Consider the following 57,671-nt stretch of genomic DNA (forward strand, 5'->3'; position numbering starts at 1 on the left):
ATGTAATTATCTTTCACTGACAACTATCCTAACACACAGGGGGAGGAAGAAGAGCGGGTTTCAAAAGAGAGACCCGCTCGGCGTGTTTTATGGCATACGATCAGAAAGGAAAAAAGTTGCCCAAAGGCATAGTTCAAAGAAAAGACGGATTGTATATGGGAAGGTTCCAGTATGAAGGGGAGACATATCCTGCAATCTATGATCCGAATTTAAAGGTCGTAGAGAAAAAACTGGAAGATCTACGTTATGAAGTAACACATGGAATGTATAGAACGCCAAGCAAAATCACAGTGCAGGGATGGTTTGATGAATGGATTGAAAAGTACAAAAAACCCAGAGTAAAGGCAGGAACGATAGAAAATTATACGAATAATTATAATGGTCAGATCAAACCGATAATAGGAAAAAAACGGTTGACCAGTGTTCGTATAGAGCATATAGAAAAAATTTACAACGTGATGTCGAACAAAGGTCTTGCTAAGGGGACTATTAAAATTGTAGCTGCGATTTTATCCGGGATGTTTAAGCAAGCCGTAAAATTGGGAATGTTAAAAGAGAATGTAGTGGCATTATCTACGCTGTCTAATGGAAAGGAGAGAAAAGAAAAAGTGGTATTAAGTATGGAACAGCAGAAGGCATTTTTAGAATATGCGAAAGAGCATAGTCCCTTCTATGAATTATATCAGTTGGCCTTGTGTACTGGAATGAGGAACGGAGAAGTCAGAGGCCTGACATGGGCAGACATAGACTTTGAAAAGAGGGAAGTTCATGTAACAGGAACCATCAAATACATAAAAAGTCATGGTCATTACAGGGATACACCTAAGACAAAGACATCGAGAAGAACAATTCCGATGCTGGGAGTATGTTGTGATATGCTAATACGCCAAAGAGAAAAACAGGAAGAGACAAAAAAGTTAGCTGGAGCGTTGTGGAAACCATTGGAAGGGCTAGAAGATCTCGTATTTACGACGAATGAAGGAAGACCAGTAACTCGTGATAGAGTAACTGCTGATTTAAAACGATGCATGAAAAATATGCAGGAAGAGGGAATTGATATTCCAGTATTTACATTTCACACATTACGGCATACGTTTGCTACACGCGGCTTAGAGTGTGGAATTGAACTTAAGAGCATGCAGTGTATTTTGGGACACGCAACATTTTCAATGACTGCTGATTTATATTCGCATGTGTTACCAGATACGAAAGTAAAGGAGATGGAGAAAATGGAACAGATTTTTGAAAAGGAAGCATAAGTTGCTAAAAGTATTGCGATTGCTGTTGAAAGATGGTATAATCTATGGGCTTAAAGGGAATCTTGGTTGCATGGTCAAATGTGTGCTGACTCAGAAAGTTCACGGAAAATGAGGCAATAAAAACAGAAACTGTGTAAAAATTGTGTAACAGGCATTTTACTTTAGCAAACAGTGAATCCCCAAGGTCGCAAAAAGCCTTTATTTATAAGGAAATTTGTAGCAATGACCGGTGTGTTCGAGACCTTCCACACCTAAAACAAAACTAAAGGAGAAACTGAATATGAAAAACAACGCAACAAACAGCCCGGTACTAACACTTGTATACGGGGCGGCTATCGCGGCGATCTATGTGGTGCTGACGATGGTGTTCCTGCCGATCAGCTTTGGACCGATCCAGTTTCGGATCTCTGAGCTTCTCTGCGTACTTCCGTACTTTACCCCGGCGGCAATTCCGGGACTCTTTATCGGATGCCTGCTTGCCAACTTTCTTGGCGGCGCGGCGGCTCTCGATGTGATCTTTGGAAGTATTGCGACCCTGATCGGTGCGGTAGGTTCTTACCTGCTCCGGAAAAACCGCTATCTGGTATCTGTTCCGCCAATCCTCGCGAACATGATCATTGTTCCGTGGGTGCTCCGCTTCGCATACGGTTCTGAGGACATGATCTGGTTTTCCACGATCACAGTCGGAATCGGAGAGATCCTGGCTATCGGTATTCTTGGTCAGATCCTGTTATCCGTTCTGATCCGGTATCAGCATGTAATTTTTGGAAAAGCTGCAGCGTAAAATTAGTGATCCCGTATCTGTTGGATGAAAAATCCAGTAGATGCGGGATTTTTTATGGAACAGGAAATTTCGAGAAATTCCCTGTTCCATAAAAAGGCACTAACGTGCCAAAGATGAGCACTCGCGCGAAGATGTAGATTGTCGCAAGTGACCGCGCGAGGGGCTGTGAAAAAACATAGCCTATAAAAAAGAAGGATCAAATGATTTCTCGTTTTTTCACACGCCCTTTTTATATAGAAAGTACTGCACAGAAAAGAAAAGATCTGCGTGAATTTCGCCGCATGTTAATTTTCCCTCGAGGATGGATTTTCTTTAATTTTTGTGATATCATGTGTAAAAGACTGTGTATATTTAAACACATATTTTATACGTGCTTAAATGTATACAGTGTAAAACATTTAAAATAGAGATCAAACATCCGAAAGGAGACAACGATGTATCATATCGATTTTAATAAACCAGAACACATTCACTTTATCGGAATCGGCGGAATCAGCATGAGCGGACTGGCTGAGATCCTGCTGGAGAGAGGATTCACAGTAAGCGGCTCCGATGCCCATGAATCCGAGCTCACCGATAAGCTCACCGCCCACGGCGCAAAGGTCGTCTACGGGCAGCGGGCGGAGAACATTACTGACGATATCGACGCTGTTGTATATACAGCGGCAGTCCACCCGGATAACCCGGAGTACGCGGCGGCAGCGGCGAAGAATCTGCCGATCCTTTCCAGAGCAGAGCTTCTCGGACAGCTCATGAAAAACTATGAGAAATCCATCGCCGTATCCGGTACCCACGGAAAGACAACGACGACCTCCATGCTGACGGAGATCCTTATGGACGAGAAGAAGAACCCGACGATCTCTGTCGGAGGAATGCTGGACTCTATCGGCGGCAACATCCGTGTCGGCGGTCCGGAGCTCTTCGTGACAGAGGCCTGTGAGTATACAAACAGCTTCCTGTCCTTCTTCCCGAACATGGAGATCATATTAAATATAGAAGCAGATCATCTCGATTTCTTCAAAGACATCGAAGATATCCGCCATTCCTTCCGGAAATTTGCGGAGCTTCTCCCGGCAAACGGTGTCCTGATCATCAACAGCGATATCCGCGACTATAAGGAGATCTGCGACGGACTTCCGATCAAGGTGATCACCGTCGGAAGTGACCCGGCAAAGAGCCATTACAGCGCCGCGGACGTGACATTCAACGAGAACGCCTGCGCGACATACACACTTTTAGAAGACGGAAAAGCAATTGATACAATTACACTGGGCGTTCCGGGAATCCACAATGTATATAATTCCCTGGCGGCCATCGCGGCGGCTCATGAGCTGGGAATCCGCGGCGAGGGGGTCAGGAACGGACTCTTAAAATTTACGGGCACACACCGCAGATTCGAGAAAAAAGGCATGATCGGCGGCGTGACCGTCATTGATGACTACGCGCATCATCCGCAGGAGATCGCGGCAACTCTGGCAGCGGCGAAAAATTACCCACACCGTGAGATCTGGTGCGTCTTCCAGCCGCATACATATACGAGAACCAAGGCGCTGATGGAGGACTTTGCGAAGGCGTTATCCACAGCGGACCATGTTGTTCTCGCGGACATCTATGCAGCCCGGGAGACGGACAATCTGGGAATCAGCTCTGAGACATTGGCGGAAAAGATCGCTGCGCTGGGGACGGATACCCACTATTTCCCGAGTTTCGATGCGATCGAGACATTTCTTCTTGAAAATTGTGTCAACGGCGACCTGTTGATAACTATGGGGGCCGGAGATATTGTAAAAGTGGGCGAAAAGCTCCTTGGACAGTAAGTTATCCACATTATCCACAGAGTTTTCAACAGAATCCTGTTGAATACCCTGTGGATTTTTTGATTTACATAACTGTAAATTTGAAAATGCCGGAAAGTAGGGGAAAATAAGGAAAAACGGGAATTTTTCGAGTTTCATTGATAATTATGTAACGCATTTATCCACGTTATCCACATTATCCACAATCAGCGCAGTGGATAATTCCGGCTATTTCATTTTTTGTGGGGGTATGTTATGATATTTCAAGATGAGAAGAGATAACGAGTGTGCCGGAAAGTGCGGTGCTGCCCGGAAAACTGAAAATGTGAGACGTAAGTGGCCGATGGAGAGAACGACCGATAGGGCAGAAGGCGGATATATCAGGCAGATTTGAAATGGAACGTGAACATAAAGGGTGAAAAAAGAATGGGTTTAGGCTACAAAAATAACATAAATGCGGCAGTGACCGCCGTTTCCAATACATTTATTGACGAATACATGGGGACAGCCAGCGGAGAATATGTAAAGGTGTACTTATATCTTCTGCGCCACGCCGGGGAAAGCGTGGAGATCCCGGATATCGCGGACGCTTTGAACCACACAGAGGCCGATGTCCGCCGTGCCCTGGCATACTGGGAGCGCGCCGGTGTGCTTGCACCGGAGAAAGAGGAAACGGTGGTGAGTGAATCTGCGGTTACGAGAGAAAACATGACAGACACCGGATACATGGCACCGGAATCACGGAGAAATTACGGGGATACTGATGTGGAGGGAAGAATGCCGGAAGAGACTATGGCGGACAACGGAAAACAGCCGCAGAGCAGCGACCGCGGCATGGCGAAGCAGCAATCCGGAACCCCGGATATCCCGGACGCCGGCAACAGCTACGACCGCATGAAGCGTCTGTCGGCAGATGAAGAATTCTCTGCTCTCCTCTACGCGGTCCAACAGTACCTCGGAAAGACGTTCAGCGCCATCGAGTGCGAGAAATTCGCCTATTTCTATGACGTTCTCCACATGTCCTGCGAGCTTCTGGAATACCTGGCGGAATACTGCGCTGAGGGCGGCCACACCAGCATCCGTTACATAGAAAAAGTGGCGCTGAACTGGTATCAGGCCGGGATCCATACCCGCGACGAGGCGAGAGAGCACTCCACGAGATACTCAAAAGACACCTCCGCTGTCATGAAAGCCTTCGGCATCATGGGCCGGAACGCCGGAACCGCGGAGCAGGAGTTTATGCGCCGCTGGTTCAAGGAGTTCGGCTTCGACGCTGCGATCGTCACGGAGGCATGCAACAGGACGCTCACAGCCACAGGAACGGCAAGCTTTCCATACGCAGACAAGATCCTCACAGGCTGGAAGGAAAACGGCGTGCGGACCTTACAGGACGTTGAGACCTTAGATAAACGCCGTCAGGAGAAACAGGCGAAGAAATCCGGCACGGCATCGAGACAGACCCGGAACACATCGACGAACCGGTTCAACAACTTTGAACAGCGGTCCTACAATTACGATGATTATGTCTGGGAAGACATAAAGAACAGAAAATAACGGCCAGCCGGTCCGCACCTTGATGCATGGACCGTAAGAGTTATTGTGTACGGGGGAATAAGTTCTCTGAATGGAACCTCGTAAAAAATGCAGGATAAAAGGAGGCAGTGCGGATGGCACTCAGTAATTCCCAGTACGACGCGATCATGCGTGTCTACAATCAGAGACAGTTTCAGGACAAGCGCGAGCAGGATAAGCGGATCGCGGAAGTGTACGAGAAAGTCCCACAGGTAGAGGCACTGTCCGATGAGATCGCGGCGACTATGGCTCAGGCGGCGAGAAAGATCCTCGCCGGTGACCGCGCGGCGGCGGATCAGTTGAAAAAAGACGCGGAATTTTTAAAAGAGCAGAAAGCGATCTACTTAAAACAGAACGGATACCCAGCAAACTACCTGGAACTCCAGTATGTCTGCCCGGACTGTAAGGATACGGGATACGCGGACGGAAAAAAATGCCACTGCTTCAAGCACATGGAGATCGAGATCCTGTATGACCAGTCGAATATCCGCGAAGTTCTGGAACGGGAGAATTTCGACACACTTTCCATGGCATACTATGACAGAGATCATGTGGACGAAAAGACAGGGATGACTGTCTACGACTATATGTCCAAGGTGATCAGGGAATGTAGGGAATATGTGGAAAAATTCAAAAATGAGAAAGGAAGCATCCTGTTTACCGGAAATACTGGCTGCGGAAAGACATTTCTGAGCAACTGCATCGCGCGGGAGCTGATCCGAAGATATTTTTCTGTGGTCTATCTCACGGCAACGGATATGTTCGACATTCTGGCAGGAAGCCGTTTCAATGGAGGCGATGACGATGAGGCGAAGGACCGGGCATCCTATATTCTGGATTGTGACCTCCTGATCATCGACGATCTCGGAACAGAATTGATCAATACATTCACGGCATCCCAGATGTTTTACTGCGTCAATGAGCGGCTAAATCGAAATAAGGGAACGATCATCTCCACAAACCTGACACTTGGCGAGCTTCAGGACACGTTCACGGAGCGCGTGACCTCAAGGATCATGAGCCGGTATAAGATCATACCACTGATCGGGGATGACATCCGTCTCGTGCGCAGAGGATTTATGCGCAGAGGATAATAAAACGTGCCGGGGTGGCCGGAGAAAAAAGGAAAATCCTGTCGGAGACGGCCGGAAATCCGGTTGACGGAGCGGGTGGATGGTGTTATAAATGAAATGTATGTACGCTGCAAAAATGGGGAACCGGGTAAATGCCGTGAAGAACAGGCTGACCGGAGAGCAGCGGATAAAAATATCAAATAATGAGTAGAAAAAACAGGGAGGAACAGGAATGCTGTACGAAGAAAAGCAGATTGAGACAATACCGGTTGGACCATTAGGTCTGATTCCGCTGAAAAGCTGTGAGGATCTGGGTAAGAAGGTAGATGCCTGGCTGGTCGAGTGGAGAAAAGAAAGAGAGAGTGAGCACAAGACCACGATCGCTTTTGCTGGATACCAGAGAGATTCCTATATTATCGGCGCAAAGACTCCGCGTTTCGGCTCTGGTGAGGCAAAGGGAGAGCTGACAGAGTCTGTCCGCGGTGATGACCTCTATATTATGGTAGATGTCTGCAATTATAATATGACATACACGATGAACGGCTTAAAGAACCACATGTCTCCGGATGACCACTATCAGGACTTAAAGCGCGTGATCGCAGCCGTAGGCGGAAAGGGCAGAAGGATCAATGTGATCATGCCGTTCCTCTATGAGAGCCGCCAGCACAAGAGAACGGGTCGTGAGTCCTTAGACTGCGCGATGGCGCTCCGCGAGCTCGTCGACATGGGCGTTGAGAACATCATTACGTTCGATGCGCATGATCCGCGCGTTCAGAATGCGATCCCATTAAAGGGCTTTGAGACGGTACAGCCGATCTACCAGTTTATCAAATACCTGTTAAAGAACGAGAAGGAACTTGAGATCGACAGTGACCACATGATGGTCATCAGCCCGGATGAAGGCGGTATGGGACGCGCAGTCTTCTTCGCAAACGTTCTCGGACTGGATCTCGGTATGTTCTACAAGAGACGTGATTACACAAAGATCATCAACGGCCGCAACCCGATCGTTGCCCATGAGTTCCTCGGCGCAAGCGTGGAGGGCAAGGACGTGATCATCGTTGACGATATGATCTCCTCCGGCGAGAGCATGCTCGACACCGCAAAAGAGTTAAAGAGAATGAAGGCAAGAAAGGTCTTCATCTGCACGACATTCGGTCTCTTTACAGGCGGATTAAAGAAATTTGATGAGTACTACGAGAATGGCATCATCGACCGCGTCCTGACGACGAATCTTGTTTACCAGACACCGGAGCTGCTCTCAAAACCGTACTATATCAATGTTGACATGAGTAAGTACATTGCTCTTATCATCGACAACTTAAACCACGACGCATCCTTGAGCGATCTCTTAAACCCGACAGGAAGGATCAACCGCCTGTTGGCGAAGTACCGCGCCGGGGAGAGATAAGAATATTGGCAGCGAACGAACCGCAGTGAATTAGAAATTATGTGACCATATAAGAATGCCTGTCCTTTAACGGAAATTTTCCGGAGAAGGACAGGCACTTCTTTATTTCTGGAACTCTTGTGAAAGATTCAGCTTTCATCATAGTGACATTGCGATGAGATAGGGTACTCTTTGATCTTATATTGCAGGCAGCGCCTTGAGATGCCAGGATATTCGGCTGTTTTGGCCCGATAACCGGAATAGTATTGGAAATAGGAGATGCTGAAAATCCCTTGGAAAATGAAGTGGGAAAAACTGCCAGGGGAAAAAACATTAGACTAATTCACGAATCACCCGTGCTACGAGTGTACGGGAAAGAAGGACTGGTTTTTGGGTCAGAGCCTGGATGCGCTCCTTCATTTCGATGGTGTATCCGATGCAGTCTAAAAGGATCAGATCTGTATCGGCGGGGATCTCCTTTGCGGCTGCAAAAACAGCGAGAGGATCACCGTATGGGGATACAGAGGTCACGTGGAGAGAGTCACAGCAGTCTTTCCATTTTCCGGGCATCTGTGCCTCCTGTTCCTTTGTAGGAATGATGACAGACAGATTTTTCACGCCGATGGCCGGGATCAGTCCCTTTAAGATATGGTCAGGGAAGATCAGGGGGACATTGGAGCGAAATTCAGCCGGAAATTCTCCGGTGCAGAGGAAAAGAATCAGGGAAACACCCTGCTGTTCGAGATCGTCAATGCAAAGCTGCAGGCGGGGAAGAATGTAGGATTCTCCGAATGTCGCTGAGGTTCCGTCTGTAAGTCTCGACACAAGGACATTTTCACCGGGACGCGGAACAAACTTTGCGATCTCTTCCTTTGAAAGTCCGTCCAGTGCTCCGGCCTGAATGATCTCAACCGAGTCTCCAAGGATGGGCTGGATCTCAGGAATCAGGTCAACTCTGGGAGACTGGCCGACAGTAATCGCGCCGATTTTTTTCATAGTGATACCCCTTTCAGAATCATTGGTTTGAGGGCTGTCAGTGACAGTCCACATGTATATGCTACCTTTGTTCAGATATCATCAATATATCACATCTGTTGGCTCAAAGCCAGATAAACATTGTGCTTCCCATCTATCAATCCACATTTTTTGTATATTTCTGTCTCTTCCGAACGAACGTTGACGGTGTCATTCCGAGGCTCTCTGCGGCCTCACGGACGTTTCCGTACTTTTCGTAGGCATGGTTGATATATTCCAGTTCCAGCTCTTCCATAGCGGTTTTTAAGTCCTTTACAGGGTCGAGGACTCTGGACTTTGTCTCCGGGCGATCTTCTACTGTGAATAAGTGGAGAGCATCGGGACCGATCTCATCCTCGTTGCTGATGATGACAGCCCGCTCAATAATGTTTCTGAGCTCACGGATATTTCCGGGCCAGCTGTAGTCCTGCATCATCTTGGCGGAAAGAGGGGAGAGGTATTTTTTAAAATCATATTTTCGGTTTAAAGTCTGTAAAAAGAGCTGCGCCAATGGAAGAATGTCATCCGGACGTTCCCTGAGCGGCGGGATATGGACCGGGAAGATCATCAGACGGTAATAGAGATCCTGGCGGAACGTCTTCTGCTTTACCATCTCCTCGAGATCACGGTTTGTAGCGGCAAGGACCCGGACATCCACTTTTACCGGCTTTCTTCCGCCGATCCGCTCAAATTCCTGCTCCTGTAAGACGCGCAGAAGTTTTACCTGCATATCGAGGGGCAGTTCTCCTACCTCGTCGAGGAAGATCGTTCCGGTGTTCGCCAGCTCGAACAGACCCATTTTTCCATTTTTGTCAGCTCCCGTGAATGCACCTTTTTCATATCCAAATAACTCACTTTCTACCAGATTGGCAGGGATCGCGCCACAGTTTACTTTGATAAACGGTTTATTTTTTCTGGCGCTGTGCTGATAAATATATTTCGCAAAGACTTCTTTTCCGACTCCGGTTTCGCCGAACAGGATCACGGTTGTATCAAGGGGCGCTACCCGGTCGATCATGGATAGGACCTTTTCGGTTCTGGAGTCCTCCACCACCATACTGCATTGATTCCGGTGGCTCGTTCGGATTCTTAAAAGCTCTTCCCTCAGAAGATTTCCCTCGGTTTTCAGATGTGTGGCCTCTTCCTTCAGGTGGTAGAGCTCAGTGATGTCGCGCACGTTCGTGATCACCAGAACGATCTCATTCTTATTGTTAAAGATTGGACTGCTTGTGATAAGCGCCCGTTTTCCGGTCTTAAATTCCTGCTGGATCGTGATCGGCCGCTTCTGCTCCATCGCCATCAGCGTTCCGGAAGCGGAGATCGTTCCATTTTTTACAAGCTCCCTCATGTTGACGCCTAATACCTCGGACACCTTCAGTCCGGAGATCGTAAGATAGGAGCGGTTTACTTTCAGGGTAGTTGCCTGACCGTCCGTGATGTAGATCCCGTCAAAGGAATGCTCAATTACCGTGTCCAGCAATTCATTGCTGAACACTGCTTCATTTGTTTTTGTGTATCCCATATGTAATTCCCCTACCTAATTTGATCAGTATCGATTGGAAAATTCCAACCTTCATTGTACCATATTGTTAAATAAATATCTATACAGAAACTCATGGCAGTTCTTAAAAAAGTAACTGAGCATGTTCTTAGCATGGTCTTTACACTCCGAAAACCAGGTGTTGACTGATGCGTGTTTGAGGGTATGACAACACAAAACCGGCAGACCTGTGGGTGGTCTGCCGGGGAAAAGGGGGTATTGGAGGTTATTTCAATATTTCAACTATAAAAGGAGATTTTATTCTGTCTGTGTGTTTAATGCTTTTTCCGGAACCTCAACGCTCTTGAAATGTCCGTAGATCAGAACGTAGAGGATAACGCCGACTGCGAGTCCCCAGCTTGCGCCTTTGATCGCGAGAACAGCTGCCATAACACCGGCGAGTCCGCGCTCGGAATCTGTGTGGATCATGCTGAGTCCGATCTGGCAGCAGACAAAGCCCTGCACGATAAGAGTCAGAGACAAAGCTGCCGGAAGGATCGGCTGTACAAAAGACGCAACCGGAACAAGGGCAACACAGATGAAGGTGGACCAACGGAAGGTACCGACTCCGCTGAAAATGGAATCCATTGCTTTTCTGCCGTCTTTGTAACGTTCGGAAACAGCGGCTGTAACGGCTGCCCAGAGCGGACCGCAAAGGCTCGGATACGGGCAGATAAACGCCTGAATGATGTTTCTGATCGCGCTGATGATGTTGGAACGGTTCGCGTTGAAGTCGATGTGCTCATCGGTACGGACTTCCTCAGCGCTGCGGATCAGCTGCTCACTGGAAACGAAATCGCCGAATGCGATGATATAAACAGCGATGGCTGTCGGAATCGTGGAAATGATCTTTCCGATGCTCGGGAAACCGATCGCGAACGGGCTTAAGGTATTCCAGATGATTGCGAAATCCGGAATCTTGATAATTGAACCAAGAACCAGATTCGGTGCCGGAAGCTCACCGGAGAGAGGTCCTACGATCACGGCTACGATGACCGCCGGCAGCATGCCGAAGTTGCCGACCATGTACCAGAGTTTATTTTTTGCCTTCATCTTCTTAAATAAAAGAGAGAAGAGAAGGAAGTATGCAAAGATGGAACCGACGAGAACGGTTACAGGATAAAGACCGGCACGTCCGCCTGCTTTGAATTCACCCATGATCGCAGAGAAGCCTGCGCCGAGGAGAATTCCGGATTTGATTGCATTCGGGATCGCACCGATGATCTTACTTGCAAGACCGGTGATTCCCATGAAGAGGAAGATCAGTCCGACAACGAGCTGTAAGGCGATCATAGTCTGGACACGCTCAGGTCCCTGCTCTGTGAGCGTTAAAAAAGCGGTGACAAGCGGGATCGCCGGGGTGATCCATCCGGGAACGACCGGGTCACCTAACAGGGAGTGGAGATTGTAGAAGAAACCGTTGATAATGACCATGCTCCATGCGACTTCGTAAGGAACACCTAAGAGCTCCTGAAGAACCGGAATCGCACCGAGACAGGTCGCACACATTAAGATCGCCTGGAGACATTCGGAAATTTCCCAGCGATAATGGATAAACGGGATCCGGATCTTAAATGGACCGGCCGGAATAAAGGGCTGTTCTTTGCCATTTTCACGATGTAAGGCCATATGTGTAACTCCTATCATACATTATGGAAGTGCAGTCCCGTACCGGAAGACGATCAGAAACTGAAAGACCGGTACAGGACTGATGGTTCATCCTGCCGTATCCCGAGGGCACCGGACTAACGGCAGGGAGTTCGCCGTTTACTCATAGGAACAGTGGAACCGCTCCTCGTAAACTTTCTTTAATTCGTCGCGGAAATTCGGGTGGGCGATCTCGATCAGAGCATGCGCACGCTGTTTTAAGGTCTTTCCGGACAATTTTGCTATACCATATTCCGTGATGACGTAATCCACGTCATTTCTGGAGGTTGTAACGGCTGCGCCTTCGTCAAGCAGCGGAACAATCTTGGAAACGGTTCCCTTCGCGGCTGTGGACGGGAAGGCGAGAATGGAACGGCCATTCTTTGCCATGGCAGCACCGCGGACGAAATCTACCTGACCTCCGACACCGGAGATCTGGGTATATCCGATAGTCTCGGAAGCGGCCTGTCCCATCAGGTCGATCTGGACGCAGGAGTTGATGGAGACAATGTTGTCTTCCTTCATGACAACGACCGGATTGTTTACATAATCAACCGGATACATCTCAACATCCGGATTGTTGTTGACGAAATCGTAAAGTCTCTTTGTACCCATTAAGAAGTTTGCGACAAACTTGCCGACATGGGTCTTTTTCTTTGCGTTCGTGATAACACCTTTTTCAACCAGTTCCACAACGCCGTCGGAGAACATCTCAGAGTGGATGCCGAGGTCTTTCTTTTCTGTTAAGAAGAGAAGAACAGCGTCCGGAATTGCGCCGATCCCAAGCTGAAGGGTATCACCGTCATGGATCAGGGATGCGCAGTTTGCGCCGATGGCGCGCTCCACATCGCCGATCTTCGGCGGAGCGAGTTCAATGATCGGGGCATCATGCTCCACGATCGCAGCGATATTCGTATCTGATACATTGATGCAGCTGTCACCGCCGGTTCTCGGGAGCTCATGGTTTACCTGAACGATTACGCTTTTTGCGGCTCTTGCTGCAGGAAGTGTGTAGTCGATGGAAATTCCGAGACTCATGTTTCCGTTTTCATCCGGCGGAGTAGCCTGAACGAGCGCTACATCGACCGGGAGACTTCCGTTTGTAAATAATGATGGAATGCGGTAGAAGAAGCACGGAGTATAGTCACCGCGGCCCTCTGCGACTGCCTTTCTTGTAGTGCCGCCAACGAAAAGAGCGTTGTGGCGGAAATGGGATTCCATTCCCGGCTGTGCATAACCGGCTTTTCCCATAGCGACCATGTGGACGATCTCTACATCGTGGTAGCTTTCAGCATTTGCAACCATTGCGTCTACCAGATAGGACGGCTCTGCGCAGGCATGACCGATCACAACGCGGTTGCCGGATTTAATAAGCTCCACTGCCTTTTCGGCAGTGGTGAGCTTAGATTTATATTCGTTTTCCCAACTCATGGAAGATACCTCCCGTTATTATTCTGTGATTTTTGCGATATCTTTCGCAAGTTTCTTCTTCATTGCGAGGTTGCCCTGACGGGAGATCATGATTCTCTGTGCCTGCGGGGAACCTGCGCCGTGCATGGATTCTGTGCGGTATCCGACAGCGGCTGCGCCAAGAGTCAGGTTCTCGATGAGTCTCATGATGCGGAGACGGTTTTCTGTGGAAACAGCGTTTACACCGCGGAAATATTTGTCAACATACTTGCCCAGGAATGGATCCTTTAAGTCTTTCTCGGACGGTGCGGTAACCATAAGACCACCGGCGATATCCTCTGCAAGACGAGCGATCTCGTACGGGAATCTTGTAACATTCTGTTTGCAGACGTTTGCGAGAAGAAGGTCGATCAGGTAGTTGCCGGATTTTGTCGGACGGCCCTCTGCGGAGCATGCGATACCACAGCAGTAAAGGGTCTCATTTAAGTGAGTCATCTCAATGAGCTTGTCCTTGATATGGGATGCCTTCTGAGCACCGTTGAAGTCTGCGGCAACAGCTGCAGCACCGATCAGGACATCACCGACACCAACCTTACATCCGCCGTAGGATTGTCTGTGGTAGCCTGCGAAACGCTCAACCAGAACACCTGCGAACTCATTCTCGCCGTTTAAGAAGATACGGTCATTCGGTACGAATACATCATCGAAGATTACGAGAGCCTCTGTTCCGCCGAACTGGGAGTTTCCTACATCGATCTCGCTGCCTTCAAGCTTTCTTGTATCACAGGACTGACGGCCGACGATCATGAAGATGCCCTTTGCGTCTGTCGGAACTGCGAATGCAACTGCGTAGTCCTTGTCGTCCTCGCCCATCGCCTGTGTCGGCATTACGATAACCTCGTGAGAGTTTACGAAACCTGTCTGGTGAGCTTTCGCGCCGCGGACAACGATTCCGTCCGGTCTTCTCTCAACGACTCTTAAGTAAAGATCCGGATCTGCCTGTAAGTGCGGCGGAAGGGAACGGTCACCCTTCGGGTCTGTCATAGCGCCGTCAACGGTGTAGTCATGCTCCTGAACGTACTGGAGGAATTTCTTGAAGTTCTCATGGTAATGTGTTCCGTACTTTTCATCTGTCTCATAGGTTGTGCTGTAAACGGCGTTGAACGCGTCCATGCCGACACAGCGCTGGAAACAGGCTGCGGTCTTCTGTCCACAGAGTCTCTGCATTTTAACCTTCTTGATCAGGTCATCGGTGCTCTGATGGATATGTGTGAAACGGTTGATGGTCTCACCTGTAAGAATGGATTTTGCAGCCATTAAGTCTGCGTACTCCGGATCCTGAGCCAGATCGTAGGTTGCTTTTACAGAGTTTAAGGACGGACGGAGGATCGGATCGTCAACTGGATTTTCGATCTTCTTACCAAACATATAAACCTGAAGATTCAATTTTCTCATGCTCTCTACATACTGTTCGCCTGTCATTAATGCCATAACACATGTTCCCTTCGCAGTCATTTTCGTTGCGGCTGCATCCTTTCCTGATAAGTTTTTGTGAGTAGCTGCTATACATCCGAAGGACTTCTGGTTTGCAGGTCCTTTTTGGAATTCATAAGCTCTTGTGTTCCGTTTTCGGAACTGACCTACTATAAAGCAATCCATGTGCCAAAGTTACAAAAACGGGAGGGAGATTTTTGGGAAATTTATTTTTTCGGGAGATAGCCAGAAAGAATATATTAAGGAAGAAAAGAATGACAGGAAATAAAAATAAAAAAGGAAATGAAATATGATCGAACAGAATCCTGACGGAAGTAACCGGAGATCCGGGACCAGAACAGGGATTTTCTCCCCGATTTCCGGAAAAATCTGTTGCATAAATGAAATAAATTGTCATTTGTTGCAAAAACGCAACAGAAAGGCACCGGGATATGGAATGAGAATCACTGAGATAAAGAAAAATGGAATATGGCACGCGGATGAAAGGCCTGAAAACCGGGCAGTTCGTGGACGGACGATCCGGTTCCCTGAAAACCGAGGTGATTGGCATAAAAATTGCTCATAACTAAGGACAAAGAATTCGGAGCGCTGTGTGTGTTCCGGATTCGGAACAACGAAAAAGACCCCGGTCTTTCGAGGGCAGATCAGGAGGTATCACAATGATAGAAAGAATCGATGAAGTATTGGAAAAGAAGGTCCGTCCGGCGCTGTTATCCCATGAGGGCGACGTGCAGATCGTAGAGTACGCAGATGGAGTTTTAAAGATCCGCCTGACCGGACACTGTTCCGGATGTCCGTCAGCGAGACTGACAACGGAGGAACTGATTGCGGCAGAGGTCCAGAAAGAGATCCCGGAGGTGAAGGAGGTTGTTCTCGTCAATGAGATCAGCCCGGAGCTTCTGGATTTCGCGAGAAAGCTTCTGAACCATAACCATGAAGCGCAGGAACGCATATGAGGATCGGCATCAAATACTGTGGCGGCTGCAATCCTGTATACAACAGGGGACGGCAGGTAAAACGCCTGCAGGAACAATATCTGGAACATGAGTTTGACTTTGCAGCCGGGGACATGAAAGAATGCGAGATCGGACTTGTTGTCTGCGGCTGCGTCCGGGCCTGTGCGTCAGTGGATGGGCTTGCACCAAAGAAAAAGCTGTTTCTTCTCCCGACGGAGCGGAGCTTTTCTGAGGTAAAGATGTATCTGGAGCAGGACAGGGAAGCGAAAAAGAACGCGGAAGTTTGCGGCAGAAAAGACGCGGTGCCGGAAGAAGAGACAGACAGTAGAATCCATGTTCGCATCGGTGACACGGCAGAGGTTACAAAGACTTTCTTTAAGGATGACGTGGACAGGTTTGCAGCGCTCACCGGAGATTACAGCAGACTTCACACGGATGCGGAATTCGCGAAAAAAACGCCTTACGGAAAGCCGGTGGTTCACGGTGTTCTGGCGGCAAGCCTGATCTCAACGGTGATGGGCACGAAGCTTCCGGGTGAGGGGACTGTCTTTATCGAAGAGCAGGTGCGGTTTTTGAAGCCTGTTTTTTACGGGGATATGATCACCGCAAGGGTGACATTTACAGCCTGTAAGGAACGGGAGGACGGTTACATCGGGACGTTTTCCGGAGTGTGTGAAAACCAGGATCATGAGACGGTGGTATGGGCAGAATGCAGACAGTTCATGTCGAAGGAGCTGTTTTTATGTAATTAGGAAATTCCGAGGAATTCCCTGTTACACAAAAGGCACAATCTTTTTGATGCAATGAGACAAGAGATATTTCATGGCAGAGATCAAAAATATAAAGAATCAAGCGAGGGCAAATACAATGACAAATCTTGAAAAATACAACAAAATTTTTATCGGAATGTTTCACAAGACAGAGGAGGAGCTTCCGGGCTTAAAGTACCGCGGAATTCCGCTCTGGGATTCGATCGGACATATGGATCTCGTAGGGGAGCTGGAAGAGGCGTTTGATATTCATATGGATACACCGGATGTTCTGGACTTCACGTCCTATGAAAAGGGAAAAGAAGTTCTTGGGCGCTACGGGGTAACGATTGAATAATCCATATCCGGACCGGATCTTCCGGATCGTGGAACCGGTGACGGAGAGCAACTGCTATGTGATCCGGGAAGAGGACAAATGTATGATCATCGATCCGAACGATTTTACAGCGATCCGGGAACTGCTGCAGAAATTGGGCCTGATGCCAGGGCTGGTCCTTCTGACCCATGAACATTGTGACCACATCGGCGGATTAAATGAACTCCGGAGGACATATCCGGTGACAGTGGCGGCAACGGAAGCCTGCAGCGCGGGAATCGGGAACCAGACGAGAAATATGTCCCGCATGATGGAGACATTTTTGTACTTTAAAAGCGGGGAAAAGAAATTTGTACATTATCCGCCGTTTCAGTGCCGGAAGGCGGATCTGACATTTACGGACCAGATCTGTTGCAAATTTGCAACAAGGCAGCTGGAGCTGATCCCGCTTCCGGGGCATACCCCCGGGAGTATGGTGATCCGATATGACGGATATATCTTTTGCGGGGACTATCTTCTTCCTGGGGACAGGGTCGTTACGAGGCTGCCGGGAGGAGATGGGGACGCATATGAAAAATATGCGAAACCCTGGCTGAAAACGATTCCGGATGGGACATGGATCTTTCCGGGACACGGAGAGCCGTTCCGGATGAACAGGGAGGTGAGGGAATTTCATGAATTATGAAGAGCTTTTAAAACGCGGCCCCTATGAGCTGGGAGCGGAGGAGAAGAAAAAAATCTACGCGGATATGCTCAGTGAGCTGACAGACAGCCACAGAAACCGGTGCCTGATCTATGACCGGTGCTGCAGTGCGCTGGGGGATGTGTCGGGAAGCCAACGGAGAGAAGAAGAAATTCCCATGGTTCCGGTATCCATGTTTAAGGAGATGGAGCTTCGAAGCGTTCCCACAGGAGCTGTGTTTAAGACGGTGACCTCTTCTGGGACTACGGGACAGAAGACCTCAAAGATCGTTCTGGATGAGCGGACCGCAGCCTGGCAGCAGCAGACACTGCAGCGGATCATGGCCGATTTTATCGGGGAAAAGCGGATTCCGATGCTGATCATCGACGCGCCGAATGTCCTGCGGGACCGGGCGCTGTTTTCAGCGAGGGGAGCCGGGATTCTGGGATTTTCGATCTTCGGGTCAAAACGCTGTTACGCGCTGAAGGAAGATATGTCTCTGGATCTTGAGACTGTGGAGGCATTTCTTGAGAAGGCCGGTGACGGACCGGTCCTTGTGTTTGGGTTTACCTATATGGTCTGGAAATATTTTTATGAGCCGTTGAAAAGATCGGGTCACAGGCTTCATCTGGAACATGGTTTCCTGATCCATGGCGGCGGCTGGAAGAAGCTGACGAAGGAGGCGGTGTCCGCAGAGAAATTCCGGGACGGACTCCGGGAAGTCTGCGGGATCCTCGATGTACGGAATTACTACGGAATGGCGGAGCAGACCGGCTGCATCTACATGGAATGCGAGTGCGGTCATCTGCATGTGAGTAGCTATTCGGATGTTCTGATCCGAAATATGGAAGACTTTTCCTGTTGCAAAAATGGAACAGAAGGCGTGATCCAGGTCCTGACACCGATGGCCTGGTCCTATCCGGGCCATTCGGTGCTGACGGAAGATAAGGGCATGATCGTTGGAGAGGATGACTGCCCATGCGGAAGAAAAGGAAAATATATTAAGATCACGGGCAGGATCCCAAAGGCGGAAATCCGGGGCTGCAGCGATACGTTTGAGACAGGAAAAGAGCTTCGTGGGGAGAATGAGGCGGTCACTCTTTTAGCAGGTGAGATGGAGATCACATCAGTACCGGAAATTCCGTTTGAGGAGACCACCATGGAGTTTCTATCGGCACTCTCAGAGCGGATCCGGGAACTTCCGAGAATGTTGTCCGGAGAGGAAATGCGTTCTCTCGGATTCTGGCTCAGGCGTTCCAACCTCGAAAGCTATAAAAAGCGGTATGAAAACAGTGGTTTCCGGCTTGGGCTGGGACAAACATTTCATATTGCACCATCGAATGTTCCGCTTCTGTTTGTATACACGATGGCGATTGGATTGCTGGCAGGAAATTCCTGCCGGGTGCGGGTGTCGGCGCGAAGAAACACGGAAAGCGAAAAGGTCTGTGAGCTGATCGATGAGCTTTTGGGACTGCCGGAATTTCAAGTTCTGAAACGACGGATCTCCATCGTCACATACGGGAGGGAAAACCGGGAGACAACGGAGAAATTCAGCAGAGAGTGTGACGGCCGGGTGATCTGGGGCGGTGATATGACTGTGGAAGAGATCCGGAAGATTCCGATCGGCCCGTCAGCGTCGGAGGTCGTTTTTCCGGACCGCGCGTCCATAGCTGTGTTTGACGCGGATGCCGTTCTTGCCCTGTCGGAAGAGGGGCTGGCAGAGACGGCAATGCATTTTTACAACGATACCTTCAGCATGGATCAGAACGCCTGCGCGTGTCCTCGGGCAGTATTCTGGAGGGAGAGCTGTCCAAAGACGGGAGAAGCGGCGGCCGGGCGCTTCTGGCAGGCGCTTGCCCAGACTGCGAAGCGGTATGGGCTCACAGAGCACAAGGTCAGCGTGAAATATGGTGATCTGTGGGAGCTGGCAGCAGGCGGGGCGCGGATCGTGAAGGTCAGAAAATTCGAGAACAGACTTTATGTCACGGAAATGAAGGATATCCCCGGAACAGCCTCGGAACAAAGGATGCGGTTTGGAAGCTTTCTGGAATATCATATGAAAAACGGAGAAGAATGGATCTCTGCCGTGTCCGAAAAAACACAGGCCCTGGTGTATTTCGGCGTGGAGAAGCAGGAACTCCGTGAATGTGTTCTGCATCACAGGCTTCGCGGTACCCATCAGATCGTCCCTGTGGGGCAGACACTATGGATGGATCTGGTTTGGGACGGAAAGGACATGATCCAACTTCTGTCCCGGACGATCCGGTAGGGCAGAAAGGAGGGCCGGATGAATTTTATTGAAAGAAATGATCAATTTTCAGAGAATCTGATGCTTGCGGATGATCAGGGAAACCGGATCACCTACGGAGAATTTGAGAAGATATATGAGGAACGATCGAAATTTCTGGAGGAGGGAAGGCTTGCGTTCCTGTATTGCAGGAATACCGTCGGAGCAGTTCTTTATTACAGGAGCTGTCTTAGGAATCATGTGGTTCCTCTGCTTTTAGAGCATCGAATGGACCGAGAGCTTTTAAGGACACTGATCGGGACCTATGAGCCGGATTATCTGATTGGAATGCCGGAGGACCTTACAGGAACGGATGGAACGGTACTGGAGGGCTCGGAGTGCTTTGGTTATCAGCTTGCAAAGCGGGATGCCAAACGGAAAACGGGGCTGAATCCGGAGCTTGCGCTTCTCCTTACGACCTCCGGCAGTACGGGAAGCCCGAAGCTTGTAAGACAGAGCCGGAAAAATGTTACGTCAAATGCGGAGTCGATCGCGGAATATCTGGAACTTGATCCGACAGAACGTCCGATCACAACGCTGCCGATGAACTACACGTATGGGCTTTCGATCATGAACAGCCATTTTCAGGTGGGAGCAGCTGTGCTGCTGACAGAGCATACGCTGTTTGAGCGGGAGTTCTGGGATTTTTTCCGGGAGCAGGGAGCAACTTCCTTTGGCGGCGTCCCTTACACCTATCAGATCCTGAAGCGACTTGATTTCTTTAAAATGGAGCTGCCGTCCTTACGGACGATGACGCAGGCAGGAGGCAAGCTTCCGGTGAATCTGCATCGGGAATTTGCGGAATATGCGATGTCCTCAGGACGAAAATTCATTGTCATGTACGGGCAGACAGAGGCGACGGCGAGAATGAGTTATCTTCCCGCAGAGGATGCCATCAGAAAATGCGGCAGCATGGGAATCGCGATCCCGGGCGGAAAATTCCGGATCATGGAGGATGGCCCGACAGAGATCAAAGAGCCGGATACGGTGGGGGAGCTTGTGTATAGCGGTCCGAATGTCACGATGGGATATGCGGAATGTGCGGCAGATCTTGAAAAGGGAGATGAGCGCGGAGGCGTTCTGTTTACCGGAGACATGGCAAAGCGCGATGCAGAGGGATATTACTATATCACCGGACGGAAAAAACGGTTTTTGAAGATGTATGGAAAGCGCGTCAATATGGACGAGATCGAGCAGCTTCTTCGCGGCCGCTATGAGGGCGTGGAGCTCGCCTGTACCGGCGAGGATGACCGGATGCGGATCTATATGGAAGGAATGGATCCGGCATCCTGTGAGGAGGTAGCGGAGTTCCTGACAGAGAAAACAGGACTTTACCCGGGAGGTGTCCGGGTTCTTCCCATCGGCAAGGTACCGAAAAATGAGTCCGGAAAAACGATCTACAAAGAATTGGAGAAATTGCCATGGAATTCATGATTTACGAGAAAAAAGACACAACAGCACTGATCACGATCAACCGTCCGAAGGCGTTAAACGCGTTTAATTCCCAGATGTTGGACGAGCTCACAGAGGCGCTGGAGATGGCGGAGAAGGATACAGGAGTCCGCTGCGTGATTCTCACGGCAGCAGGGGAGCGGGCATTTACGGCAGGCGGAGATATCAAGGAGGAAGTTCAGCTGAATGAAACAACAGCGGCAGAATTTTCAAGACGCGGGAAAAAGATGATCCGGTCAATTTTAAATCACAGAGTTCCGGTGATCTGCGCGGTCCGCGGCTATGCTCTCGGTGGTGGAATGGAGATGATTCTGGCGGCAGATATCACTGTGGCAGCCACGGACGCGAAGATCGGAATTCCGACGATCAAGCTCGGTGGGATTCCGGGATGGGGCAGTACAGTCCTTCTTCCGAGAACGGTCGGCGCTTCCAGAGCCAAGGAGCTTTTATATACGGGGCGCAGCCTCTCTGCGGAGGAAGCGCTGAAGCTTGGTGTTGTGGAGGATGTCGTTGAGCCGGATGAACTGTTAAAGAGAGCCTTTGAATTAGCGGATACGATCGCGGATATGGCACCACTTGCAGTGGAAAATATGAAAAAGTCCATCAACACCGCTATGAGCGCCGGACTGGAGGAAAGCCTTGGAACAGAGACAGATATCTTCGCTTCCTGCTTTGGAACTCAGGATCATCTGGAAGCGACGACGGCGTTTCTCGAGAAGAGGGCACATGGGGAGTTTATGAGAAAATAGAGAAAACCCTGCCAAATAGAGAATGAAGAACCCTCCGGGAATCGCAAAATGCGGTGACCGGAGGGTTTCTTATGACTTGCCGTTTATCAGCTGGTGTATGTCAGGAGGTAAAATAAATTTAACAGAAATTTAGGATTTTCCGCTGTCCGGATGTGGTATGATATTGGCACAGAAAGGCTGATGTGCGTCAGCAGTCTGATTGATAAGATATAAGAAATATGCTATAATGAAATGCGGCTTACAGAGAGGAGACAGCTATGAGAAAGACGTATTTGTACATGACAGCAGTAGCAATGAGCGCAGCTTTGGCGGCCGGATGCCAGAAGGCAGAACCGGCGGAGACAACTGCGGCAGCAGAGACAGTGGCTGAGTCGACCGGAACAGGGATGGCGGAGAGTGAGTCTTCTGAAACCAGTGGAACAGCGGCGCAGGACGATGAGAGGCTTGCGGATTATCACCTGCTTCAGGGAATCGTGACGGGGACGAATGACGAAAAAGGAACGTTTACGCTCAAAGCAGATGATGGTGGAGAATATGTGATCACGACCGGAAATATCGGTGACGTGGAGACCGAGATCGCGGATGACAGTCTTGTTGTGATCGGATATATCGGTGTCGAGATCCATGACAATATGGATCTGGAGAAAGTCAATATGGTGATCGCGGCACCGGGAGATGATGACTGGACGATCGCATACGCAGAGGGAACGACGACGGCCAATGCGATGAGCACGTTTATGATGGTGACAGCAGATGGAACTGAGATGGGGTTCATGAAGGATGGCTGTCCGATGGATGAGGATGCTCTGGGCGGAGACAGCGGAGCGAAGATTGGCGTTGTATATATGGATTCCGAGGATGTAAGTTTTCCGCTGGAGATCAAGAAATTGCAGTAAAAAATATAAATATGGGATTTTTTCCGGAAAATAGCTGGCTATAACGGTCTTCAGTTTAGCTGTCCGGGAATAGCAAAGTTTTTGAGAATTATAATATATCAAGAAAGAAAATGGGGTTTAAAAATGGCAGATTTATTTCACCGTGTAAGTATTCGTAAATTTAAAGATGAGGCTGTATCAAATGAAGATATCGGCTATATTCTGGAGGCAGCGATGGCAGCGCCGTCCGCGAAGAATCAGCAGCCGTGGGAGTTTTATGTAGTAGAAAATCGTGAAGTCTTAAAACAGCTCGGAGAGTCCAGCCCGTTCTCCGCCCCGGCAGGAAAAGCACCGGTGGCGATCGTGACTGCATACCGTGAGGAATGCGATCTGCCGGAATTTGCACAGATCGATATGAGCATCATGATGGAAAATCTGTGGCTTGCAGCGGATGAGATCGGACTTGGCGGCGTATGGCTCGGCGTAGCTCCGAGAGAGGACCGGATGAAGGATGTAGAGAAGATCGTCGGGATTCCGGCGGGACAGCGGGTCTTCGGCATCTTTGCTCTCGGTTACCCGGATGAGGAGCGGACCCAGCAGGATCGGTTCGATCAGAGCAGGATCCATTATGTGAAATAGGACGGTCTTTTTTCTGACAGATTCCATCGACGGAGTCGGTCCGGAATGAATTTTTCGCATTACTGGGGGGAGAAAAAGCGATGAAGGATCGGACAAAGGTAGATATTTCGACGGCGTTGACGACGTTATTGGCAAAGAAGGCGATCGATGATATTACCGTGCGGGAGATCGTAGAGCTATATGATATCCGGAGACAGATCTTCTGCACAGCAATCCGGGAATCGCGAATATGTCGGTTGAGAAGCAGAACTTTATCAGCAGGGCGTATTCCAGAGTGTTTGTCGGTCTGTTTCTGGACTGGGTCAGCAATGGGATGAAGGCAAAGGATCTGGACTGCTTTTCGGATGCCTGCATTCTGGTAGAAGGCGGAATTGAGGGAGTCTTGAAAAAATTAAAAAAATGATCCTGAAACAAAACAGGATCGGACGCGAAGGGCGTGTGAAGAATAAAGCTTCATTTTTCACACGCCCTTTTTGTGTAACAGGAAGTTTCGGGGAATTCCCTGCTACACAAAAGGCATTAACGTGCCGATGATGCGCATTTGCGGGCAGACGGATGCAAATTACAGATTTTTTCTGAAAAATTCTTCTGCGTTCCGGAACATGATTCCCTCTGCCAGATCCTTTGACATTCCCTTTTCCAGGAAATATTCGTAGAGATCAGCAGCCTTTGCCGGAGTGTTCAGGTATGTAGGAAGTGTCGCACCGTCGAAGTCGGAGCCGAGGGCGATGTTTTCATAGGCACCGAGGCTGAAAAAGTGCTCGATGTGGCGGTAGAGGTCGTCGGGAGAATCGCCGATGCCTCCATCGGTAATGAAACTCTTGCAGTAGTTGAGGCCGATGAGGCAGTTCCGGCGGACCATCTCGCGGATCATATCATCCGTCAGGTTCCGCTTGTGGGAACAGATGGCGCGCGCGTTGGAGTGGGTCGCAACGAACGGGCGGCGGGCGGTCTCAAAGAGGTTGGCGTAGCCGGTGTCGTTTAAATGGGAGACATCAACGAGGATCCCGCGGTCTTCCATTTCACGGACTGCCTGCCGTCCGAAATCTGTCATTCCGTGAGTGGTGGTGTGTCCGGAACCGAGCTCATTTTCGCCGTTCCAGGTAAGTGTCATGCAGCGGACTCCGTCATCTGCCAGTTTTTTTACGCGGGTGATATCACCGGCGAGAGCCGCTCCGCCCTCGATGGTCAGAAAAGCGGCCGTCTTTCCTGCCTCCCATGCAGCATGCATATCGGAAACGGAACGGCAGGGGGAGATGCGGTCATGAAATTTTTCCATCTGGCGGTTAAAATTGTCACGGTTTGTTTCGTAGTAATCGATGGCGGCCTGTCCACGGTGCTGATCCGGGATGAAGATGGCATAAAACTGTGCCCAGTGAACGTCAGACGGGATCGCGGTCAGGGAGAGCACACGGTTCGGATCATCAAGCGTGTCCGGGGTCAGCCCCTTATGGATACAGTCTGTGAGCGTGTCACAGTGCAGATCGATCAAAGCATATGGATTCATGGGAAATTCCTCCTGAAAATATATTTTGGATTTATTGTAACGGAACCGTTCAGACGTTTCCGTCAATTCTGCCTTCGGATCTCGCCTTTTAAGATCATCGGGTAGCGGATCAGGGAATCGGAATCAAGCGCCTCTTTTTTCATATCCACCGCGGTGATCTGGTGGTTTTCGTAGGTCGTATAGTAGTAGGTTCCGGTTTCGGCGCTGCAGCAGGAGGTGTAGATCGTGATCTCATATTTTCCTTCTGCAACCTCACAGCAGCCGCGCTGCTGGTCCACAGAGCCTAAGATATGGAAGAACTGGCTGACGCTTTCTTCTTCGCTGTCACCGGAGATCGAGTTCGCGCGGGTGAATGCCACACGGGCGAAGCGGGACTGGGAAGAGAGATCCCCCGGAAGACCGAGAGCGCCCATGCCGCGGCTGTAGGTGGCAAGCGGAAGCTCCGGAGAAAAATGATTTTCCGGCTGGCGCGGGGAAAGCCCGAGATAGTTATTTAAATGGAACATCTGCAGATCGAAGGGCGGATTGTTTGTGAGAACACCGGCAGGATCATCATGGACATGGAGTCCATCAGCCATGGATTCCACGACGATCGCCTCGTTTTTATCCGCAATGATCCAGTGGAGGCTTGCGGCAGGCATCTGCGGACTAAAAGGTGTTCCGACAAGATTCATGCGGGCAAGCGCTTCGCGGACCTCCGGAATAGTTGCGCACCGGCTTAAGATCCAGGGGATAAATTCAAACTGGGCAACATTCTGCATTCCATCCGTCGGCTCTGCATAGGCAGCATTTCCGACAAAGTTGAGTCCTGCCATGCCGAGTCCCTTTTCGTTCATGGCATCATAATACAGAGGATAATTGTCTGCAACGTGCGCCATGCCGATGATGGCATAGTGGGATGCAAGCGTATCCATATGGCGGAACGGGATCGGGTAATTGCGGGGAGTGATCGTGATCTCCTCTCCGTAGGAAAATTCGTAATCCAGGGTTCTTCCAAAATAAAAGCCCTTTGTCTTGTAAGTTGCTGCTGTACACATAAGACAGGAACCTCCTTAAAAATAGTAAATTCGCAGTGCGTTTATCTCATCCGGAGACCTGACTCCCACTGAGACAAATTTGCTGTTACTCACCACCTGAAAGAGGCGGGAATCTTCTCGACTGAGATAAATACGGATATAGTTTCTTCTGCATAAAAAAGATTATACCGCATTTTTTGGAAAAATTCATTAAAAAGAGCTTTACAAAAACACTTTAGTATGGTAACATGATAACACGATAAAAACAGAGAAATGAAACCGGACAGAAAAATGCGGTCGGTTTTCGGATACGACGAAAAGCTGGTCCGGGCAGCCGGATCACGGACAGATAAGAGGAGGAAATTATGATGAAAAAGAGATTATTAAGTGCAGTTATGGCATCTGCAATGGTACTTTCCCTCGCAGCATGCGGCGGAGCAAAGACAGAGACAACAGCAGCAGAGACAACTGCCGAGAAAAAAGAGGAGACAACAACAGCAGGTACGACAGCTGCGGAGACGGCAGAAGCAGCAGGAGGCACACTGATCGTCGGCTTCGATCAGGATTTCCCGCCAATGGGATTTGTTGGTGACAACGGCGAATACACAGGTTTTGACCTTGATCTCGCGAAAGAAGTCGCAAGCCGTCTCGGTCTCGAATACAAGGCACAGCCGGTCGCCTGGGACTCCAAGGATATGGAGCTTGAATCCGGCAACATCGACTGTATCTGGAACGGATTTACGATCACAGGCCGCGAGGATGATTATACCTGGACTACACCGTATATGGCAAACAAGCAGGTATTCGTTGTAGCGAACGATTCCGATATCAAGAGTCAGGCTGACCTTGCGGGAAAAGTCGTGGAAGTACAGGCCGATTCCTCAGCGGAGGCTGCGTTGAATGAAAATCAGGATCTCGCAAATACATTCGGCCAGCTTTTAACGACACCGGATTATAATACCGCATTCATGGATCTCGAACAGGGCGCGGTTGACGCAGTCGCAATGGACGTGATTGTTGCAGGCTACCAGATCAAGCAGAGAAACGCGGACTTTAAGATCCTTGACGATTCCCTCTCCGAGGAAGAATATGGCGTTGGCTTTAAGAAGGGCAACACAGAGTTAAGAGATAAAGTACAGGGAGCGTTAGAGGAGATGGCTGCCGACGGCACATTAGCAAAGATCTCTGATGAATGGTTCGGCGAGGACGTTACGACGATCGGAAAGTAGGCGCGTGTCGGAGTTGTAGAAATCTTGCGGGATACGGAAATGCTGTTTGACAGACATTCCCATATCGGCTAAAATAGTAAAAGAATTTTGATTACGGGAACCGGAAAACAGTTCCCGTAATTTGTGTTATTTATTAAGAAGGAAAGCAGGTAAAGATCGTATGGGTAAAATGACAATCGGGCAGATGGTCGCACAGCTCGCCGGTGGTATGCTGATCAGTACGCAGATCTTCGTGATCACGCTGCTGTTTTCTCTTCCACTTGGACTTATTGTGGCGTTCGGACGCTTATCGAAAAATCGCGTGATCAGCATGATCGTAAAATTTTACATCTCTATCATGCGCGGAACTCCGTTAATGCTGCAGCTGATGGTCGTTTATTTCGGACCATACTATCTGTTTCATATTAAAGTCGGCAGCGGTTACCGCCTGACAGCGACCTTTATCGGCTTTGTGATCAACTACGCGGCATATTTTGCAGAAATCTACCGCAGCGGCATTCAGTCGATGCCGATCGGCCAGTATGAGGCGGCACAGATCCTTGGATACACGAAAGCTCAGACCTTTTTCAAGATCATTCTGCCTCAGGTTATCAAGCGCATTTTGCCGTCGATCACAAACGAGGTGATCACACTTGTAAAAGATACGTCCCTGTCATTCACCCTGAGTGTCGCTGAGATGTTCACGATCGCGAAAGCTCTGGCAGCATCCCAGACAAATATGATCCCGTTTGTCGCAGCCGGAATTTTCTACTATGTGTTCAACCTCATCGTGGCTGTCGTTATGGAGTGGATCGAGAAAAAGCTGGATTATTACCGGTAGGACTGGAGGTCTGTGGATCATGAATCTGTTAGAGTTAAATCATGTAGAAAAATCATTTGAGAACCTGTCTGTGCTGAAGGATATCTCCATCAGCATCGGCGAGGGCGAAATCGTATCCATCATCGGACCGTCCGGATCCGGGAAATCAACGCTGCTCAGGTGCGCGACAATGCTTGAGAAGATGGATGGCGGCGAGATCGTATATCTTGGGAAAAAAGCGGTATGGACGGACAAGGACGGACATGTGGTCTATGCGGATAAGAAGGACATGAAGGAGATCCGGAGCCAGTATGGTCTCGTGTTCCAGAATTTTAATCTTTTCCCGCATTATTCTGTGCTGAAGAATATCGTTGACGCGCCGATCCATGTGCAGAAGCGAGACAAGGAGACGGTATATCAGGAAGCGAGAGAGCTGTTAAAGAAGATGGGACTGGCGGACAAGGAAGACTATTATCCCTGCCAGTTATCCGGAGGACAGTGCCAGCGTGTGGCGATCGCGAGAGCTCTGGCGCTGAACCCGAAGATCCTGTTCTTCGATGAACCCACATCAGCTCTGGACCCGGAGCTGACAGCCGAGGTGTTAAAGGTGATCCGTTCTCTGGCAGATCTGAATATCGCCATGGTGATCGTTACCCATGAGATGGCGTTTGCAAGGGATATTTCCCACCGCGTGATCTTCATGGAGGGCGGCGTGATCGTCGAGGAGGGAACGCCGGAGAAGGTGTTCGCATCCGATAATGAGAGAATGAAGAGCTTTCTGGGACGATATGGGGAGATCTTGTAATTATGTTGACCTCTCTTGCGTTAATATTTTTAGTGGGACTTTCCGCCGCCGCAATCTGTGGTGGGCTGCGGCTGCCGCGTATTATTGGTATGCTGTTCACGGGAATTATTCTGGGACCGCATGTGCTGGGACTTCTGGACGATAAGATCTTATCGATCTCGTCGGAACTCCGGCAGATGGCTCTTATTATTATTTTATTGAAAGCGGGACTTTCCTTAAATCTTGCGGATCTGAAAAAAGTAGGCCGTCCGGCAGTCATGATGTCGTTTGTACCTGCAAGCTTTGAGATTTGTGGATATCTGCTCTGTGCGCCGATGATCCTGGGGATAACGAGAATTGAGGCGGCAGTCATGGGCGCGGTCCTGGCGGCAGTGTCTCCGGCGGTCGTAGTGCCGCGGATGGTGCAGCTCATGGAAAGCGGATATGGAACGGAAAAGAGTATTCCACAGATGATCTTAGCGGGAGCGTCCTGCGATGATATCTTTGTAATCGTGCTGTTTTCCACATTTTCCGGGATGGCCCAGGGCGGTACGGCGGATATGAAGCAGTTTTTAAATATCCCGGTGTCCATTGCGCTTGGAATCCTGCTGGGCGCGGTCGTTGGATATCTTTTGAGCCTCTTTTTTGAGACCGCCTATGCGAAAGCGCATTATGTGAGAAACAGTATGAAGGTCATGATCGTTCTTGGAGTTTCCTTCCTTCTGATGGCTGTGGAGACATGGGTGAAGGCTTATGTATCAGTGTCCGGTCTGCTGGCCGTAGTCAGCATGGCATGCGTTCTGAAGATCAAATGTCCGAAATCTGTCTCAGGAAGACTCTCGGAGAAATTCGGAAAGCTCTGGATCGCGGCGGAAGTTGTCTTATTTGTACTGGTCGGCGCAGCGGTTGATATCCGGTATACGGCGACGGCCGGAGCCGCGGCGATTGTCATGATCCTGCTGGCATTGGTGTTCCGTGCTGTCGGTGTTCTTGTGTGCATGACGGGAACGGCATTGGATAAGAAGGAACGGGTATTTACGGTGATCGCGTATCTGCCGAAAGCGACGGTGCAGGCGGCGATCGGTTCTGTTCCGATGGCAAGGGGACTTGCCTGCGGTCAGATCGTGTTGTCAGTAGCGGTCCTTGCAATCCTGATCACGGCACCGCTTGGGGCGATCGGGATGGATATGACGTATAAGAAGCTGTTGAAAAAACAGGAAAACATCTCATAATATAAATTTGATTTGAAAAAATACCGGATGTGGGCTATAATGAGCGCAAAATATGCGGTATCAGGCAGGCGTTTTCATCAGGGACGTTTTATTTCACTGAGCGGATATTTGAAATACCGCAAAACAGGAGGCAATTATGGATTTCGAAAAATTATGCGCAGAAAGATATTCTCTTAGAAAATATGCAGATCGCCCGGTGGAGGCAGAAAAGCTGGAAAAGGTGCTGGAGGCAGGTCACAATGCACCGACTGCCCACAATCTCCAGCCGCAGCGCATTCTTGTGATGCAGAGCAGAGAGGCATTGGAGAAAGCAGAGGAGTGCACCGCATGCAAGTTCCATGCACCGGTGATCCTTGTTGTCGCGTATGATCCGGCGAAGGCCTGGAACCGCGAGGGAGATATGAAGAACCACGGGGAGATCGATGCGACGATCGCAGCGACACAGATGATGCTTCAGGCGGCAGATCTCGGTCTCGGAACCTGCTATGTCGGCATGTTCAGCCAGGAGAAGCTTCATGAGCTGTTCCCGGAGATGAAGGGACTTGTTGCGACTGCGATGCTTCCGCTCGGATATCCGGCAGAGACGGCGCATCCGTCAAGACTTCACACCGACAGAATGCCGTTAGATGAGATGGTGATCCGTCTGTAAAAGCATATACATAGATTCAGACCTGCCAAAGTGGAAGAAAGCCACGGGCAGGTCTCTTCTTTTTTGAGAGTGTTCGCGACATAAAAACTTTTGTTCGTATAAAAAATACACAAAAAAACTTTTTTGTGGTAAAATATCGGACAGGAGGCAGCCTGAGATGACCGCTTCTGTTACTCAGTATTGAAAAACGGAGGAATGACAGATGGAATATAAGGTTTCCGAGAAGATTCAGAAGAAATTCGACACACTGACAAAGGATGCAAAGGTTCAGAAAGCCCTTCAATTTATGGAAAATGACCAGAACGAGATCATCAACAGACAGATCGAGCTTACCCTGATCCCGGCACCGACGAACCATGAGCAGAAAAAAGCAGCGAGACTTCTTGAGATGTTTAAGGAGGAAGGTCTTACAGACTGCCATATCGACGAGTACGGCAACTGCATCGGAATCCGAAAAGGTACCGGTGGCGGAAAGACGGTTCTTGTAGAGGGACATATGGACACGGTATTCCCGCTTGATACAAAGCTTGAGATCGTCCGTGAGGACGGCTTTATCAAATGCCCGGGAATCGTGGATGATACGAGAGGATGTGCGACCGTCCTGTCTACGATCCGCGCTTTAAATGCGGCAGGAATTGAGACAAAGGGCGATATTCAGTTTGTCGGAACGGTTCAGGAGGAAGGAACCGGCGCGTTAAAAGGAATGCAGTATTATGTAAACCACCATCCGGAGCTGGATGCCAGCATTTCCGTTGACGGCCCGGGATTTCAGGAGATCACCTATGAGGCGACCGGAATCCAGACATACGAGATCAACTTCCACGGCATCGGCGGACATGCCTGCGGCGCTTTCGCGAAGGTAGCAAACCCGATCCATGCGGCAGGACGTGCGATCGCGAAGATCTCCGAGATCCAGGTTCCGAAGGAGCCGATGACTACATTTGCGGTGACCACCATGCAGGCGGGAAGCTTCGAGGCTGTCCATGCGATCGTTCCGGTGGCACAGATCCGCTTCAACTTCCGTTCGAACTCTCAGGAAGAGCTTGAGAAGCTCCGCAAGAAGATCTTCGATGCCATCGATGAGGCATGCAGGGAGGAGACAGAGCGCTGGGGCATGGATACGATCACATACGATGTAAAACATATCTGTGATGTCAATGCCGGCCATCAGGATGCCCATGCGCCGATCGTAGAGGGCGCCATGGCGGCGGCAGAGTATCTTGGATGCGAGGAGCCGAAGCTTGGAAACGGTGGCTCCACAAACTGCAACCGTGCTCTCGAAGCAGGACTCCCGGCAGTGTGCCTCGGCATGGGCGCGGATTATGATATCCACGCGCATATGCTTTCCGAGCAGTTTAAGGTCGAGGGCGCATATAAGGGCTGCCAGCAGACATTGCTGCTTGCGCTGCTCTGCGCGGGCATGGATGATGTAGAGAGCATTATCAAGAAATAGCAGGACAAAATGAAAGCTTAGTATGAAAACGGCACAGACCTGTCAGGTAAATGGCGGGGGTGTGCCGTTTTTGATCGACCGATCTGCATGGTGACACTTTTTATGAAAAGCCGCACATTTGCCGCAGAAAATCAAGGAAAAAGCAAGAAATAATCACCTTGACACTATGTAGTGCGTTGGATAAAATAGAGAATGACAGTTGGATTGTGCCGATCTGCAGTCGAAAGCGTGCTGCAAGCTTGCCTGCATAAACGCTTTTGAATGAAAAGCGGTATAAGGGCAACGCCCGGAGCTTCTTGTGCGCCGGAGGCGAACAAGAAGAGAGCAATCCGGTAACTGAAAATAAAAAAGGCAGGATGGAATCATGAAAAAAATAAGAATGCTTCTTCCGACAGGCGCTGTGATCGGCATGCTGGTGGTGGGAACAGCGTTTCCTGCGATGGCAGCGGCAGATAGCGATACGGCAAAATTTGTACGCGGCACTACGATCAATGCGGTGGATGTCTCCAAGCAGACGGCACAGCAGGCGAAAGGATATCTGGAAGGTTATTTCAACGAACACTACGAGATTAAAATACAGGACGCGGACGGCAACCTGGAAGTCTTAAAGGGAACCGATGTCGGTTACCACTTAAACGTTACCGGCAGCGTCGATGATATTTTAAAGGAGCAGAATGACACAGGAAGAAAGACGGGGCCCGGCTCTGACCAGAGCTACACAGTGACCGTGGAGGCAACTCTCGATGACGGGAAGCTTGCCGCAGCGCTGGCAAACCTGCACTGTGTGACGGCGGCAACACCGACTTCCAACGCGTATATCTCTGCTTACGAGGAAGGAAAACCCTTTACGATCGTTCCAGAAGTTCAGGGAAACGAACTGGATATGGATAAAATGAAGGCTGCCGTTAAATCAGCACTTTTAAGCCAGAAAAAACAGATCCGGCTTGCAGACGAGGATTGCTATAAAAAGATCACCGTAAAATCTGATGACGCGAACCTGGTACAGCTCTGCACAACATTAAACGCATACAAGGATATCCAGATTACATATGTGTTTGGATCCAGCAGAGAGACCCTGGATGGTCTGGAACTGGCAAAATGGGTGACTGGGACGAACGGCACCGAGATCCAGGTAGACCGTGACAAGGCAGTAGCATATGTGAAGTCTTTAGCGGATAAGTATGACACTTACGGAAACCATAAGTATAAGACGACATCCGGCCGGGATGTTGTTGTATACGGAAAATATGGCTGGAAGATCAACCAGACAGCCGAGACAGACGCCCTCGTGGAGGCAGTAAAAGCGTGCCAGACAACGGAGCGCGAGCCGATCTACGAGAGCCGCGGCGCGACTCACGATGGTTATGATTTCGGACAGACTTATATTGAGGTGGATCTTGCCACACAGCATCTCTATTTCTATAAAGATGGAAAAGTGATCATCGACAGCCCGTTCGTATCCGGAAACGTGTCAAAGAACTACACGACACCTCCGGGACTCTTTGAGCTGTATTATAAACAGAAAGACCGTGTATTAAAGGGAGAAGATTATGCGGCTCCTGTAAAATACTGGATGCCGTTCAACGGTGGGATCGGACTTCATGACGCGGACTGGAGAAGCAAGTTCGGCGGAACGATCTACCAGACAAACGGTTCCCACGGATGCATCAACCTGCCGCCGAAGGTAGCAGCACAGGTGTATGAGAACGCGTATAAGGGAATTCCGATCATCTGCTGCAATTAAAGCGGGGACGGATCTCAAAAAGGATGAAAAGTAACTGTTCAGTATGGCTGCGCATTTACGAAAAATAATTATGGAAAGAATATTCATCAGAGGGAGATATGCACCGGAAAAGGTGACAAAAGCCGCAGCATGAATACCGAAAGGGAAAGAAAAAATGGATAAACAGCAGGTTTTAAATCAGTTAAGAAACGCAAAGGAGATCTATGTTATCATGTCTCTGTGCACAAAAATGCCGTATGTGGTATGCGACAAAGAGACATTCGATGACGAAGTCCTGCTCTATTTTAAGGAAGAAGATATCAGACGTGAGGGCAAGCGCCTCATCGAGGAGAAGATTCCGGTACAGATCGCGAAAGTCGACGCGAACCAGATGCTTCACTTTTATGGAAACCTTTACACGATGGGTGTAAACTGCCTGATGGTAGACCAGTATATGGAGAGCGAGTGCCGGATCCAGCTTTCGGAGCTTGTGAACCGTCCGGGCCAGAATAAGCCGGATGCACCGGAAGAAGAGAAGAAAACCTGGATCGAGAACCCGAGCCTTCATCTGACCGCCCTGTACTTTATGCAGGAGCTTCGCAGACAGAAATTCGAGAAGATGCCGGATGAGTTAAAGGAGATGCAGGAGGAGATCCTTGCGGATTTCACACGCGGAACATACATCACCGCATTTCAGGAAGGTGCGGGCGTTCCGTTATTAAAACAGAAAAACGGTGATGCGTACCAGCCGATCTTTACGGACATCATTGAGTTCGGAAAATTCAACTCGAAGAACCAGTTCAAAGCGATCGCGGTAACCGCAGATAAGATCCCGAGCATCCTCGTAAAAGAGGCAAAGGGAGTGGTTGTAAACCCATTTGGCGTTAATCTCCAGATGCCGATCACAAAGCGTACTGTTCCGAACCCGGAAGCTGCTGCACATGCGGATGCTCAGGCGGCAGTTCAGGCAACTCAGGTCGAGGTCAATGCGACTCATGAGAGAGCAGGCGCTGAGGAAGAGAGCGGAGCCGGGAATAAGGCAGAGAACTAAAGAAAAATTATGAAACTCCGGCGTGTCCGCATCACGGAAAACAGTGAGCAGGATGCGGTGGAGTTTGTAATACTTCCCGGTCTCAGGGAACAGGCCCGCAGAGGTGGGATAAGGAGGTTGACAGCTTTGGAGAGTGACAGAAGGAAGATCGAAGAAATATATTTGAAGGCAGTGGATATCGGCTACTCCTACCGCCTTGCGAAAAAGATGGAGGAATTTAAGAGCAATCCGGTTCTCGGCTACCGCACGGCGGGATCGAAGGCGGAATTTGACACCGGTGAATTCCTGAAAGAGGAGATGAAGCGGATCGGGCTCTCCGATATCCATAAGGATGAGCTCTGTCTGGATTCCTGGGAGTTTGAGAAGGCGGTCGTGCGGTTTACGGACCGAGACGGAGAAAAACATGAAATCCAGCTCGGCGCTTATCAGACGGAGTTTGTGACGGATGGATGGAAAGAGTATCCACTTGTCTACGCCGGACGCGGAAAGGAAGCGGACTATGACGGAGTGGATGTGACAGGATGCCTTGTGATGGTGGATATCAACCAGCGAGATGAGTGGTGGATCAACTATCCGGTATATCAGGCCCACTTAAAGGGCGCAGCGGCGGTGATCGCGGTTCAGGACAACGGCTATGGAGAGATCAACAGTGAGGCGTTAAATGCCCAGGATATCGCAGGACCGAAGGACGCCCCGGCGTTTTCCATGTCGAGAAAGGATGCGGAGATCCTGAAAGCGGCATTAAAGGAGACACCGCGGATCACGGTACAGTTTGACGCAAAATCCGTAGTAACGGAAAATATGCCGTCCTATAATGTCTGGGGAACCATTCCCGGAAGGTCGGAGGACATGATCCTGCTCAGCGGCCATTATGACTCTTATTTTGATGGATTTCAGGATGATAACTGCGCTATCGCGCTGATGTTTGGGATCGCCAGGACGCTTTTAGAGATTGGATATAAACCTGAGAAGACCATCGTTTTCTGCTGTATGGCGGCGGAGGAATGGGGGATCGAGAACTCCAAGTATGACTGGTCTACCGGTGCATGGCAGCAGGTATTTAAGCTTCGGCCGGAATGGCAGGGAAAGGTCATCGCGGACCTGAATTTCGAGCTCCCGGCCTACGCCCACAATCCCTGGGACGCGATCCGGTCCACCTACGAATATGAAGACTTCCTGACAGAATTTGTGAAAGAGTTTCCTGTGGACGCGAGAAAGGTCTACCCGGAAGGTCTCGGGGTCCAGTGCCCGATCGAGACGTGGTCAGATGATTTCTCCGTTGCGATCTCAGGAATTCCGTCCATGGTGAATGAATTCAGCAGCGCGGAGTTTATGGAGACCCATTATCACTCCCAGTTTGACAACGACGAGTATTACAACGCGGATGTGTTCCGGTTCCACCATGAGCTGTACGGACTTCTTGTCATGGCATTCGACCGGGTGAAAGTTGCGCCGGTGAATGTTGGAAGAACGCTCCAGGCGCTCCAGGAGAGCGTCAGACCGGTTACGGGACGGGAGGACGAGAAGAGTATCCGGGTTCTGCTGGAGCGGACGGCTGAGGCGAAGAAGATCGCGGATGAGGTGTACCGGAAGGTAAAAGAAATTAATGATGTGAAGAATGCCGATGCTGCATGCTGTATACATAAAGGTGGTCAAGAATCTCATATAGAAGAAAAATCCGAGGCTGATGGGGCGGATGCAGCGGAAAGTGCGACTGTTCAACGTGGCGAAAATGCAGTGGATATAGAAGCGAATGATAGAAACGCTGCGCTTCAGAGGCAGCTCCTGTATTTGTTCCGCAAATGCCAGGACTATTTTGTCCGTCTCAACTGGCACGATGAGGTCCTGTTCCCCCACGAGGCCGCCCAGAGCAATCTGCGCCATATCGGCGATGCAGTGCGCAGTCTGGAAAATAAGGACGTCAGAGGGGCTCTTGACGCCTTGTATCTGGTGGACAACAATCAGTATGCGTTCCAGTTTGACGATGAAGTATATCACTATTTTACGGAATATGTCTTGAACCAGGAAAAAGACCGGCTGCAGTGGGGAGCTGGACGGATCGTCCATCATGTGGATCTCTCGAAAGAGGTCAAGAGTCTCAAAAAGAAGATCGCCGAGGGCGGACATGACGTGACGGAAGAGCTTTGTGCACTGAAAAAAATGGAGGAAGAGCAGCTTGCCTGCTTTGACGATGACATAAGATATATGACCCAGGCCGTGGATACCCTGACGGATGGGTTAAAAAAAGCGAAAGAGGTGTTGGATTTTTAGTTATGGACAGCCAGATATTGTACCGGGTACAGAGAGAAGATCTGCCCCGGCTCCAGAAAATGCTGGTAGAATGTTTTGCCAGAGACCCGCTTTATGAGACTCTGATCCCGGATGCCGAGACGAGAAAGCGGCTGATGCCGGAACTTTTTGAGTGTGATCTGAACGAGTTTTATGAGACATGTGAAATTTTTGCGGATAGCCCGGAGTTAAACGGACTCCTGGTCGTCTCCGATGAGGCGGAGGAATATGATCCGGTCCGCTTTTACCTTACAGAAGCGTGGGCGTCCTTAAAGACAGATGAGTATCTGATCAAGGAGGACAAGAGCTTAAAGACGCTCTGGAATTTTATCAAGGGACGTGATTACTTAAACTCCCATTGGACGGCCCAGCTTCACCAGGAGAACCGCTTACATATCATCTACCTTGCGGTGAGTCCGAGTGTACAGCATCACGGGGTTGCGGAAAAACTGATGGATGATGCGATCCGGTATGCCGGAGAACACCGGATGATGATCTCGTTGGAGACGCACAATGAGAAGAATGTGGCGTTTTATGCGCATTTCGGATTTAAGGTGTTCGGGATCGTGGAGAAAGGCATGGGACTGAAGCAGTATTGCCTGGTGAGAGAAATTCAGTAACCTGAAGAGGACTTATCCGGCCATGGCGGCTCTGCGGTGCACCGGAAACGGTCAGGAAATTTCATAACAGATAAAAAACAAGGACCTCAGCGATTGGCAGCCGCTGAGGTCCTTATTTTTATGGTATATATTGAGGAATAAACTTGCCCTTATTGGCAAATTGGGCAACTATTTCATGATCGCATCACCCGATATACAGGTGATGCAGGATCAAAGATTTTGATTATCTCTGAACACGTCCGGATCCATCGCCGCCAGCTAATTTCTTAACTTCGTCTACGGAAACCATGTTCATGTCGCCTTCGATGGAGTGCTTTAAGCAGGAAGCTGCTACTGCGAACTCGATGATGCTCTGAGCATCCATGTCGCTTAAGCAAGCGTAGATCAGTCCGCCGCCGAAGCTGTCGCCGCCGCCTACACGGTCAACGATGTGCATTGCGTATTTCTTGCTGAAGTAGTAGTCCTTGCCATCGTATAACATAGCGGACCAGTTGTTATCGTTTGCGGAGATGGACTCGCGAAGTGTGATAGCAACCTTCTGGAAACCGAAACGGTCAGCAAGCTGTTTTGCAACGTCCTTGTAACCCTCGTGGTTTACAGCACCCTTTGTAACGTCTGTGTTGGAAGCCTTGATACCGAATACATCGGAAGCATCCTCTTCGTTTGCGATGCAGACATCAACATATTTGCAGAGCTCACCCATAACCTCGCCTGCTTTAGCCTTTGTCCAGAGCTTATTTCTGTAGTTTAAGTCGCAGGAAACTGTGATGCCGAGTTCTTTTGCTTTCTTACATGCCTCAAGGCAGATAGCAGCAACAGTGTCGTTTAATGCCGGTGTGATACCTGTGAAGTGGAACCAGTCAGCGCCCTCGAAGATCTTAGCCCAGTCGAAATCTTCCGGAGTAGCCTCGGAGATTGCGGAATGTGCACGGTCATAGATAACCTTGGACGGTCTCTGGGAAGCACCTTTTTCAAGGAAGTAGATACCTACACGGTCGCCGCCGCGTGTGATAGTGGAAGTATCAACGCCGTATCTTCTTAACTCGTTGACAGCAGCCTGGCCGATCTCGTGCTTCGGAAGCTTTGTAACGAATGCAGCGTCAAAACCGTAGTTTGCAAGGGAAACAGCTACGTTAGCCTCGCCGCCGCCGTAAGTAGCGCCGAAGTTGTTAGCCTGAACGAAACGATAGTATCCCTCCGGAGCGAGACGGAGCATGATTTCACCAAATGTAATAACTCTCTTGGACATGAGGATTCTCCTTAAATTTTAATATAATTTATGATCAAGTAATGTACGTAAACGGGAAGTGCGAACTCCGCTGCGTTTCGTTTGCACAGCGCGATGGGAACCGCGAACTCCGCTGCGCTACGTTTGCGTAGCGTGACGGGAAGTGCGAACTTCACTTCGTTTCGTTTGCACAGCGTAAAAATTTCGGTCCCGAAATTTTTACTTATTTCTGTACAAGGTGTACTGCGAAGCCGCCGATCTCGTCTGCGAGATAGATTGCTGTCATCTTGTCGCCTTTGAACTTAGCGGACTCTTCGTTGAACTTGTAGCCCATCATCTCAAGGTAGTTTTTAGCTCTTACTACAGAGTTTGTAGCAACGGCGATATGACCCTTGGAGCCAAGTCCCTTGGACTTCATAGCCTCAACAGCGGTTCCTGCGAATACGGAGCTGTTGCCGACTTTCTTTGTGAATCCGAACAGACCGTCGAATGCGTCAGCAGTTTTTTCAGCTTCTGTCTCGTTGTCGCAGTTAATTCCGATATGAGCAAGCTCAAAGCCGAGCATTGTCTGAACAGCTTCCTTTGTGAGGTCGCGGATCTTATCGAACTCACCGGCAGCTACGAGGTCTTTCTTAACCATCCAGCTTCCGCCGCAAGCAAGGATCTTGTCGAATGCAAGGTAGGAGTTGATGTTCTTGGCGTTGATTCCGCCAGTCGGCATGAACTTCATCTGTGTGTACGGAGCTGCCATAGCTTTGATCATGTTGATTCCGCCAGCCTGCTCAGCCGGGAAGAATTTAACAACATCAAGGCCAAGGGAGATCGCCATCTCAACATCGCTCGGATTGGAAGTACCCGGAGTTACCGGAATTCCCTTATCTACACAGTATTTAACAACGGTCGGGTTTAAGCCCGGGCTTACGATGAATTTTGCGCCTGCGTTTACTGCACGGTCAACCTGCTCAGTTGTAAGAACAGTACCTGCGCCAACTAACATCTCCGGGAATTCTTTTGCCATAATACGGATGGACTCTTCTGCTGCAGCTGTACGGAATGTAACCTCAGCGCACGGAAGACCGCCCTCGCAAAGTGCCTTTGCAAGCGGTGCTGCGTCTTTTGCATCGTCAAGTACAACAACCGGAACAATACCAATTTTCTGGATCTTCTCTAAAACTTCGTTCATGATTCCTGTCTCCTTTTTTGCTTTATAAATTTAGGAAATTCAGTTTTAGTCAATAATCAAGTCATATTGAGTCTTAATACCGAGTTTCATAATACGGAACTAAGTTTCGCATTGCGGTATCATCTAAATTAGATTATACTCATGAGATTCGAATTGTCAATAGCGAAAAAGCCTAATTTTACTGGATTTTCTGAGTAAAACTGCCGAAAAACAAATTGCTTCATTTTATTATGGAAGTGTGGTAAACTATAAAAAGTAAAAAACAAGGGAACCATAAGAACAGAAAAATATTTCCTGTGAAAGACCGGGAACGGCTGCCGGAGATGAGCGGCAGTTAGAAAGGGAAAAAACAATTATATGGATATACAGTTTCAGAAGCTGGGCGCCGAGAATTTTGCGGAACTCAGTAAGTATTATGGAAGGCGCCACGACAATACCTGTGACAGTGTGATGCTTGATAATTTCCTCTGGGCGGATTACTATCATGTCCACTTTTGCGAGAGAGATGACAAGGCAGTTCTCTGGATCATGAAGATTTTAGGAAAGATGTATGCCTCTCTTCCTGTGTGCGCCATCGAAGATATGCCCCACTACTTTAAAGAGATCGAACAGTATTTCAACGATAATCTTCATCTGCCGCTTGAGATCTATCTGGCGGACCAGGAGGCGGTGGACTGTTTAAATCTCCCGGCGGACCGCTACTCCGTAACGGAGCTTCCGGATGCAAAGGACTACCTTTACAGCGCGGAGGCGTTGAAGACATTGGCCGGAAAGGCGCTCCACAAGAAGAAAAACAACCTGAACGCGTTCAAAAAAGCATATGAAGGAAGATATGAGTACCGGACGCTCTGCTGTTCGGACGGCTGCGAGATCTGGAAGTTTCTGGATCAATGGAGAGAGGGAAAAGGCCAGGAGGTCGAGGGACACTTGGATTATGAAGTGGAAGGAATCCACGAGATCTTAAGGAACTGCTCGATGCTGTCAGTCCGCATGGGAGGGATCTATGTGGATGACCGGTTGGAGGCGTTCTCCATCGGAAGCTATAATAGTAAGGAAAAGATGGCGATCATCCACATCGAAAAGGCGAACCCGGAGATGCGCGGACTTTACCAGATGATCAACCAGCAGTTCCTGATCCATGAATTCCCCGAGGCGGAGATCGTAAACCGTGAGGATGATATGGGACTCCCGGGACTCCGTCAGGCGAAGATGTCCTATGCGCCGATGGATTTCGCGAGAAAGTATCGGATTAAACAGTTAGATTTTGAGGCACAGAGCGCGGAGTAAAGTATGATACGGTATTTGGAGACAGAAGAAAAGGGAAGATGCCTGGATCTCTGGAGAGAGGCGTTCCCGGAAGATTCCACGGAATTTTGTGATTATTATTTTAAGGAAAAAATGAAGGACAACAAGGTACTTGTCCGGGAGGAGAACGGTGAGATTGTATCCATGCTCCACCGGAACCCGTACAGGATCTATATGCGGGGAAGTGAGGCTGTGTGCGACTATATCGTCGGCGTTTCCACACTGGTTGCTGGGCGCCACAAGGGATACATGAGAAGTCTCATGCTGGCGATGCTGCGGGACATGCAGGAAGAACGGATGCCGTTTACGTTTCTGATGCCCGCAAGAGAGTCCCTGTACCGTCCCTACGATTTCCGGTATATTTATGATCAGCCGCGCTGGGTCCTCAAATATAATCCCCACATCCACAGAGAGCCCTGTAACCTGAAGACGCTGGGTGCAGATCTGGCGGAGTGGCAGACTGCCTGGTTAAAGAGAAAATATGAGGTCTTTGCGATCCGCGATGAGGCATATTTACAGCGGATGGAGAAGGAACTTGCCAGCGAAAATGGAACCTGCACACTGCTCTATGACGATGACTGGTTTATCGGAATGCAGAGTGAGTGGGGCTTAAAGGAACGGGAGATGCGTTATCTCTACACCGGAGAACATTACCGGAGCGAGGCGGGACGGAAGCCGGCGATCATGGCGCGTATCGTCTGCATGCCGGAGTTCGTAAAGACGATCCGGTTAGCGGAGAACTGTCCGCAGGATGAAGTGACGGTGGAGATCGGGATCAACGATCTCTTCGTACCGCAGAATCAGGGTGCATGGCTGTGGCAGCTGACAAAGGAAGGCTCGAGGATGATTCAGGAATCCCGGTTTATCGCAAAGGGGAAAATGGAGGTCCTGACGATCTCGGAGCTTACCGAGTGGCTGTTTGGATACCGGACACCGGCGCAGGTGGCGAAGATTCCGTATGGGGAGTATATTGAGCCGTTTCGCGGAGTGTTCTTAGATGAAGTTGTGTAAATGATATCAGGGTCAAACGGTGCATGATCCGCTGACAGCAAAGCAGAAAAGCGCATGATATCAGATGTGAGATGACTCCCACCTCTTTAGGTGACGAGCAGCAAGAATGCCGAGACGTTCTTGAATACAGAAAGGAGAGATCTGTCATGACAGAGCGGGAAACATTAAAAAAGTGGCTGGATGAGAGCAGCAATATCGTATTTTTTGGCGGGGCTGGCGTGTCCACGGAGAGCCATATTCCGGATTTCAGGAGTACGGACGGACTGTACAACCAGCAGTATGATTATCCGCCGGAGACGATCTTAAGCCATTCCTTCTATATGAGAAAGCCGGAGGAATTTTACCGATTCTACCGGAACAAGATGCTGTTTCCGAACGCGGAGCCGAACAGAGCTCATAAGGCACTTGCAAAGTTAGAGAAAATGGGAAAATTAAAGGCAGTCGTAACACAGAATATCGACGGACTGCATCAGGAAGCGGGCAGCAGGGAGGTTTTGGAACTCCATGGTTCCGTACTGCGGAATTACTGCACACGCTGTGGAAAGTTCTATGGACTGGATGCAATCTTAAATTCTACGGGAGTCCCGAAATGTACCTGCGGCGGAACGATCAAGCCGGATGTAGTCCTCTATGAGGAAGGTCTGGATCAGGAGACCATCGAAAAATCCGTGAAATATATCGCGAATGCGGATGTGCTGATCATCGGCGGAACGTCCCTCACGGTATATCCTGCAGCGGGGCTCATCGATTATTACCGGGGACATAAGCTGGTCCTCATCAATAAATCCGTGACACCGATGGATAACCGCGCGGATCTCGTGATCAGCGGGCCGATCGGGGAGGTTCTCGGGGACGCAGTCGGAGTATAAACAAATATTGTTTAGAATGATCGATGAATGCCGCAGTAAGTTTGAACATCATACATAGGCTGGAATGGGCGCACATATAAAGCGCGCGGCAAAAGCGCAGAAAACAGGAGGCAGAAACTATGTATCAGGCAGCAGAGAATCGTTATGAGACTATGGAGTATAAACGCTGTGGAAGAAGCGGTTTAAAGCTTCCGCGGGTCGCGCTGGGATTATGGCAGAATTTCGGACTGGAAAAGACGATTACAGATCAGGAGGAGATCCTGTGCCATGCATTCGACCGCGGGATCACACACTTTGATCTTGCGAACAACTACGGACATCCGGCAAACGGCCTTGCGGAGAAAAATTTCGGTCAGGCGCTTAAGGATTGTCTTGGTACATACCGGGATGAGCTTGTGATCTCAACAAAAGCCGGATATGATATGTGGCCGGGACCTTACGGAAACTGGGGTTCCAGAAAGTATTTGATGGCGAGCCTCGACCAGAGTTTGAAGCGCTTGGGGCTTGATTATGTCGATATTTTCTACCATCACAGACCGGACCCGGAGACACCGATCGAGGAGACGATGGGAGCACTGAGCGATATCGTCCGCAGCGGAAAAACGCTTTATGTCGGACTTTCCAATTATAAAGAGGAAGAGACGAGAAAAGCAGTAAAGATCCTAAAGGAAAACGGAACGCCGTGCCTGATCCACCAGCCGCGCTATAATATGCTGGAGCGTTGGGTGGAAGACGGACTTCTCTCCGCGCTTGATGAAAACGGAGTGGGCTGTATCTGCTTTTCCCCGCTCGCTCAGGGCGCACTGACAGATAAATACCTGAAGGGGATTCCGGCAGGTTCCCGCGCATCCCGTGAGGGAACGACGGTGGCACAGCGGTATCTTTCTGATGAACAATTAGAAAAAATCAAACAATTAAACCAACTTGCGGAAGAACGCGGACAGACGCTGGCGCAGATGGCTATCGCCTGGATCTTACGCCGCCCGGAGGTGACAACGGTCCTGGTGGGCGCCAGCAGGGTTTCGCAGCTGGATGACAGTCTTGCGGCGCTTGAGTGCACGGGATTTTCGGAGGATGAGCTGAAAAAGATCGACGAGATCCTGGCATAAAAGAGTTTAGAACAGATCAACACGCAGAAACCGTATGGATCGTGAAAATTTGTAAGAAATAAGAGATCGTTTGAGAAGACAGGTTTCAGGCAACAGGAGACATAGAGAATGGTATATGAAGTAGGCGATATCGTAAAATTAAAGAAACCGCATCCCTGCGGCAGTCAGGAATGGGAAATCCTGCGCGTGGGCGCGGACTTCCGCTTAAAATGTATGGGCTGCGGCCATATGGTCATGGTGACGAGACGGCTGGTGGAGAAGAATACCAGAGGACTCAGAAAGCCGGATGGGACGGAAGTAAAATAAAGGAAACTTGAAAAACAAAAACCAGCCACATGGGATCCATTAGAGCGGGAAGCGTAATGGAAAACATGTGGCTGGTTTTTGAGTTCGGAGGCAACTATAAAAGCGCACAGATCTTCTCAACCGCGTCCTGCGGCCCCTTGGTATTCGGGATATCGTACTTTGCATATTTCTTATATAACCCGCGTCGCGTGAGATAGGTATTCTCGATTTCCTCTTTTGTATGGTTCTTAAATAATGGTCGTTCCGGGTGTAACGCAAGGTTCCGGTAGCAGTCCTCGAACGGGCGGTCGATATAGAAGATCGTGCCGCTCTTTTCGAGGATCTCCCCATTCCGGTCAAAGGTCAGCATTCCGCCTCCGGTAGAGACCACGGACGGGCCGAGGTCGCATACCTGATGGGCGATCTCATGTTCATAGTCCCGGAACAAAGACTCCCCGCCTTTTGCGAAGATCTCCGGGATTGTCATCTTGTAATGTTCGATCAGCATCTGATCCGTATCGTAAAAGGGGAGACCGAGCTGTTCGGAGAGAAGTTTCCCGATAGTGGTCTTTCCGCTGCTTGTGAAGCCGCATAAAATAATTGGATGTTCTGGTGTCATGTCTGGTTCCTCTCGAAAGGTCTGCTGATTCTGGCGAAAGTATTCTGCGTTTTTGATAATACCGCACCGGGTATCAAATGAGCCGGCAATGTCGGTCTGTAAATGAAAAGCACATATAAAATACCATAAATATAGAAGAAAGGCAATAAGAGTGAGGACAAAGTTTCCGGGAATAGCAGAAGCGGTTTCCTAAAACGTGGGCGGGCGAGTCTGCCGACACATATTTTACTCCGACTTCAACAATGGATAATGCCCCAAAAACTGCTGCAGCGCCAGATTCCCGGAGGATCTTTTCCACGCCGCAATGATCTCAACGACCTCCGCTTCGCCGATCAGCGGGATAAACACAAGGTTTTCCGCATTTGTCAGCTTATGCGTTACATAGGAGGGAATAATGGAGATCCCTTCCTCGATGGATACCATCATGAGAATGCTCTCCACATCGTTGGAACGGAAAAAGATGTCCGGATGATATCCGGCCTGCTCATACATCTCGTAGAAGCGGAGGTCACTGACGGAATCCCCGGTGCTGGACGGGGTCATGAACAGCAGGCGTTCGCCGTGGAGCTCTGACCGCTGAAGGGATTCCCGCCTGGAAAGTGGATGATTGCTGTAAACAGCGACCATCAGAGGACTGCGTTCAATGAGCCGGTATTCAATGGACTCGTTTTTCACGAGCTCCGTGCTGTCCCAGGTAAAAATAATATCATATTCGTCCTTCAATAGCCCCGCGGCGAGAAGATCGGTGTTCCGGCGGTAACAGGAGACAAGAATATTTGGATATTTATTATGGAAGAAACGCAGGGAGTTGGAAAAATTGCTTCGCTCAAAGCCTTTTGTATATCCGATCCGCAGGGTTCCTACCATACCGGTTGAAACCTCCTGAAGCCGGTTTACCGCCTGATCAATGCGGCCGAGGATCGACCTTGCATCACTTAAAAATGCGCTTCCGGCCGGAGTCAGGGAGATCGGGCGGCTCGACCGGTCAAAGAGCGGGACGCCGAGGCTGTCTTCTAACGCGTGGATCTGCTGGGTGATGGCAGTCTGGGTAATATAAAACTGGTCCGCGGCTTTCGTGAAGCTGCGGCATTCAGCGGCGGTCACGAAGTAGCGCAGCTGGTTTGTGTTCATAAGCTCCTCCTAAAAAATAGGAATAAATCGCCCCACTCTGTGGGAAGCATCGTTACTCTTCGTAAAACATAAGTTTTTCTTATGATATCATACAAAATGCGCGGTTGCAAATCCTTTTACCGGGCGGTATCATAAGACTACTGATGCTGGACTGCGGTACAAGGGCAGATATGTTCCAAACGGAACATGCTGTACCATACCGAATACAGTGAAGGCAGCAGGATAAGAGCTGCGGATAAGACAGGCGCGGGCCGCAGCCGTAAGAGGGGAGTTATGCTTATGAAACGAGAAAATTTTGGCTCACGTTTAGGCTTTTTACTGGTAAGCGCGGGCTGTGCGATCGGAATTGGAAATGTGTGGCGGTTTCCGTATGTAGCGGGACAGAACGGCGGCGGCGTGTTCGTCCTGTTCTACCTGCTGTTCCTGTTGTGTATGGGCGTCCCGGTCCTCACGATGGAGCTTGCGGTGGGACGTGCGGGACGAAAGAGCGCAGTCGGCGCATATCGGGCGCTGGAAAAGCCGGGCAGTAAATGGCATGTACACGGCTGGTTCTGTATCCTCGGCTGTTACCTGTTAATGATGTATTACACGACTGTATCCGGCTGGATGCTCAGCTATTTCGTGAAGTTCGCGACGGGAACATTCACCGGAATGAATGCGGATCAGGCCGCGGGAGTATTTGGGGATATGCTCGGCAATCCCGGTGAGATGGGATTCTGGATGGCGGTGACCGTTATCGTCGGATTCTTTATCTGCAGCAGAGGTCTTCAGAATGGCCTTGAGAAGATCACAAAATGGATGATGGCGGCGCTGTTATTGCTGATCCTGGTGCTTGCGGGACACAGCCTGATCCTTCCGGGCGCGAAAGAGGGACTGAGCTTTTACCTTCTCCCGGATTTCAAACGCGCGTCGGAGGTCGGGCTCGGATCGGTGATCATGGCGGCCATGAACCAGTCCTTCTTTACATTAAGCCTTGGCATTGCGGCAATGGAGATCTTCGGAAGCTATATGTCCGAGGAACATACGCTTGCAGGTGAGGCGGTACGGATCTGCGGCCTTGATACGCTGGTAGCCCTTTCCGCCGGACTGATTATTTTCCCGGCATGCTTTTCCTTCGGTGTACAGCCGGATGCCGGCCCGCAGCTGATCTTTATCACACTTCCGAACGTGTTTGCCAACATGGCAGGTGGACGGATCTGGGGCATGCTGTTCTTCTTGTTTATGTCGGCGGCAAGCTTCTCAACCGTTATCGCCGTGTTTGAAAATCTGCTTTCCAGCTGCATGGATAACTTTGGATGGAGCAGAAGAAAGGCTTCCGTGATCAACTGCATTTTCGTCCTGATCGCCAGCCTGCCCTGTGTTCTGGGCTACAATGTATGGAGTAACCTCCACATTATCGGCGCGAGAGATGTTCTGGATTCTGAGGACTTCTTAGTCAGCAACCTGCTTTTACCGCTTGGATCCCTTGTTTATCTCTTATTCTGCGTGAGCAAGTGGGGATGGGGATATGATAAGTATCTCGCAGAGGCAAACAATGGAGCGGGACTTAAGATGCCGGGGGCGAACTGGGCGAAGATCTATTTCCGGTATGTTCTTCCGGTGCTGATTTTGGTGATCCTGATCCAGGGACTGATCGGATAACAGACTGACCGGTATGCACGAAATTCATAAAAAGACAGGAATTCATGAAAAACTTACCGGTTTAATGCGATATGCACATAAAAACTTTAAAGTGTAAAAGCTTTTGTATTGAATATCGAAATAACCTGTGTTATAATAAGCATCGCAAATACAAAAAAAGAGGAGAGTACCACAATGAAAAAGATGATTGCACTGGGCATGGCCGCTATGATGTGCCTGTCCATGACTGCATGCAGTGTCTCCACATCTTCCAAGACCGAGACGACCGCAGCAGCAACAGAAGCAGCTGAGACAACTGCAGAAGCAGCAAAAGACAGCGAGACAACCGCAGAGGCTGCCGGCGATCTTGTTGCGACCGCAGATTATCCGACAAAACCGATCACAATGATCATTCCTTACGGTGCAGGCGGAACAACCGATACATGGGGCAGAAAGCTTGCAGTTCTGCTTGAAAAATATTTAGGACAGCCGATTACCGTTACAAACCAGGGTGGCGCGTCCGGATCCATCGGAAGCCAGTTCGTAAAAGAGCAGCCGTCTGATGGCTACACACTTCTTGTGTGTGCAGAGACGATGGGAACCTACAGAACCATGAATATCTGCGACCTTGGATACGATGATTTTACCGTTATCTCTCCGTTGGTTGGTGACCCGAAGGTTCTTGTAGTCGGAAAAGACTCCAAGTACAACACACTGCAGGAGCTTCTTGATGCGATCAAGGAAAACCCGGGAAAGATCACAATGTCCCACTCCGGCCCTGGAGGAAGCGGACACAATCAGGGACTTGTATTAAAAGAGCTCGGCTACGAAGTTGCTATGACAAGCTTTGACTCCGGTAACGACGCGCTTCTCGGTGTCATCGGCGGACAGGTTGACTTCACAAACCCGAATATTTCCACCCTCGGCGGCTATATCGAGAGCGGCGATGTGAAACCGTTAGCAGTATTCTCCGATAAGAGAATGGACGCTTACCCGGATATCCCGGCGTTTACAGAGACAGTTCCGGAAGCTGAAAAGTACTTAAATATCCCGTACACACTCCTTTCCTTCGCTGTAAATAACGATACACCGCAGGAGGTTGTTGATGTATTAAAGGCAGCATCTGAGAAGGTATTCGCAGATCCGGAGTGGACCGACTTCGTAAAACAGAACGCAGCGGATCCGGTATATGACGAGTACAAAGATGACGCATCGATCCAGGCATTCTATGACAACTGGAAATCCGTAATCTGCTGGTTACAGTATGACAACGGTGTTGCCGAGAAGAGTCCGGAAGAGTTCGGCATCAAGAGAATTGGAGAATAATCAATGAAGAATAAGATTCATTCGCTGATCGTCGAAGGAATTGTATTTTGCGGGAGCGGCCTTGTGCTGCTCTCGTATTCTCTTTCATCCTACGCGAAAGGGTTTAACAAAAGCTGGGCACAGTCCCCGTACCTGTTTCCGCTGATCGTGGCGATCGCCATGATCGGTCTGTCCTTATGGATCGTCGGAGAGGGAGTTACGGCGATGAAAAAGGCTGCCGCAAATCCGGATGACAAGAAGCCGGAAAAGGCAGGAAAAACAGAAAAGAGGCGTTGGGTCGTGATCGCCCTGATCCTCTGTGCGATCTACTATGCGGCTCTCGCCTTCATTAAAATTCCGTATATCACCATCGGAATTTTATCTTTTGCGTATACATTTTCGACATTTGAGGTTGTGACGGTGGTATTCCTGATCGCCATGATGATTTTCATGGGTGTCAGAAAAATTCCGGTCCTTGTCTTCGTGCCGATCGGAACCACCTTGTTCTTAAGCCTCGCATTCCGCACATTCTTACATGTGCTTCTGCCATAGAAAGGAGAAAGGAAAATGATGCAGATGTTATCCGTGGTCGATCCGCGGTTTATTCTTATGGTTCTCCTTGGTTCTGTGGCTGGTCTGTTTGTAGGAGCGATCCCGGGACTTTCCGTGTCCATGGCGACTGCGCTTCTCGTATCCATTACTTATACCTGGGAACATTCAGACGCCCTGGCGATGATCATGGGTGTCTATGTAGTCGGAGTCTTCTCCGGCGCGGTATCGGCGATCCTGATCAATATCCCCGGCGCGCCTTCATCGGTCGTAACGACACTGGACGGCTACCCGATGTCGAAAAAGGGTCAGTCCTACAAGGCACTCTTTACCGCAACGATCTACTCGTTTATCGGAAGCTTATTTGGCCTTCTGGCTCTGGGACTCTTAGCGGAGCCGGTATCGAGAGTTGCGATCAAATTTACAAAGATGGACTATTTCTTGCTGGCACTCTTCGGACTTGCGACGGTTGGCTCCGTCAGCACGAAGAACTACGCGAAGGGGCTTATCAGCGTTATGATCGGTCTTGTGATCAGCATGATCGGACTGGATCCGCTGATGGGAACAAAGCGCCTGACCTTCGGAATCCAGAACCTCGCGGGCGGTGTCAGCACAGTCCCGGCACTTGTCGGCTTCTTCGGCTTTGCAGAAGTGCTCTCTGTTGTATACAACATGAAGCAGGAGCAGAATGTCCTTGCGATGGAAAAGGCGAAGGTCAGCCTGAAAGAGATCTTAAAAAGCTGGAAGCTTTCCTTATATACATCCACGATCGGTCTTTTAGTCGGCGCTCTTCCGGGAGCAGGCGGACCGGTGGCATCCTTTATCGCATATAATGAGGCGAAGCGTCTCGTAAAGAAGCCGGAGGTTCCCTTCGGCGAGGGCGCGGTGGAAGGAATCGTTGCCAGTGAGTCCTCCAACAACGCATGTATCGGCGGTGCACTGATCCCGATGCTGACGTTGGCGGTTCCGGGCGACGCAGTTACCGCGATCATCCTTTCCGTATTCTATGTCCATGGCTTACAGCCGGGTCCATTATTTATCACCCAGAACAAAGAATCCTTCTACTCGATCGTAGTAGCGGGAATCATCGCGTGCTTTGCGCTTTTACTGTTAGGACTGATTGTTGCCCCGAGGATCTGTAAGGTCATTACGATCCCGAAGAACATCATGATCCCGGTGGTAACGAGCCTCTGTGTGATCGGTTCCTTCGCGTGCAACAACCGTCTGTTTGATGTGGGACTCATGTTCTTCTTCGGACTGATGGGATTCATGATGCGTCGGTTCGATTATCCGGTTGCCCCTCTGATCCTTGCGATGGTACTCGGAAAGATGATGGATTCCAACTTCCGTCAGGCTGTGTCTCTGGCATCGTCCTCCGACAACCCGTTTATGGCGATGTTCGGACATCCGATCACGATCGTTCTTTCGATTTGTACATTATTCGTCCTTCTTGGAAATATTCCGTGGACGAAGCCGTATATCGATAAAGTAAAAGGCATCTTTTCAAGAAAAACGGCGTAATTTCAGATAAAACTTCTGAAAAACAGGCCGGATCACCAAATTTTGACCGGCGTAGAATTTCCCGCCGGTGTGAAAGACGGTAGGAAATGAAAAAAGTATAAAAAGAGCAGGAAATCAGGCAAAAAGTGCTTGCATTTCCTGCTCTTTTTTGCTAAGATTATTACCTGTGACATGTAAAAAATCCTTGCTCCTGATACTGAAAATCGGGGGCCGGAAGACCAGAAGGAGGTTTATGAAACTATGAACAAATACGAGTTAGCAGTTGTTCTTAGCGCAAAACTTGAAGATGACGAGAGAGCAGCCGCACTTGAGAAAGTGAAAGGCTATATCACACGTTTCGGCGGCAATATCGTTGATGTGGACGAATGGGGCAAGAAGAGACTTGCATACGAGATCCAGAAGAGCAAAGAGGGATTCTACTACTTCATCCACTTCGAGGGTGAGGCAAACTGCCCGAACGAGGTTGAGGCTCACATCCGTATTATGGAGCCGGTTGTTCGCTATCTTTGCGTAAGACAGGACGCTTAATAAAGAAAGAGTGAGAATATGAACAGAGTTATCCTTATGGGTAGATTAACCAGAGATCCGGAAGTACGCTATTCCCAGGGCGAGCGCTCCATGGCAATCGCAAGATATACGCTTGCAGTTGACAGAAGAGGCAGAAGAAGCCAGGACGGCGATCAGGGTCAGACGGCCGATTTTATCAACATCGTAGCTTTTGATCGTGCCGGTGAATTTGCGGAGAAATATTTCCGTCAGGGCATGCGTGTACTGGTTTCCGGAAGAATCCAGACCGGAAGCTATGTAAATAAGGATGGCCAGAAGGTCTATACAACAGATATTATTGTAGATGACCAGGAATTCGCTGACAGCAAGGGTCAGGGCGGCGATAACAGCGGCTTTGGCGGCGGCAACAGCTACGGCGGCGGAAACCGCGGCGGCTACCAGCAGGGGACAAGACCTGCTCCGTCCAGTGCCATCGGCGACGGATTTATGAATATCCCGGATGGAGTCGAGGACGAAGGACTTCCATTCAACTAAATACCAGTCTGAGACAATACAGTGCGTTACTCCTAATTCGCTGTGAGTAGACTGAGTTTGCACGTGACCGGACAGGTGTTGGACGGTTACAGACAACGAAACTAACAGGAGGTAATTTAAAATGGCATTCAATAAAGGTGACAAGTCCGATTCTTCCAGAGTAAGAAGAGGCGGCATGCATAGAAGAAAAAAAGTTTGCGTATTCTGCGGCGATAAGAACGGCGAGATCGATTACAAGGACGTAAACAAGTTAAAGAGATACGTATCCGAGAGAGGAAAAATCCTCCCGAGAAGAATCACAGGCAACTGCGCAAAGCACCAGAGAGCTTTAACAGTAGCTATCAAGAGAGCACGTCATATTGCTCTTATGCCGTACACATGTGAATAATTCCTTAGAATAAGGATTTTCACGGATAAAGTAAGGTTTTATCTAATTAATTTGAAGCATCATTCGAGGATTCCATATGAGAGATCATGTGGGATCCTTTTTTGGCGTAGCAGAGAATTTCCTGTTACACAAAAAGGCACTACATGTCGATGATGTGCACCCGCGCGAAGATCGCGCTGAACAGATGTAGTTATGACAGGTATTGACATTAAATCGAAATAAGAAAAAGAAATTTGTTTTTCCTGAAAGCTGGAAAAATATGAGAAGCTGCAATAAGGAACTGCATGAAAATTGCATCAAAAGATATTTAAGGATATTTATGTCTGAAAATTGACTTTTTTGCTGACACCCTTTATACTACGTAGAGGAAAAGTCAAAAAAAGAAACAGCAATGTGGAAGGGCAGTACACTATTTGAGAAGTCATTGAAAGGTCCAGAACATTATTCTGGACCCTTTTTTTAGCCTTCTGCGGAAGTTTTAAGGAGAAACAGTACACTGCTTATGCCATTCCCGCATTGCCCTGCGGTTCGTGAAAAGGTATCGAAAAGGAGAAGGAAGGGGGAGCTGAAAATTTCAACCGCCCGTTTTGACTTGTTCTGAATAAGAAAATAAAGCCCACCGATATCCGGTGGCGGAATGGAGCATTTCAAATGATTCATGATGGATTTATCTATCTGGCCACTTTAATGCTGTTAGCAGCAATTCTGGTCAATCTTCCCGTGTACCTGCGGGGAAAAGGCGCACAGACCTTTTTTAAATTTGCACCGCCGATCGTTCTGATCTATTTGGGCATGATGCTTTTATGTACTATGAAAGTATGGGATCTGCAGGATACGTCAGCCATTTACGTATCGATCAAAAATCCGTTACTCTACGCAATGCTGTTTTTAATGTTGCTGCGTTGTGATCTGAAAAAGATCATTAAATTAGGACCGAAAATGCTGATCGGTTTCTTCTCAGCGAGTATTTCAATCGGTGTTGGTTTTGTAGTAAGCTATGGTATTTTCCATAAATTACTGGGTCCGGAAAGCTGGAAAGCACTTGCAGCACTGTGCGGAAGCTGGTTAGGCGGCGGCAGTAATATGCTGGCGATTCAGGCAATTCTGGATGTAAGTGAAGAAAGTCTGGCATATTCGCTGGTAATGGATTCGGTTTGTGCAGTAATCTATGTTATGTTCCTTCTGTGGGTGATCAACTTCTCTAAGGAATTCAACTCCTGGACAAAGGCAGATGTACGTCTGATCGATGAAGTAGGAGCATCTCTGGAAAAAGAGGCAAGGGAGGACAAGAGACCTCTTACCTGGAAAAACATGCTTCTTTTAATCGGCGTATCCTTCTTTATATCCTCTCTGTCCAAGGATGCCGGTGTTATGGTTGCGTCTGTTCTTCCTGTTTTTGATAAGGCAACCTGGACAGTTCTTCTTGTAACAGCTACAGGTCTGATCGTAGCAATGACTCCTTTTGGAAAGATTAAGGGAACGGAAGAAGTTTCCAATATCATGCTTTACATTGTCATCGCAATGATCGCTTCCAGAGCAGATATTTCTGCTATGGGAAATGCACCGGTATGGCTGGCTGCCGGATTCCTGATCCTGCTGATCCATATAGCGGTTATGGTAATCCTTGCAAAGCTGATCCGACTGGATATCTTTACCTGTGCGGTTGCTTCTCTGGCGAATGTCGGAGGAACTGCGACAGCACCGGTACTTGCAGGTGCATACAGCAGCGCACTGGTTCCGATCGGTATCCTGATGGCTCTTCTCGGCAATATTATTGGAACACCGGGCGGCGCATTTGTAGGATATTTAATGAGCCTGATCGGGTAGAGAACAACAATTGAAACGGGTAGTACAAGAGCTCCGCACGGGAAACTGTGCGGAGTTTGTTTTTGTCAGGACAGGGCTCTGTTCTGCGGGAGGTTAGAATAAATTATAGTGTTACTGATTTTTTCCTTCCCTATCCGGAATGGAAAAGAAATGATAAGATGTATTCAAGAATGCCGAAGCATTCTTGCTGCGATATGCGCATCATGCAAAGCATGACATACTTCTTTTGCGCATCATAAGCAATCCTGCCGAAGGCTATGGCTATTTTTATAGAAACTATTCTTCATTATTTTATATAAAAGTGTGATTGCATGACATTAAAATTAAATAATTATGTGATTGTGCTTGCGATTTTCATGAATTTCACATATAATAAAAGTGTGATTATAAAGCATAAAACTCCAATAAAAATGTGAGGAGTGATTCTATGGAACGATTTATCTTAAAAAAACTGCTGGATTGGAAGAATTCTCCCTACCGCAAGCCCTTAATTATGAAGGGCGTACGTCAGGTGGGTAAGACTTGGATTCTGAAAGAGTTCGGAAGACGCTGTTATGAAAATACAGCCTACTTTAACTTCGATGAAAATGAAGAATATAAGCAATTTTTTGAGACAACAAAGGATGTGGAGCGGATTCTACAAAACCTTATGATGGCAAGCGGTCAAAAGATAGTACCGGAAAAGACCCTCATCATCTTTGACGAAGTACAAGACTGCCCGAAAGTCATTAACTCCATGAAATATTTTTGTGAGAATGCACCGCAGTACCATGTTGCCTGCGTCGGTTCTCTGTTGGGGATTGCTCTGGCGAAACCTTCCTCTTTTCCGGTAGGTAAGGTCAACTTTATGCAGATTGACCCGATGACCTTTAATGAATTCCTGCTTGCCAACGGTGATGAAAATCTGGCACAGTATCTGGAACAGGTGGATACCCTTGAACCTATTCCTGACGCCTTCTTTAATCCATTATATGAGAAGCTGAAGATGTACTATGTTACCGGTGGTATGCCGGAGCCGGTATTGATGTGGACGGAGGCGCGGGATGTTTCTGCCATGCAGGAAGCCTTGTCCGGAATCATCGGAGCCTATGAGCGTGATTTTGCCAAACATCCTGATCTCAGCGAGTTCCCGAAAATCTCAACGATCTGGAAATCCATTCCTTCTCAACTGGCAAGAGAGAACAAGAAGTTCATCTATAAAGTGGTCAAGGAAGGTGCACGAGCCCGTGAGTACGAGGATGCCTTGCAATGGCTGGTGGATGCCCGTCTGGTGCATAAAATTTATCGCAGCTCAGCTCCTGGCCTGCCGATTGCAGCTTACGATGACCTGCCTGCTTTCAAGATTTATCTGGTGGATGTGGGATTGCTCCGCCGTCTGGCGCAGTTAGCCCCCACTGCCTTTGGCGAAGGGAACCGCCTTTTTACTGAATTCAAAGGCGCATTAGCCGAAAACTTTGTGTTGCAGACTTTAATTACTCAGCTTGAAGTCATGCCCCGTTATTGGAGCCAGAACAACCCGCCTTACGAAGTGGATTTCCTCATTCAGCGGGAGAACGACGTCTTCCCCGTGGAGATCAAATCCGAAGCTAACACAACCAGCAAGAGTATGAAGAAGTTCAAGGAGCTGTTCCCTGATAAGGTAAAGCTCTGCATCCGTTTCTCATTGGACAATCTGAAACTGGATGATGATGTGTTGAATATTCCACTATTCATGGCAGATCAAGCGGATAGGCTGATCGGATTGGCATTGGAGCAGCTACAGAAATAGAATTTATTGAAACGACAAGACAAGCAAAAACGGCACCGTTTTTACTTACAAGTTCTTCGGTTCGATTTCCTTGTTCAATCCGTGATTGAAAGGTTAGCGCTTGCATTGCATTTGCAGACCGGGACATACTAAAACTCCATCACAAGCCCCGCATGCAGCTTGTGAACGGATTCTCCTAAGGTCTCTTTCAGGAGATCAAAGGCATGATCTCCGGTGCAGTGGCCGGTGTAGATTTCAGAAATACCGGTGGAGCGGATCCCTTCGGCGAGGGCAAGGATCTCTGCGTCGGTCTTATTGTAGAGGTGGAAGCCGCCGATCAGGGCTTTTACTTTTTTATCCGGGAAAGTCGCGGTGACCTCACGGATAATGGTATCGGCGCCGCCGTGGGAACAGCTGTTGAAGATCACAAGGCCGTCCGGTGTGTCGAAGACGAGACTCTGTTCGTGGGAGAAGAAATCCGGCTTCCAACGCCGTTTTTCCTTCAGGTACATGTGCTCCCGGATGCCTTTTTTCTCCAGTCCCGGAGTCTTATGCGGAATCAGATAAACCCCGTCACATGGGGAAAAGTCCCCGGAGACGAGCTTGATCCGGTCCGGATACTTTTTTAACATGCCCTTTGGAATACCGATGTATTTCTTGTAATTCCAGACACCTTTGCAGCAGTTTTCTCCGGTAGTTTCCCTAAAATAGAACGGTGCAAACGAATTTACCCTGAAAAATTCCGGGATTCCGTCTGCATGGTCGTAGTGCGCGTGGGAGAGAACTCCGAAATCCACGTCTTTCATGTTCAGTCCAAGCACATCAGCATTCTTCAGAAAAAGCCCGGATGCCCCGGCATCTAGAAGGATATGTTTC

52 protein-coding genes (1 of these 52 running past the window's edge) are annotated in these 57,671 nt (G+C 49.2%); 40 read left to right on the forward strand and 12 right to left on the reverse strand.

Translation table 11 applies throughout. The features are described from left to right. Positions 1-89 precede the first annotated feature (89 nt). The 6 genes from DWY93_RS00005 (at position 90) to DWY93_RS00030 (ending at position 7,895) form a co-directional block, all read left to right on the forward strand. Positions 90-1,259 (forward strand): site-specific integrase, encoded by a 1,170-nt coding sequence (locus tag DWY93_RS00005; RefSeq protein WP_117468960.1) that lies wholly within the window; start codon positions 90-92, stop codon positions 1,257-1,259. A 280-nt stretch (positions 1,260-1,539) separates the two neighbouring features. Continuing rightward, positions 1,540-2,043 (forward strand): QueT transporter family protein, encoded by a 504-nt coding sequence (locus DWY93_RS00010; protein ID WP_015552939.1) that lies wholly within the window; start codon positions 1,540-1,542, stop codon positions 2,041-2,043. A gap of 434 nt (positions 2,044-2,477) precedes the next feature. Further along, positions 2,478-3,860: a UDP-N-acetylmuramate--L-alanine ligase gene (gene murC / locus DWY93_RS00015; RefSeq protein ID WP_117468961.1), complete on the forward strand. Its 1,383-nt coding sequence runs from the start codon at positions 2,478-2,480 to the stop codon at positions 3,858-3,860. A 405-nt stretch (positions 3,861-4,265) separates the two neighbouring features. Continuing rightward, positions 4,266-5,393, forward strand: a complete 1,128-nt coding sequence (locus DWY93_RS00020; protein WP_117469286.1) for a DnaD domain protein — start codon at positions 4,266-4,268, stop codon at positions 5,391-5,393. Between the two features lie 113 nt (positions 5,394-5,506). Then, complete coding sequence (locus DWY93_RS00025; RefSeq protein WP_117468962.1) at positions 5,507-6,505, forward strand: ATP-binding protein; 999 nt, start codon at positions 5,507-5,509, stop codon at positions 6,503-6,505. A 211-nt stretch (positions 6,506-6,716) separates the two neighbouring features. Beyond that, complete coding sequence (locus DWY93_RS00030) at positions 6,717-7,895, forward strand: ribose-phosphate pyrophosphokinase (RefSeq protein ID WP_015552943.1); 1,179 nt, start codon at positions 6,717-6,719, stop codon at positions 7,893-7,895. A 312-nt stretch (positions 7,896-8,207) separates the two neighbouring features. Here DWY93_RS00030 and DWY93_RS00035 read toward each other — a convergent pair whose 3' ends face one another. The 5 genes from DWY93_RS00035 to DWY93_RS00055 form a co-directional block, all read right to left on the reverse strand. Continuing rightward, entirely contained in the window at positions 8,208-8,870 is a 663-nt protein-coding gene (locus tag DWY93_RS00035; protein WP_117468963.1) for an AroM family protein, read from the reverse strand. A 136-nt stretch (positions 8,871-9,006) separates the two neighbouring features. After that, the gene (locus DWY93_RS00040) at positions 9,007-10,410 is read right to left on the reverse strand and encodes a sigma 54-interacting transcriptional regulator (RefSeq protein WP_117468964.1); all 1,404 of its coding nucleotides are present in this window, start codon (positions 10,408-10,410) and stop codon (positions 9,007-9,009) included. 276 nt (positions 10,411-10,686) lie between these two features. Further along, on the reverse strand, positions 10,687-12,057 hold the full coding sequence (locus DWY93_RS00045) for a hypothetical protein (RefSeq protein ID WP_117468965.1): 1,371 nt from the start codon (positions 12,055-12,057) through the stop codon (positions 10,687-10,689). 138 nt (positions 12,058-12,195) lie between these two features. Next, complete coding sequence (locus DWY93_RS00050) at positions 12,196-13,506, reverse strand: acetyl-CoA hydrolase/transferase C-terminal domain-containing protein (protein ID WP_117468966.1); 1,311 nt, start codon at positions 13,504-13,506, stop codon at positions 12,196-12,198. A gap of 18 nt (positions 13,507-13,524) precedes the next feature. Beyond that, positions 13,525-14,976 carry a 4-hydroxyphenylacetate 3-hydroxylase family protein gene (locus DWY93_RS00055; protein ID WP_117469287.1) on the reverse strand — a complete coding sequence of 484 codons (1,452 nt, stop codon included), beginning with the start codon at positions 14,974-14,976 and terminating at the stop codon, positions 13,525-13,527. Positions 14,977-15,638: 662 nt separating this feature from the next. Between DWY93_RS00055 and DWY93_RS00065 the strand changes: the two genes are divergently transcribed. The 10 genes from DWY93_RS00065 (at position 15,639) to DWY93_RS17000 (ending at position 24,108) form a co-directional block, all read left to right on the forward strand. Further along, the gene (locus tag DWY93_RS00065) at positions 15,639-15,935 is read left to right on the forward strand and encodes a NifU family protein (protein WP_117468968.1); all 297 of its coding nucleotides are present in this window, start codon (positions 15,639-15,641) and stop codon (positions 15,933-15,935) included. Next, a complete protein-coding gene (locus DWY93_RS00070; protein WP_117468969.1) occupies positions 15,932-16,687 on the forward strand; it encodes a MaoC family dehydratase in 756 nt (251 codons plus the stop codon). The genes DWY93_RS00065 and DWY93_RS00070 overlap by 4 nt, the downstream gene beginning before the upstream one ends. Before the next feature lie 70 nt (positions 16,688-16,757). Beyond that, positions 16,758-17,042, forward strand: coding sequence for an acyl carrier protein (locus DWY93_RS00075; protein ID WP_347465563.1), 285 nt, complete (start codon positions 16,758-16,760; stop codon positions 17,040-17,042). Then, a complete protein-coding gene (locus DWY93_RS00080; protein ID WP_117468970.1) occupies positions 17,035-17,706 on the forward strand; it encodes an MBL fold metallo-hydrolase in 672 nt (223 codons plus the stop codon). The genes DWY93_RS00075 and DWY93_RS00080 overlap by 8 nt, the downstream gene beginning before the upstream one ends. Continuing rightward, positions 17,696-19,972 (forward strand): acyl-CoA reductase, encoded by a 2,277-nt coding sequence (locus DWY93_RS16995; protein WP_181968456.1) that lies wholly within the window; start codon positions 17,696-17,698, stop codon positions 19,970-19,972. The genes DWY93_RS00080 and DWY93_RS16995 overlap by 11 nt, the downstream gene beginning before the upstream one ends. Positions 19,973-19,990: 18 nt before the next feature. After that, the gene (locus DWY93_RS00090) at positions 19,991-21,424 is read left to right on the forward strand and encodes an AMP-binding protein (protein ID WP_117468971.1); all 1,434 of its coding nucleotides are present in this window, start codon (positions 19,991-19,993) and stop codon (positions 21,422-21,424) included. Continuing rightward, the gene (locus DWY93_RS00095) at positions 21,412-22,191 is read left to right on the forward strand and encodes an enoyl-CoA hydratase-related protein (protein ID WP_117468972.1); all 780 of its coding nucleotides are present in this window, start codon (positions 21,412-21,414) and stop codon (positions 22,189-22,191) included. The genes DWY93_RS00090 and DWY93_RS00095 overlap by 13 nt, the downstream gene beginning before the upstream one ends. Positions 22,192-22,448: 257 nt before the next feature. Further along, positions 22,449-23,087 (forward strand): hypothetical protein, encoded by a 639-nt coding sequence (locus DWY93_RS00100; protein WP_117468973.1) that lies wholly within the window; start codon positions 22,449-22,451, stop codon positions 23,085-23,087. Positions 23,088-23,210: 123 nt separating this feature from the next. Beyond that, a complete protein-coding gene (locus tag DWY93_RS00105) occupies positions 23,211-23,705 on the forward strand; it encodes a nitroreductase family protein (RefSeq protein ID WP_117468974.1) in 495 nt (164 codons plus the stop codon). A 229-nt stretch (positions 23,706-23,934) separates the two neighbouring features. Continuing rightward, the gene (locus tag DWY93_RS17000) at positions 23,935-24,108 is read left to right on the forward strand and encodes a TetR-like C-terminal domain-containing protein (RefSeq protein ID WP_158553033.1); all 174 of its coding nucleotides are present in this window, start codon (positions 23,935-23,937) and stop codon (positions 24,106-24,108) included. Positions 24,109-24,267: 159 nt separating this feature from the next. Here the strand turns inward: DWY93_RS17000 and DWY93_RS00110 are convergent, their stop codons facing one another. Together DWY93_RS00110 and bsh are read right to left on the reverse strand one after the other, a co-directional pair. Further along, on the reverse strand, positions 24,268-25,212 hold the full coding sequence (locus DWY93_RS00110; RefSeq protein WP_117468975.1) for a membrane dipeptidase: 945 nt from the start codon (positions 25,210-25,212) through the stop codon (positions 24,268-24,270). Between the two features lie 62 nt (positions 25,213-25,274). Further along, positions 25,275-26,249: a choloylglycine hydrolase gene (gene bsh / locus DWY93_RS00115; RefSeq protein WP_117468976.1), complete on the reverse strand. Its 975-nt coding sequence runs from the start codon at positions 26,247-26,249 to the stop codon at positions 25,275-25,277. Between the two features lie 347 nt (positions 26,250-26,596). On the opposite strand from bsh, the gene DWY93_RS00120 reads away from it, so the two are divergent. The 10 genes from DWY93_RS00120 to DWY93_RS00165 all read left to right on the forward strand — a co-directional run bounded on the left by DWY93_RS00120 (position 26,597) and on the right by DWY93_RS00165 (position 38,057). After that, on the forward strand, positions 26,597-27,457 hold the full coding sequence (locus tag DWY93_RS00120) for an amino acid ABC transporter substrate-binding protein (RefSeq protein ID WP_117468977.1): 861 nt from the start codon (positions 26,597-26,599) through the stop codon (positions 27,455-27,457). A 169-nt stretch (positions 27,458-27,626) separates the two neighbouring features. Then, entirely contained in the window at positions 27,627-28,277 is a 651-nt protein-coding gene (locus tag DWY93_RS00125; RefSeq protein WP_347465600.1) for an amino acid ABC transporter permease, read from the forward strand. Positions 28,278-28,296: 19 nt separating this feature from the next. Continuing rightward, positions 28,297-29,061 (forward strand): amino acid ABC transporter ATP-binding protein, encoded by a 765-nt coding sequence (locus DWY93_RS00130; protein WP_117468979.1) that lies wholly within the window; start codon positions 28,297-28,299, stop codon positions 29,059-29,061. Between the two features lie 2 nt (positions 29,062-29,063). Next, positions 29,064-30,272 carry a cation:proton antiporter gene (locus tag DWY93_RS00135; protein WP_117468980.1) on the forward strand — a complete coding sequence of 403 codons (1,209 nt, stop codon included), beginning with the start codon at positions 29,064-29,066 and terminating at the stop codon, positions 30,270-30,272. Between the two features lie 136 nt (positions 30,273-30,408). Next, complete coding sequence (locus DWY93_RS00140; protein WP_015552955.1) at positions 30,409-30,921, forward strand: nitroreductase family protein; 513 nt, start codon at positions 30,409-30,411, stop codon at positions 30,919-30,921. 202 nt (positions 30,922-31,123) lie between these two features. Further along, the gene (locus DWY93_RS00145; RefSeq protein WP_117468981.1) at positions 31,124-32,374 is read left to right on the forward strand and encodes a M20/M25/M40 family metallo-hydrolase; all 1,251 of its coding nucleotides are present in this window, start codon (positions 31,124-31,126) and stop codon (positions 32,372-32,374) included. 364 nt (positions 32,375-32,738) lie between these two features. Continuing rightward, a complete protein-coding gene (locus DWY93_RS00150; protein WP_015552957.1) occupies positions 32,739-34,118 on the forward strand; it encodes a L,D-transpeptidase family protein in 1,380 nt (459 codons plus the stop codon). 154 nt (positions 34,119-34,272) lie between these two features. Continuing rightward, entirely contained in the window at positions 34,273-35,148 is an 876-nt protein-coding gene (locus tag DWY93_RS00155) for an SseB family protein (RefSeq protein ID WP_117468982.1), read from the forward strand. 126 nt (positions 35,149-35,274) lie between these two features. Further along, the gene (locus tag DWY93_RS00160; RefSeq protein ID WP_242990488.1) at positions 35,275-37,419 is read left to right on the forward strand and encodes a M28 family peptidase; all 2,145 of its coding nucleotides are present in this window, start codon (positions 35,275-35,277) and stop codon (positions 37,417-37,419) included. Between the two features lie 2 nt (positions 37,420-37,421). Continuing rightward, positions 37,422-38,057, forward strand: coding sequence for a GNAT family N-acetyltransferase (locus DWY93_RS00165; protein ID WP_117468983.1), 636 nt, complete (start codon positions 37,422-37,424; stop codon positions 38,055-38,057). A gap of 223 nt (positions 38,058-38,280) precedes the next feature. Here the strand turns inward: DWY93_RS00165 and DWY93_RS00170 are convergent, their stop codons facing one another. Both DWY93_RS00170 and DWY93_RS00175 read right to left on the reverse strand, forming a co-directional pair. Continuing rightward, positions 38,281-39,306, reverse strand: a complete 1,026-nt coding sequence (locus DWY93_RS00170) for a sugar kinase (RefSeq protein WP_021905128.1) — start codon at positions 39,304-39,306, stop codon at positions 38,281-38,283. A 202-nt stretch (positions 39,307-39,508) separates the two neighbouring features. Next, positions 39,509-40,468: a bifunctional 4-hydroxy-2-oxoglutarate aldolase/2-dehydro-3-deoxy-phosphogluconate aldolase gene (locus DWY93_RS00175; protein ID WP_117468984.1), complete on the reverse strand. Its 960-nt coding sequence runs from the start codon at positions 40,466-40,468 to the stop codon at positions 39,509-39,511. Between the two features lie 357 nt (positions 40,469-40,825). On the opposite strand from DWY93_RS00175, the gene DWY93_RS00180 reads away from it, so the two are divergent. From DWY93_RS00180 to DWY93_RS00200, 5 genes are all read left to right on the forward strand, one after another. Then, positions 40,826-41,755, forward strand: a complete 930-nt coding sequence (locus DWY93_RS00180) for a phosphatidylglycerol lysyltransferase domain-containing protein (protein WP_015552962.1) — start codon at positions 40,826-40,828, stop codon at positions 41,753-41,755. A gap of 3 nt (positions 41,756-41,758) precedes the next feature. After that, the gene (locus DWY93_RS00185; protein WP_015552963.1) at positions 41,759-42,784 is read left to right on the forward strand and encodes a GNAT family N-acetyltransferase; all 1,026 of its coding nucleotides are present in this window, start codon (positions 41,759-41,761) and stop codon (positions 42,782-42,784) included. 146 nt (positions 42,785-42,930) lie between these two features. Beyond that, positions 42,931-43,653, forward strand: coding sequence for an NAD-dependent protein deacylase (locus DWY93_RS00190; RefSeq protein WP_117468985.1), 723 nt, complete (start codon positions 42,931-42,933; stop codon positions 43,651-43,653). A gap of 119 nt (positions 43,654-43,772) precedes the next feature. Continuing rightward, complete coding sequence (locus tag DWY93_RS00195) at positions 43,773-44,762, forward strand: aldo/keto reductase (protein WP_117468986.1); 990 nt, start codon at positions 43,773-43,775, stop codon at positions 44,760-44,762. Positions 44,763-44,870: 108 nt separating this feature from the next. Further along, on the forward strand, positions 44,871-45,068 hold the full coding sequence (locus DWY93_RS00200; RefSeq protein WP_015552966.1) for a DUF951 domain-containing protein: 198 nt from the start codon (positions 44,871-44,873) through the stop codon (positions 45,066-45,068). 94 nt (positions 45,069-45,162) lie between these two features. Here DWY93_RS00200 and DWY93_RS00205 read toward each other — a convergent pair whose 3' ends face one another. Together DWY93_RS00205 and DWY93_RS00210 are read right to left on the reverse strand one after the other, a co-directional pair. Beyond that, positions 45,163-45,666 (reverse strand): shikimate kinase, encoded by a 504-nt coding sequence (locus DWY93_RS00205; RefSeq protein WP_117468987.1) that lies wholly within the window; start codon positions 45,664-45,666, stop codon positions 45,163-45,165. A 225-nt stretch (positions 45,667-45,891) separates the two neighbouring features. Continuing rightward, positions 45,892-46,797: a LysR family transcriptional regulator gene (locus DWY93_RS00210; protein WP_117468988.1), complete on the reverse strand. Its 906-nt coding sequence runs from the start codon at positions 46,795-46,797 to the stop codon at positions 45,892-45,894. A gap of 279 nt (positions 46,798-47,076) precedes the next feature. On the opposite strand from DWY93_RS00210, the gene DWY93_RS00215 reads away from it, so the two are divergent. From DWY93_RS00215 to DWY93_RS00255, 9 genes are all read left to right on the forward strand, one after another. Then, a complete protein-coding gene (locus DWY93_RS00215) occupies positions 47,077-48,438 on the forward strand; it encodes a sodium-dependent transporter (protein WP_117469289.1) in 1,362 nt (453 codons plus the stop codon). 174 nt (positions 48,439-48,612) lie between these two features. Further along, positions 48,613-49,743 (forward strand): tripartite tricarboxylate transporter substrate binding protein, encoded by a 1,131-nt coding sequence (locus DWY93_RS00220; protein WP_117468989.1) that lies wholly within the window; start codon positions 48,613-48,615, stop codon positions 49,741-49,743. Positions 49,744-49,746: 3 nt separating this feature from the next. After that, positions 49,747-50,274 carry a tripartite tricarboxylate transporter TctB family protein gene (locus tag DWY93_RS00225; protein WP_015552971.1) on the forward strand — a complete coding sequence of 176 codons (528 nt, stop codon included), beginning with the start codon at positions 49,747-49,749 and terminating at the stop codon, positions 50,272-50,274. A 15-nt stretch (positions 50,275-50,289) separates the two neighbouring features. Further along, positions 50,290-51,792 (forward strand): tripartite tricarboxylate transporter permease, encoded by a 1,503-nt coding sequence (locus DWY93_RS00230; RefSeq protein WP_117468990.1) that lies wholly within the window; start codon positions 50,290-50,292, stop codon positions 51,790-51,792. Positions 51,793-52,032: 240 nt separating this feature from the next. Beyond that, entirely contained in the window at positions 52,033-52,320 is a 288-nt protein-coding gene (gene rpsF / locus DWY93_RS00235; RefSeq protein ID WP_015552973.1) for a 30S ribosomal protein S6, read from the forward strand. Positions 52,321-52,338: 18 nt separating this feature from the next. Further along, positions 52,339-52,833 carry a single-stranded DNA-binding protein gene (locus DWY93_RS00240; protein WP_021905147.1) on the forward strand — a complete coding sequence of 165 codons (495 nt, stop codon included), beginning with the start codon at positions 52,339-52,341 and terminating at the stop codon, positions 52,831-52,833. Positions 52,834-52,954: 121 nt separating this feature from the next. Further along, positions 52,955-53,221 (forward strand): 30S ribosomal protein S18, encoded by a 267-nt coding sequence (rpsR, locus tag DWY93_RS00245; RefSeq protein WP_015552975.1) that lies wholly within the window; start codon positions 52,955-52,957, stop codon positions 53,219-53,221. A gap of 651 nt (positions 53,222-53,872) precedes the next feature. Continuing rightward, positions 53,873-55,048 carry a DUF819 family protein gene (locus DWY93_RS00250; RefSeq protein ID WP_117468991.1) on the forward strand — a complete coding sequence of 392 codons (1,176 nt, stop codon included), beginning with the start codon at positions 53,873-53,875 and terminating at the stop codon, positions 55,046-55,048. A gap of 427 nt (positions 55,049-55,475) precedes the next feature. Continuing rightward, the gene (locus DWY93_RS00255) at positions 55,476-56,816 is read left to right on the forward strand and encodes an ATP-binding protein (protein ID WP_117468992.1); all 1,341 of its coding nucleotides are present in this window, start codon (positions 55,476-55,478) and stop codon (positions 56,814-56,816) included. Positions 56,817-56,944: 128 nt separating this feature from the next. On the opposite strand, the gene DWY93_RS00260 is transcribed toward DWY93_RS00255, so the two are convergent. Next, positions 56,945-57,671 carry the 3' portion of an MBL fold metallo-hydrolase gene (locus DWY93_RS00260; RefSeq protein WP_117468993.1) on the reverse strand. 86 nt of this gene lie beyond the right edge of the window, so 727 of the gene's 813 nt are visible here — the last part of the coding sequence; its start codon lies beyond the right edge, outside the window; it ends in the stop codon at positions 56,945-56,947.

Origin of the sequence: Clostridium sp. AF28-12, assembly GCF_003435225.1 — a bacterium.
GTDB lineage: Bacteria > Bacillota > Clostridia > Lachnospirales > Lachnospiraceae > Pilosibacter > Pilosibacter fragilis.

What these genes read in the sequence shown, in the direction of transcription:
- DWY93_RS00250 (WP_117468991.1), top strand. Translation starts at nt 53,873, where the DNA reads ATGATTCATGATGGATTTATCTATCTGGCCACTTTAATGCTGTTAGCA.
- bsh (WP_117468976.1), bottom strand. Translation starts at nt 26,249, where the DNA reads ATGTGTACAGCAGCAACTTACAAGACAAAGGGCTTTTATTTTGGAAGA.
- DWY93_RS00155 (WP_117468982.1), top strand. Translation starts at nt 34,273, where the DNA reads ATGGATAAACAGCAGGTTTTAAATCAGTTAAGAAACGCAAAGGAGATC.
- DWY93_RS00225 (WP_015552971.1), top strand. Translation starts at nt 49,747, where the DNA reads ATGAAGAATAAGATTCATTCGCTGATCGTCGAAGGAATTGTATTTTGC.
- DWY93_RS00180 (WP_015552962.1), top strand. Translation starts at nt 40,826, where the DNA reads ATGGATATACAGTTTCAGAAGCTGGGCGCCGAGAATTTTGCGGAACTC.
- DWY93_RS00100 (WP_117468973.1), top strand. Translation starts at nt 22,449, where the DNA reads ATGAGAAAGACGTATTTGTACATGACAGCAGTAGCAATGAGCGCAGCT.
- DWY93_RS00050 (WP_117468966.1), bottom strand. Translation starts at nt 13,506, where the DNA reads ATGAGTTGGGAAAACGAATATAAATCTAAGCTCACCACTGCCGAAAAG.
- DWY93_RS00175 (WP_117468984.1), bottom strand. Translation starts at nt 40,468, where the DNA reads ATGAACGAAGTTTTAGAGAAGATCCAGAAAATTGGTATTGTTCCGGTT.
- DWY93_RS00010 (WP_015552939.1), top strand. Translation starts at nt 1,540, where the DNA reads ATGAAAAACAACGCAACAAACAGCCCGGTACTAACACTTGTATACGGG.
- DWY93_RS00035 (WP_117468963.1), bottom strand. Translation starts at nt 8,870, where the DNA reads ATGAAAAAAATCGGCGCGATTACTGTCGGCCAGTCTCCCAGAGTTGAC.
- DWY93_RS00030 (WP_015552943.1), top strand. Translation starts at nt 6,717, where the DNA reads ATGCTGTACGAAGAAAAGCAGATTGAGACAATACCGGTTGGACCATTA.
- DWY93_RS00185 (WP_015552963.1), top strand. Translation starts at nt 41,759, where the DNA reads ATGATACGGTATTTGGAGACAGAAGAAAAGGGAAGATGCCTGGATCTC.
- DWY93_RS00005 (WP_117468960.1), top strand. Translation starts at nt 90, where the DNA reads ATGGCATACGATCAGAAAGGAAAAAAGTTGCCCAAAGGCATAGTTCAA.
- DWY93_RS00135 (WP_117468980.1), top strand. Translation starts at nt 29,064, where the DNA reads ATGTTGACCTCTCTTGCGTTAATATTTTTAGTGGGACTTTCCGCCGCC.
- rpsR (WP_015552975.1), top strand. Translation starts at nt 52,955, where the DNA reads ATGGCATTCAATAAAGGTGACAAGTCCGATTCTTCCAGAGTAAGAAGA.
- DWY93_RS00210 (WP_117468988.1), bottom strand. Translation starts at nt 46,797, where the DNA reads ATGAACACAAACCAGCTGCGCTACTTCGTGACCGCCGCTGAATGCCGC.
- DWY93_RS00125 (WP_347465600.1), top strand. Translation starts at nt 27,627, where the DNA reads ATGACAATCGGGCAGATGGTCGCACAGCTCGCCGGTGGTATGCTGATC.
- DWY93_RS16995 (WP_181968456.1), top strand. Translation starts at nt 17,696, where the DNA reads ATGAATTATGAAGAGCTTTTAAAACGCGGCCCCTATGAGCTGGGAGCG.
- DWY93_RS00120 (WP_117468977.1), top strand. Translation starts at nt 26,597, where the DNA reads ATGAAAAAGAGATTATTAAGTGCAGTTATGGCATCTGCAATGGTACTT.
- DWY93_RS00045 (WP_117468965.1), bottom strand. Translation starts at nt 12,057, where the DNA reads ATGGCCTTACATCGTGAAAATGGCAAAGAACAGCCCTTTATTCCGGCC.
- DWY93_RS00075 (WP_347465563.1), top strand. Translation starts at nt 16,758, where the DNA reads ATGGCAGAGATCAAAAATATAAAGAATCAAGCGAGGGCAAATACAATG.
- DWY93_RS00220 (WP_117468989.1), top strand. Translation starts at nt 48,613, where the DNA reads ATGAAAAAGATGATTGCACTGGGCATGGCCGCTATGATGTGCCTGTCC.
- DWY93_RS00170 (WP_021905128.1), bottom strand. Translation starts at nt 39,306, where the DNA reads ATGTCCAAGAGAGTTATTACATTTGGTGAAATCATGCTCCGTCTCGCT.
- DWY93_RS00140 (WP_015552955.1), top strand. Translation starts at nt 30,409, where the DNA reads ATGGATTTCGAAAAATTATGCGCAGAAAGATATTCTCTTAGAAAATAT.
- DWY93_RS00150 (WP_015552957.1), top strand. Translation starts at nt 32,739, where the DNA reads ATGAAAAAAATAAGAATGCTTCTTCCGACAGGCGCTGTGATCGGCATG.
- DWY93_RS00195 (WP_117468986.1), top strand. Translation starts at nt 43,773, where the DNA reads ATGTATCAGGCAGCAGAGAATCGTTATGAGACTATGGAGTATAAACGC.
- DWY93_RS00110 (WP_117468975.1), bottom strand. Translation starts at nt 25,212, where the DNA reads ATGAATCCATATGCTTTGATCGATCTGCACTGTGACACGCTCACAGAC.
- DWY93_RS00065 (WP_117468968.1), top strand. Translation starts at nt 15,639, where the DNA reads ATGATAGAAAGAATCGATGAAGTATTGGAAAAGAAGGTCCGTCCGGCG.
- DWY93_RS00070 (WP_117468969.1), top strand. Translation starts at nt 15,932, where the DNA reads ATGAGGATCGGCATCAAATACTGTGGCGGCTGCAATCCTGTATACAAC.
- murC (WP_117468961.1), top strand. Translation starts at nt 2,478, where the DNA reads ATGTATCATATCGATTTTAATAAACCAGAACACATTCACTTTATCGGA.
- DWY93_RS00200 (WP_015552966.1), top strand. Translation starts at nt 44,871, where the DNA reads ATGGTATATGAAGTAGGCGATATCGTAAAATTAAAGAAACCGCATCCC.
- DWY93_RS00255 (WP_117468992.1), top strand. Translation starts at nt 55,476, where the DNA reads ATGGAACGATTTATCTTAAAAAAACTGCTGGATTGGAAGAATTCTCCC.
- DWY93_RS00205 (WP_117468987.1), bottom strand. Translation starts at nt 45,666, where the DNA reads ATGACACCAGAACATCCAATTATTTTATGCGGCTTCACAAGCAGCGGA.
- DWY93_RS17000 (WP_158553033.1), top strand. Translation starts at nt 23,935, where the DNA reads ATGTCGGTTGAGAAGCAGAACTTTATCAGCAGGGCGTATTCCAGAGTG.
- DWY93_RS00020 (WP_117469286.1), top strand. Translation starts at nt 4,266, where the DNA reads ATGGGTTTAGGCTACAAAAATAACATAAATGCGGCAGTGACCGCCGTT.
- DWY93_RS00130 (WP_117468979.1), top strand. Translation starts at nt 28,297, where the DNA reads ATGAATCTGTTAGAGTTAAATCATGTAGAAAAATCATTTGAGAACCTG.
- DWY93_RS00055 (WP_117469287.1), bottom strand. Translation starts at nt 14,976, where the DNA reads ATGGCATTAATGACAGGCGAACAGTATGTAGAGAGCATGAGAAAATTG.
- DWY93_RS00165 (WP_117468983.1), top strand. Translation starts at nt 37,422, where the DNA reads ATGGACAGCCAGATATTGTACCGGGTACAGAGAGAAGATCTGCCCCGG.
- DWY93_RS00215 (WP_117469289.1), top strand. Translation starts at nt 47,077, where the DNA reads ATGAAACGAGAAAATTTTGGCTCACGTTTAGGCTTTTTACTGGTAAGC.
- DWY93_RS00090 (WP_117468971.1), top strand. Translation starts at nt 19,991, where the DNA reads ATGAATTTTATTGAAAGAAATGATCAATTTTCAGAGAATCTGATGCTT.
- DWY93_RS00240 (WP_021905147.1), top strand. Translation starts at nt 52,339, where the DNA reads ATGAACAGAGTTATCCTTATGGGTAGATTAACCAGAGATCCGGAAGTA.
- DWY93_RS00105 (WP_117468974.1), top strand. Translation starts at nt 23,211, where the DNA reads ATGGCAGATTTATTTCACCGTGTAAGTATTCGTAAATTTAAAGATGAG.
- DWY93_RS00190 (WP_117468985.1), top strand. Translation starts at nt 42,931, where the DNA reads ATGACAGAGCGGGAAACATTAAAAAAGTGGCTGGATGAGAGCAGCAAT.
- DWY93_RS00025 (WP_117468962.1), top strand. Translation starts at nt 5,507, where the DNA reads ATGGCACTCAGTAATTCCCAGTACGACGCGATCATGCGTGTCTACAAT.
- DWY93_RS00095 (WP_117468972.1), top strand. Translation starts at nt 21,412, where the DNA reads ATGGAATTCATGATTTACGAGAAAAAAGACACAACAGCACTGATCACG.
- DWY93_RS00145 (WP_117468981.1), top strand. Translation starts at nt 31,124, where the DNA reads ATGGAATATAAGGTTTCCGAGAAGATTCAGAAGAAATTCGACACACTG.
- DWY93_RS00230 (WP_117468990.1), top strand. Translation starts at nt 50,290, where the DNA reads ATGATGCAGATGTTATCCGTGGTCGATCCGCGGTTTATTCTTATGGTT.
- DWY93_RS00040 (WP_117468964.1), bottom strand. Translation starts at nt 10,410, where the DNA reads ATGGGATACACAAAAACAAATGAAGCAGTGTTCAGCAATGAATTGCTG.
- rpsF (WP_015552973.1), top strand. Translation starts at nt 52,033, where the DNA reads ATGAACAAATACGAGTTAGCAGTTGTTCTTAGCGCAAAACTTGAAGAT.